The sequence below is a fragment of the Micromonospora sp. NPDC048839 genome, assembly GCF_040649915.1.
Lineage (GTDB): Bacteria > Actinomycetota > Actinomycetes > Mycobacteriales > Micromonosporaceae > Micromonospora.
The window spans coordinates 226740-283149 of record NZ_JBEZGL010000008.1; the positions used below are offsets into that span (position 1 = coordinate 226740).

Consider the following 56410-nt stretch of genomic DNA (forward strand, 5'->3'; position numbering starts at 1 on the left):
GCGCCGTGGTGACCACCGCCCACCACGACACGGATTTCGTCGCCGCGGTGGAGCGGGGTCCCCTCTCGGCGGCCCAGTTCCATCCGGAGAAGTCCGCCGACACCGGTGCCGCGCTGCTGCGCAACTGGCTCGCCACGCTGCCCACCGGTGGCTGAGCGTCGGTGTCCGACGCCCGTCTCGGGGGCGTCGCGGTGAGCCGGGAACGGGCCCGCCGGCGGGCCGAGCGGGAGGCGGAGCAGGCCCGGGAGCGGGCGGTCCGGCAGCGTCGGGTGGCACGCCGGCAGCGTCGTCGCGCGGTGGTCCGCCGGTTGACCCCTCGGCTGCGCCGGGGCCGCTCCGGGCGACTGGCCCGGCACACCCGGGGTGAGCGGGCCGCCATCGTGCTGCTCACCGGTGCGGCGCTGATTCTGATCTGGTCGTTCGTCGACAACCTGGCGTTGCGTATCGCGCTGATCGTGTTGTTGCTGCTCGTACTGCCGGCGATCGTCGTGATCGCCCTGGACCGTCGTACCTGATCGAGGAGAAGACGTTGAGCCTCACCCTGTTACCCGCTGTGGACGTCGCCGACGGCCGGGCCGTCCGGCTCGTGCAGGGCGCCGTCGGAAGCGAGAGCATCTATGGCGAGCCGTTGGACGCGGCGCTGGCCTGGCAGCAGGACGGCGCGGAGTGGATCCACCTGGTCGACCTGGACGCGGCCTTCGGCCGGGGCACGAACGCGCACCTGCTCGCCGAGGTGGTGCGGCAGTTGGACGTGAAGGTGGAGCTGTCCGGCGGTATCCGGGACGACGAGTCGCTGCGGGCGGCGCTGGGCACCGGGGCGGCCCGGGTGAACATCGGCACCGCGGCGCTGGAGGACCCGGTGTGGTGTGACCGGGTGGTGGGGGAGTACGGCGACCGGGTCGCCATCGGCTTGGACGTGCGGGGTCACACCCTCTCCGCGCGGGGCTGGACGCGTGACGGCGGTGACCTGTACGAGGTGCTGGAGCGGCTGGACAAGGCCGGCGCGAGCCGGTACGTGGTCACCGACATCACCAAGGACGGCACGATGCGCGGTCCGAACCTGGACCTGTTGCGCGAGGTGTGTGCCCGCACCGACCGGCCGGTGATCGCCTCCGGTGGGGTGTCCACGCTTGACGACCTGCGGGCGTTGGCGACCCTGGAGCCGATCGGGGTGGAGGGCGTGATCGCCGGTAAGGCGCTCTACGCGGGTGCCTTCACGGTGGCCGAGGCGCTGCGGACCCTGGCCGAGGTGTGACGGTCACCCGGCTCTCCTCGGGTGGCCCGTGGGAGCAGCACTACGGCTACTCGCGGGTGGTCCGGGCCGGCGATCGGGCCTTCACGGCCGGCTGCACGGCGACGGTGGACGGTCGGGTGGTGCACGTCGGTGACGCCGCCGCGCAGACCGCGCAGGCGCTGCGGATCGGGCTGGACGCGCTCGCCGAGGTGGGTGCGGGGCCGGGCGACGTGGTCCGGACCAGGATGTACGTGACGGACCGGTTGCACGCCGACGAGGTGGGCCGGGCGCACAACGCGGTCTTCGGCGCGGTGCGGCCGGCGGCGACGCTTGTGGTGGTGGCCGGTCTGCTGGATCCGGAGCACCTGGTCGAGGTGGAGTTGGAGGCGTACCTCGGCGATCGCTGAGGTACGCGCCCGACCGGCCTGCTGGCTGGCCCGCAGCCCGATAAGTTGTGCACAACTTAATTGTGGGCTACGGTTCACCGGTGACCGATGACCTGGTGTTGCGCCGGCAGGTGTGCTTCGCGCTCTACGCCGCGTCGCGCGCCCTGACCGACGTCTACCGGCCGATCCTCGACGAGGTCGGGCTGACCTACCCGCAGTACCTGGTGCTGCTGGTGCTCTGGGAGCGCCCCGACGACGCCCCCGCGGTGTCCGAGCTGGGCGCCGAGCTGCGACTGGACTCCGGCACGCTCTCCCCGCTGCTCAAGCGACTGGAGGGGGCCGGGCTGGTGGTGCGGCGGCGGTCGGCCCGCGACGAGCGGCGGGTCGAGGTCGTCCTCACCGAGCAGGGTCAGGCGCTGCGCGAGCAGCTCTGCGAGGTCCCGCTGCGCATCGCACAGGCCACCGGGCTGGGCCTCGGCGAGCTGGTCGCGTTGCGCGACACGCTCACCCGGGTCACCGAGACCATCCACCGACAGAAGGAGCAGTGACTCTCATGCAGGTTCTCTACACCGCGTCCGCGACCGCCAGCGGCGATGGCCGCGACGGCCACGTCGAGACCTCCGACGGCACTCTCGCGCTCGACCTGGCCGTGCCGAAGGAGATGGGTGGCGCCGGTGGGGCCGCCAACCCCGAGCAGCTCTTCGCCGCCGGCTACGCGGCCTGCTTCCACAGCGCCCTGCGACTGGTGGGCCGCCGCGCCAAGGCCGACGTGAGCGACTCCGTCGTCGCCGCCGAGGTCGGCATCGGCCCGAACGGCAGTGGCGGGTTCGGGCTCACCGTACGGCTCGTCGTCGACCTGCCCGCCGTCTCCCGCGAGACCGCCGAGCAGATCGTCGAGCAGGCCCACCAGGTCTGCCCGTACTCCAACGCCACCCGCGGCAACATCGACGTCGCGCTGACCGTCCGCGAGACCTCGGCCGCGTGACGTCGCGGACCCAGGCCCCCATCCGCGGACGAGAGGACGACCACCCCGTGACCGGCAATCGTGAGATCCACCTGGCCAGCCGCCCGCAGGGCTGGCCCACCGAGGACACCTTCCGGCTCGTCGAGACCGACGTCCCGACGCCCGGACCGGGCCAGATCGTGGTCCGCAACCAGTACCTGTCCGTCGACCCGTACATGCGGGGACGGATGAACGACGTCAAGTCGTACGTGCCGCCGTTCGCCCTCGACGCCCCGCTCGACGGCGCGGCGATCGGCGAGGTGGTGGCCAGCGAGTCGGCCGACGTCGCCGTCGGCACCACGGTCCTGCACGGGCTGGGCTGGCGGGAGTACGCGCTGCTCGACGCCAGCGCCGCCCGGCCGGTCGACCCGAGCCTGGCACCGGTCAGCGCGTACCTCAGCGTGCTCGGCATGCCCGGGCTGACCGCGTACGCCGGTCTGCTGGAGGTCGCCGCGATGAAGCCCGGCGAGACGGTCTTCGTCTCCGCCGCGGCCGGCTCGGTCGGCAGCCTGGTGGGCCAGATCGCCAAGCTCAAGGGCGCGGGCCGGGTCATCGGCAGCGCCGGCTCGGCCGCCAAGGTCGAGCGGCTGCGGGCGCTGGGCTTCGACGCCGCCTTCGACTACCACGACGGGCCGGTCCGTGAGTCGTTGCGGGCGGCCGCCCCGGACGGTGTCGACGTCTACTTCGACAACGTCGGCGGCGACCACCTGGAGGCGGCGATCTCGGCCATGAACCTGCACGGCCGGGCCGCGATCTGCGGCATGATCTCGCAGTACAACGCCACCGAGCCGCCCGCCGCGCCGCGCAACCTGGCGCTGGTCATCGGCAAGCGGCTCACCCTGCGCGGCTTCCTGGTCAACGACCACAACAACGTGCGGGCGGAGTTCGTCAGTGACGTCGCCGGCTGGCTGCGCGAGGGCACGCTGTCCTACGACGAGACGGTCGTCGACGGCATCGAGAACGCCCCGGCGGCGTTCCTCGGCCTGCTGCGCGGCGAGAACCTGGGCAAGATGCTCGTTCGTGTCTGAACGGCACGTGGTGCGCGGCGGTCGGCCCGGTCGGGTCGGCCGTCGCGCCTCGCGCGGAGGATAGGGTGGCGGCATGACGGTGGCGGTACGGGTGATCCCCTGTCTCGACGTGGACGCCGGGCGGGTGGTCAAGGGGGTCAACTTCCTCGACCTGCGCGACGCCGGTGACCCGGTGGAGTTGGCCGCCGCGTACGACCGGGCCGGGGCGGACGAGCTGACCTTCCTCGATGTCACCGCGTCCTCCAGCGATCGGGGCACCATGCTCGACGTGGTGCGCCGCACCGCCGAGTCGGTCTTCATCCCGCTGACCGTCGGGGGCGGGGTCCGGCAGGTCGCCGACGTCGACACGCTGCTGCGCGCGGGCGCGGACAAGGTCGGCGTGAACACCGCCGCCATCGCCCGGCCGGAGTTGATCGCCGAGATAGCCGACCGGTTCGGCCGGCAGGTGCTGGTGCTCTCCCTCGACGTGCGCCGGGCGCCGACCGACATCACCCCCAGCGGGTTCGAGGTCACCACGCACGGCGGCCGGCGGGGAACGGGCATCGACGCGGTGTGGTGGGCGCAGCGGGGGGCCGAGCTGGGTGCGGGGGAGATCCTGCTCAACTCGATGGACGCCGACGGCACCAAGGCCGGGTTCGACCTGGAGCTGATCGCCGCGGTACGGGCGGTCGTGGACGTGCCGGTGGTGGCCAGCGGGGGTGCCGGCGAGGTGGCCCACTTTCCGCCCGCGATCGGTGCGGGCGCGGACGCGGTGCTCGCCGCCAGTGTCTTCCACTTCGGCGAGCTGACCGTGGCCGAGGTCAAGGACGCACTGCGGGACAGCGGCCACCCGGTGCGCTGAGCCGGTCAGTGCCCGCCGGAGTGCCCCTCGGGTGACCGGCGGGGCGTGGGGATCGACCGGACGGCGTACTCCTGGACGGCCGCGGCGTGGTCGGCCTCGTCCAGGCTCCAGTCGGCGCTGCCGGGCGCGTGTCGGCGGGTCAGCACGCCCTGCACGGTGTCCACCATGGTCGCCACGCCGGCGCGCGGGCGGGTGCGCCAGAGCTGCTCACCCTCGGCGGTGATCAGGAACCAACCGTCGACGACACTCACCAACCCGGCCCCGACCAGCCGCTGGACCGCGGCCTCCACCTCGTGCCGCTGCGGAATCGCGTGGTTGAGGTGGTCTGCGGTGGAGAGCACATCGGTCAGGCGGACCCCCTCCGGCCGGCGACTCGTCGCCGACCGACGGTGCCGGCCGGCTCCGCTCGCGATGACCAGCGACACGAAGATCCAGGCGTCCGTCCAGCGCCAACCGTTCTCCCCCATGCAGAGATGATGACGGCGCGCGTCGCGGAAGGGAACACCCACCCTCCCATCCGGTACGCGGCACCACCACCACGTACCGGTTCGCGGACGGTCGGTGAGGATTCAGGCGGCGGGGGTGGCCGGCGCGGCGTTACCGGGCGGCGGCGCGGCGCTGTCCGGCGCGGTGCCCTCCGGCACGGCGAACAGCGGGATGAAGAACTGGGCCAACGGCCCGATGGCCAGCGCGTACGCGACGGTGCCCACACCGACGGTGCCGTCGAGGAGCCAGCCGAGCGCCAGCACGGTGACCTCGATGACGGTGCGCACCAGCCGGACCGAGCGGCCGGGCCGGCGGGCCACGTACCCGGTCATCAGGCCGTCGCGGGGGCCGGGCCCCAGCCGGGCGCCGAGGTAGAGGGCGGTGGCGGCGCCGTTGGCGACGATCCCGGTGACCAGCATCGCGATCCGGACGCCGAGCGGGCCACCCGCGGGCAGCAGGGCCAGGGTGGCGTCGACGACCAGACCGATCACCACGACGTTGCTGACCGTGCCGAGGCCGGGCCGCTGCCGCAGGGGGATCCAGAGCAGCAGCACCAGCGCGCCGACGGCGATGGTGACGGTGCCGAAGGAGAGGCCGGTCAGCTTGGACAGCCCCTGGTGGAACACGTCCCAGGGGTCGAGGCCCAGGTGGGAGCGGATCATCAGGGCCATGCTGACGCCGTAGAGGGCGAGCCCGAGGTAGAGCTGGACCAGCCGCCGGACCGGCCGCTCCCGCAGATTGCCAATCAGTGCCATGCATGCCACTGTAGGTGCCAATCCTCGTCGAGGAAGAAGCCAATATTCGAGGAGTGGTCATGGCTGGGCAGGTGCGCGGCGTCCAATTGGCCCGTCTGCTCGGTCAGTGGCACGCCCTGCCAGGCCGACGGCGCAGCCCCGACTACGCGGCGCTGGCCGGCGCGGTGCGCGGTCTGCTCGCCGACGCCCGGTTGCCGCTGGGCGTCCGGCTCCCGGCCGAACGGGAGCTGGCCGAGGCGCTGCGGATCAGCCGGACCACGGTCACCGCCGCGTACCGGCAACTGCGGGAGACCGGGCACCTGGCCAGCCGCCGGGGGGCCGGCAGTTGGACGATGCTGCCCGGCAACCACCGGGTCGCCAGCACCGGCCTGTGGACCCCGCTCGACGACCGGGACATGCTCGACCTCGGCGTCGCCGCGCTGGCCGCCCCGCCGCAACTCCTCACGGCCGCCCGTGCGGCAGCCGAGGACCTGCCCCGATACCTGGGCGGGGCCGGTTACCACCCGACCGGCATCATCGAGCTGCGTGAGGCGGTGGCCGGCGTGTACACGGCTCGGGGTCTGCCGACGTCGGCCGACCAGATCATGGTCACCAGCGGCACGCAGCACGCCCTGGACCTGGTGTTGCGACTCGCGCTGGCCCCCGGCGGCAACGTCCTGGTCGAGTCCCCGACCTATCCCAACGCCCTCGCCGCGCTGGCCGGCCGACGGGCCCGGATCACCACCCACGGCCTGGCCACCGACGGCGGTGGTTGGGAGCCCGACCTGCTGCTGGGCAGTCTCCGGCAGACCCGGCCCATGCTGGCCTACCTGATCCCGGAGTTCCAGAATCCGACGGGGCACCTGATGCCCGCCGCGCTTCGTGAGCGTGTGGTGGCCGCCGTCCACGCGGTCGGCACCGACCTGATCGTCGACGAGTCGTTCGTGGATCTCGCGCTGGACGGCACCGAGGTGCCGCCCCCGGTCGCCGTCTACGACCGGCACAGTCGGGTGATCAGCATCGGGGGGATGAGCAAGTCCTACTGGGGTGGCCTGCGGATCGGCTGGGTGCGCGCCTCCGCGCCCCAGGTACAGCGGCTGGCCGCCGTCCGGGTCGGGGTGGACATGGCCAGCCCGGTGCTGGACCAACTGGTCGCGGTGCACCTGCTCGCCGACGCCGACGCCATCGTCGCCGACCGCCGCGTCCAGTTGACCGGCCAGCGCGACGCCCTGCTCGGCGCGCTGGCGCACCGGCTGCCGGACTGGCGGGTCACCGTGCCGACCGGTGGCGTGACCCTCTGGGCCGAGTTGGACGGCCCGGTCTCCAGCGCGCTGGCGCGGGCCGCCGAGGAGGTTGGCGTACGGCTGGCGCCCGGCCCCCGGTTCGGCCTGGACGGCACCCTGGAGCGCTTCCTGCGGCTGCCGTTCACCCTGCCCGCCGCAGACCTGGTGGAGGCCGTCGGGCGGATCGCGGCGGTCCGCTACGACCTGGACCGGACCGGGCCGCAGCGGTGGCGGGAGCCGGCCGTCATCGCCTGAGCGCCCCGCCGCCACGAACGCCGGTGGCCCCGCACCCGAGCGTGGGTGCGGGGCCACCGGCGACCCGTCACAGCTCGGCGAGGGTGCCGGCGTACATCTTGTCGATCTCGCCCGCGAAGTTGCTCTCCACACCACGCCGCTTGATCTTCAACGACGGGGTGATCTCGCCGTCCTCGATCGTCAGGTCACGCGGCAGGATGGCGACCTTCTTGATCGTCTCCCAGCGGTTGAGCTTGGCGTTGAGCTGGGCGACGTACTCCTCGACCATCGTCTGGGCCTCCGCCGACGCGACGATCTCGGTGTAGCTGCGTCCTTCGAGCGGTCCGCCGGCGACCCAACCCCGGATCGCGTCCGGGTCCAGGGTGACAAGCATCGTGCAGAAGTTGCGGGCCTGACCGACGACGACCGCCTGCGAGGTGTACGGGCAGATGGCCTTGAACATCCCCTCGATGTGCGAGGGCGCGATGTACTTGCCGCCCGAGGTCTTGACCAGGTCCTTCTTGCGGTCGGTGATCCGCAGGTAGCCCTGCTCATCGAGGGTGCCGATGTCGCCGGTACGGAAGAAGCCGTCCTCGGTGAACGAGGCGGCGGTCTCCTCCGGCAGGTTGTGGTAGCCACGCATCACCGGCCGACCCCGCACCAGGATCTCCCCGTCGGTGTCGATCTTGCACTCCAGGTCGCCCATCGCCCGGCCCACGGTGCCGATCCGCAGACCGGCCGGGGGGTTGACGAAGTTGCCGGCGCTGGTCTCGGTCAGGCCGTAGCCCTCGGAGATCGGCAGGTTCGCGGCGGCGAAGAAGGTGGCGATCTCCGGGCTGAGCGGCGCGGCGCCGGACACCAGTACCCGCATCCGGCCGCCCAGCCGGGCCTGGAGCTTGCTGAACACCAGCTTCTCGGCCAGCCCGTAGCGCAGCTTCAACCCGCCCGGCACCGGCTTGCCGGCCTGCTCCAGGGTGACCTTCTCCTTGCCGACGCCGACGGCCCAGGCGAAGATCTTCGCCTTCGCGCCGCCGGCGCCCTGCGCGGTGGTCACGGCCTTGTTGTAGACCTTCTCGAACACCCGGGGAGCGCCGCACATCAGCGTCGGGCGGATGACCGAGAGGAGGTCGACCAGCCTGTCCACCCGCCCGTCGACGTAGGTGGGCAGGCCGACGTGGATGGCGCCGCAGAGCAGGGTCTTGCCGAACGAGTGGGCCAGCGGCAGCCACAGGTACTGCAGGTCGTCGTCGCGCAGCAGCCCGACCTCCGCCTGCGCCACGGCCTCCCAGCACCAGCCGCCGTGCAGCAGCTCGACGCCCTTGGGTTGACCGGTGGTGCCGGAGGTGTAGATCAGCGTGGCCAGGTGGTCCGGGCCGATGCCGGCCACCAGCATGTCGATCAGCTCCGGCTCGGCGGCCAGCGCCTGGGTGCCGCGCTCCTCCAGGTCGGCGAGCGTCAACTGCGCGACCGGGGCGTTCGGATCGACGGCGCCGTCGAGGAGCACCACGTGGGTGAGCGCGGGCAGCGTCGCCCCGGCGATCTTCGCCGCCTGGGTCGGGTTCTCCGCGAACAGCACCCTCGATCCGGAGTCGGCGATGATGTACGTCGCGTCGGCCGGCTCGGTGGTCGGGTAGACGGTGGTGGTCGCGCCGCCGGCGCACATGATGCCGAGGTCGGCGATCACCCATTCCAGCCGGGTGTTGGCGAGGATCGCGACCGGGTCCTCCTGGCCGACGCCCAGGCCGTGCAGGCCGGCGGCGACCGCCTTGGCGCGCTGGCCGACCTGCGCCCAGGTCAACCAGACCGGCCCCGAGTCGTCGGCGTTCGGGGACGCGAACGCGGGCCGGTCGGGGGTGGCCGCCACGCGCTTGAGAAACATGTCCGGGATGGAACGGTACGGTACATCGAGAGCCATCGCTGTAGCCGCCTTCGGGGGTGGTGGCGTGACGGTCGTCACGTCATGATGGTTACCGAAGAGTATTGCCTGGCGCGGTGCGTCGGCTAGCCCCGGTGATCGTCCGGCCGTTCCAGCCGCCGAACCGGTACGGTCGAATCAGGCGTACCGGTCGGCAACGACTGACCAGTCGTAGGTGGCACGGACCCAGTTCCGCCGTGCCGCGAGCGCGTGGCGCATGCCGTCGCCCCCGTCGGCCAGCAGCGCCTTCTCGACATCGAGGTACGCGGCCAGCCCCTGGTTGAACTGGTCCGCCGCGGCCCGCAGCGCGCTCGCCTCGTCCGCGCCGCTGGCGCGAGCGAGGACCGTCACCAGGTTGTGCGCGTCCGAGTCCACCTGGCTCTCCTTGCCGTAGGAGAAGAGGTCGTTGCACCAGCACACCAGGTCCACCGCCAGCAGCTCCAGGGTGACCAGCGCCGGATGGGCGTGCTGGGTCGACCCAAGTGGCTGGGCCGCCGCCAGGTCGGTGAGTGTGAGGCACGGGCGTACGCCACCGATGTGTCGCCGCAGCTGGACGTACTCCGCCACCTCGGGTACCCGCCGACGCTCCCGGTTGGCCGCCTCCCAGAGCAACGCCAGCAGGTACTCCCGCATCTGGCTGACGAACCGCAACAGCAGGGCCGGATTGTCGTGCAGCCGGGTGCGGCGGCACAGGTCGTGCAGCGCGTCACCGAGCGGCCCGACGGCGGGCGGTACGACGTCCGGGTCGCCGCAGCGGTCCAGCACGTCGATCAGGGTGCTGATCGCCGGCCCCAGCCGGGCCGGATCGGCGCCGAGGCCGTCCTCGTCGCAGGCGTCGTCCATGACGAAGAGCCAACTGATCAGGTCGGTGAGCAGGCGCAGCCCGTCCAGCGACCCGTCCGGGCAGGCACGGCCGGACAGGCCGGCGGCGTCGGCCCGTTGCAGTCGACGCACACGCTGGCCGGAATCGACCAGCCCGAACGCCCGCGCCCACTCGACGCTCTCGCTCCCCACCTGCTCGGCAGCCGCGTGGCGCCCCGCACGAAAAGGGGGCTCCCGCAGCGCCGAAATCGCGAAATTCCGCACAGTGCGCCCCCACTTCGTACCGCCCAGCGCGGAGCGGCGCGGTGAAGCGTACGGGAGGGGACATCGGCGTTTTTCGCTGGGTGTGGGGAACGCCACACTTGACTTGTGACCGCTTCAGCTCAGGGAGTCACATGCCCAGCTTGGCGGCGCGTAGCCGACGCGCGGCGTCCGTCGGCCCGTCCAGTTGGACCTTCGCCACCCGCTGCCGGCCGGACAGGAACAGGACCAGTTCGGCGGGGGCGCCGACCAACCGCAGCGGCTCCCCACCCCGACCGACGGAGATCTCGCCGTGGCCGGGCGCCTGCACGTACAGGTCCGCCGGAAAGCGGCGCAGGGTCAGCCGGGCCAGCGGGGCGGCACGCTTCCACAGGGCGCTCTGCAGACCGGCGGGCAGGTCGCGCCGTTGCCATCCGGAGCTGGCCCGCCGCACGTCCTCGTGATGGATGAAGAACTCCATCATGTTGGCCAACTCGTCGGTCAGGGGGTTGCTGACCGGGCTCCACAGCGGCGGCCGTCGTACCTGCGCCACCAACTCCGGGTAGGGCCGCGCGGCGAGTCGGCGACGCACCCGTTCGGCGTAGCCGCGCAGCGGCGGCAGCATGATCCCGCCGGCGGCGTCCGGGCGGCGTTCCCGCAGCACCAGGTGCGCGGCGAGGTCACGGGTCGCCCACCCCTCGTTGATCGTCGGGGCGTCCGGCCCGAGGGCCAGCAGGAGATCGGCCAGCGCCTCGCGCTCGGCTCGGGCGTACCGCGGCATGCGCCGATCGTAGGCCCGCTGGCTCGTCGGCGCGCGACACCAGTCGCCGGCTCGTCGCCGACCGCTCGTCACCACCCGGTACGTGACGGTCGACATATCCGGTCCGGGTCGGCAGCGCTGGCCCGGACCGGTAAGGATGAGGGAGATAATTGCGGCTTACGGCGGGGGAAAGCGTGGCGAGCAAGACAAGTCGGGACGTGCTCAGCCGAGGGCTGGGCGTCCTGCGGCAGGCGATCCGCGAGCAACCCCGGATCTTCACGGTCGCGGTCGTCGGCAGCGTGCTGTTCGGCGGGATGATCATCGTCAGCGCGCGGGTGGTCGGGACGGTCATCGGCGAGGTGGCGCTACCGGCCATCGCCCGCGGCGAGGTGGGTGCCGGCACCCTGGCGTTGGCCGCGGCCGCGCTGTTCGGGATCAGCGTGCTGCGGGTGGCGGGCATCTTCGGGCGTCGGCTCGGTGCCGGCTACATGCAGTACCGCCTCCAGGCCTCCTACCGTCGCCGGGTCACCCGTCGCTACCTGGAGCTGCCGCTGTCCTGGCACCACCGCAACTCCACCGGCACCCTGCTGTCCAACGCCAACTCGGACGTGGAGGCGGCCTGGTACCCGATCGCGCCGCTGCCGTTCGCCGTCGGCACGGTGGTGATGCTCGTCGGCGCGATCGTGTCGCTCTTCGCCACCGACTGGGCGCTGGCCCTGGTCGGGCTCGCGGTCTTCCCCGCGCTGTTCGCGCTCAACGTCGTCTACTCCCGCCGGATGGCGCCCCGCCAGGCCCGGGCGCAGCGGCTGCGCGCCGAGGTCAGCGGTATCGCCCACGAGAGCTTCGACGGCGCCCTGGTGGTCAAGACGATGGGCCGCGAGGCCCAGGAGACCGCCCGGTTCGCGGGCCGCGCCGGTGAGCTGCGCGACTCGCTGATCGCGGTCGGCCGGCTGCGCGGCATCTTCGACCCGCTGCTGGAGACGCTGCCCAGCATCGGCACCCTCGCCGTCCTGGTGGTCGGGGCGTTCCGGCTGCGCCAGGGCGCCATCAGCGTCACCGAGCTGGTCAGCGTCGCCTTCCTCTTCACCGTGCTGGCCTTTCCGGTCCGGGCCATCGGGTGGGTCCTGGCCGAGCTGCCGCGCAGCGTCGCCGGCTGGGACCGGGTGCGCCGGGTGCTCGACGCCACCGGCGAGATGCCGTACGGGCAGCGTGTGCTGGACCCGGCCAGCTCCGGCCCGGCCACCCTCACCTTCAGTGACGTGCACTTCTCCTACCCGCCGGCCGAGGCGCACGAGGTCGGCGCACAGGTCCTCGGTGAGGTCGGCTTCACGGTGCCAGCCGGTCGGACGGTGGCACTGGTCGGGCCCACCGGCGCCGGCAAGTCCACAATCGCCTCGCTGGCGGTACGCCTCGTCGACCCGGACTCCGGCACCGTCGCCCTGGACGGGGTGGACGTGCGCGAGCTGACCGCCGCCTCGCTGGCCGGCACGGTGGCGCTGGTCGCCCAGGTGCCGTTCGTCTTCGACGACTCGGTACGCGCCAACATCGCCCTCGACCGGGCGGGCATCGACGACGAGGCCGTCTGGGCGGCGCTGCGGCTGGCCGAGGCGGACGGGTTCGTCGCCGCGCTGCCCGACGGTCTGGACACCATGGTCGGCGAGCGGGGCACGTCGCTCTCCGGCGGGCAGCGGCAGCGGCTCACCCTGGCCCGCGCGCTGGCCGGCCGGCCGCGCCTGCTGGTGCTCGACGACGCGACGAGCGCGGTGGATCCGCGGGTGGAGGCGGCCATCCTGGCCGGGCTGCGGTCGTCGACGGCCGAGCCGGGGGTGCCGGTCGCGTCGATCCTCGTGGTGGCGTACCGCCGGGCCACCATCGCGCTCGCCGACGAGGTCGTCTACGTGGAGCAGGGACGGGTGCTCGCCCGGGGCACGCACAGCGAGTTGCTGGCCACCGTGCCCGGCTACGTCGACCTGGTCACCGCCTACGAGCAGGCGGAGGTCGAGCGCGCGCAGGAGAGTGCGTACAGCGACGAGGTTGTGCCGTTGCCCTCGGGCCTGGAGATCGAGGTGGACCGGTGAGTGCGAGGAGTGCAGCGCAGCGGAGCCCCGCAGTCGCGAACGAAAGGCGGGTCCGGTGAGCGCGAGGAGTGCAGCCCAGCGGAGCCCCGCAGTCGCGAACGAAAGGCGGGTCCGGTGAGCGTCAAGATCGAAGAACGGGTTGATCGGGACGAGACGACTTGGCAGACCCTGCGCCGGGGTCTGGCGCTCTCTCCGGAGCTGCGGACCGGTCTGGCCGGCACCCTGGCGCTGGCGTTGGTCTACATGGTCGGTCGGGTGGCCGTGCCGGTGGCCGTGCAGCAGGGCATCGACCGCGGCCTCGTCGGTGGTCTGGACCTCGACGTGGTGTGGACGGTGGTGGGTGTCACCGCGGCGATCCTGGCGGTCACGACGGTCTGCGGTTATCTGATGATGCGCCGGCTGTTCACGGTCAGCGAGACGGCGCTGGCCAACGTCCGGACGCGGGCGTTCCGGCACGTGCACGACCTGTCGATGTTGCACCAGCAGTCGGAGCGGCGGGGCTCGCTGGTCTCGCGGGTCACCAGCGACGTCGACCAGATCACCCAGTTCCTCCAGTGGGGCGGGGTGATCCTGCTGGTCAACCTCGGTCAGCTGGTGGTCACCACCGCCGTGATGCTCGCGTACTCCTGGCAGTTGACCCTCGTGGTGCTGGCCGCGTTCCTGCCGGCGGTGTTCGTCATCCGGCAGTTGCAGCAGCGGTTGGGCTCGGCGTACGCGACGGTGCGTCAGCGCACCGGCACGCTGCTCGGCACGATCGGCGAGAGCGTGGTGGGTGCGCCGGTGATCCGGGCGTACGGGATCGCGGGCCGCACCGAGCGGCGGTTGGACGAGGCGATCGACGCGCAGCGTCTGGCGCAGCAGCGGGCGATCCGGATCAGCATCGTGGGTAGCTCGGTCGGCGAGCTGGCGGCGGGGCTCGCGCTGGCGGGTGTGGTGGTGCTCGGGGTGACGCTGGGGGTGGACGGCACGCTGTCGATCGGCCAGTTGACCGCGTTCCTGTTCCTGGTGACGCTCTTCATCCAGCCGGTGCAGATCGCCACGGAGGTGCTCAACGAGGCGCAGAACGCGATCGCCGGCTGGCGTCGGGTGCTGGATGTGCTGGACGTCGCCCCCGACGTGGCCGACCCGGGGGAGCAGGGGCGCAAGCTGCCGGCCGGACCGCTGGACATCCGGTTCGCCGGTGTGCGGTTCGCCTATCCGGGTGGCCCGCCGGTGCTGCACGACATCGACCTGGAGATCCCGGCGAAGAGCCGGGTGGCGGTGGTCGGCGAGACCGGCAGCGGCAAGACCACCTTCGCCAAGTTGCTGACCCGTCTGATGGACCCGTCGGCCGGGGCGGTGCTGCTGTCCGGGGTGCCGTTGGCGGAGGTGCGGTTCGACTCGCTGCGCTCCCGGGTGGTGATGGTGCCGCAGGACGGGTTCCTCTTCGACGCGACGGTGGGGGACAACGTCCGGTTCGCCCGGCCGGAGCTGACCGACGAGGAGCTGAACACGGCCTTCACCGAGCTGGGTCTGTCGGACTGGCTGGAGGGTCTCCCGGCGGGTCTGGACACGCCGGTCGGGGAGCGCGGCGAGGCGCTCAGCGTCGGTGAGCGGCAGTTGGTCGCGTTGGCCCGCGCGTACGTGGCCGATCCGGACCTGTTGGTGCTGGACGAGGCGACGAGCGCGGTGGACCCGGCGACCGAGGTGCGTCTGCAACGCACCCTGGACGCGGTCACCCGGGGCCGGACGACCCTCGCGATCGCGCACCGGCTCTCCACGGCGCAGGCCGCCGACGAGGTGATCGTGGTGGACCGGGGGCGGGTGGTGCAGCGCGGCCCGCACGACGAGTTGGTCCGCGACGCCGACTCGGTATATGGCCTGCTCTATGCCTCGTGGTTGGAGCAGACCCGGTGAGCTGTCCCGGCTGCGCGAGGGTGGTGGACGCCGACGGTCGGGTGCTCTAGGCTCCGGGTTAGGTAAGCCTAACCTTAGAAGGAGGTCGCGCCATGCGGCCCAAACCCGCCGAGATCGTCCGTACCCTCGTCGCCGGCCGCCTACCCGGTCTCGTCCATCTCGCGCACCGGCCGGGCCCGCACCACGCCCGGCACGTGACCGACCCGGACGGGCGGGTGCTGCTGCTGGTGCCGGTGGCCAGCCACCTGGCCGCCGCACTGCAGCCGGTCGCCGGCACCAGCGACGTCGCGGTGGTGCTCGACGTGCTCGACCTGCCGCCCGCCGCCGGTGCGCCAGGTCTGGGTCGCGCCTGGGTCTCCGGCTGGGCGGGCGAGTTGCACGGCGACGAGGCCCGCCGGGCGGCGCTCGACTTCGCCGCGGTGGAGCCGACCGGCGACCTGCTCGACCTGGGCACCCGGTTCCGGCTGTTCCGCTTCGAGGTGGTCGAGGTCCGCTGGGAGCGCGCCGGCGCCGTGCGCCGGATCGACCCGGGAGAGTACGCCGAGGCCGAGCCGGACCCGGTGCACCCGGTCGAGGCGCGACTGCTCGCCGACCTGGCCGAGCGCCACGGTGCCCAGGTGACCGCGTACCTGCGCCGGCAGCTCGGGTTGACCGAGCAGACCCTCGACGGGCCGCCCCGGGTGGTGCGCATCGACCGCTACGGGCTGGTGGTCGCCCTCGGCCGCCCCGGCGCCCGACGCCGGATCCGGTTGGCCTTCCCCGGCCCGGTGGCCGACCCGGCCGACCTGCCGCGACTACTGCCACCGCTGCGCCTCCCCGCCAGCACCCACCCGCCGCGCTGACGGTCAGGTCGGGAGGGGACCGGTGAGGTAGCGCTGGATCGTCGGGCCGATCGCTGCGACGAGCGTCTCCGGGTCCGCCGAGGCGACCGGCTCCAGCCGCACCACGTGCCGCATCATGGCCAGGCCGATCATCTGGGTGGCCACCAGGGAGCCGCGCAGCGGTAGCTCGGCCGGATCCACGTCGAGGTTCTCCAGCACCCGGCGCAGCACCTGGGTGGTGACGAACTCACGCAGCAGTCGAGCGGTCCACTCGTTGCTCACCGCGGAGCGCAGCAGGGCCTGCGCGGCGCCGCCGGTCGGGGAGTCCCAGACGCCGAGGAAGATGCGCACCATCCGCTCACCGGCGCCATCCCGGTCACCGGCGAGCACCTTCGGCACCAGCTGACCGGGATCGACCGGAAAGTCCATCGCGGTCAGGAAGAGCTGGTCCTTGCTGCCGAAGTAGTGGTGCACGAGCGCCGGGTCGACCTCCGCCGCGCCGGCGATGGCCCGGATCGAGGCGGCGTCGAAGCCACGTTCGGCGAACGCCGTCCGCGCCGCGTCGAGAATCGCCTCCCGGGTGCCCGGTTTGCCGGGTCGCCGGCCGGTTCGCCGCGTCATCGCCGCCCTTCGTTCGTCCGCCTGGCCCGTCGTGAGCCGGCCCTGCCCGTGCCGGGGTCGGCCGCCGCGCTGGCCGCCGCCCCCGGCGCGGGCGGTCAGCCGCTGCGTCGGCGCAGGGTGGCCGCCGCGAGCACCAGCGCCAGCACCACCGCACCGAGCACCACCGCCACGTCCCGCCACATCGTGCCGGTCGGCTCGGCGTGGGCGCCGACCTCCTGCAACGCCTCGATGGCGTACGAGAGGGGGAAGGCGTCACTGAGTGCCTGGAGCCAGCCGGCCATCTGGTCACGGGCCACGAACAGCCCGCAGAGCAGCAGTTGGGGGACCACCACGACTGGCAGGAACTGTACTGCCTGGAACTCGGTACGCGCGAAGGCGCTGCACAGCAGCCCGAGGGCGACACCGAGCACGGCGTCGACGACGGCGATCCCGATCACGAGGCCGATGCTGCCGGCGGTCTCCAGATCGAAGACCCAGTACGCCACGGCGGCGGCGACGGCCGCCTGCACGGCGGCGGCCAGCCCGAACGCGATGCCGTACCCGAAGAGCAGGTCGAGCTTGCCCAGCGGTGTGGTGAGCAGACGTTCCAGGGTGCCGGAGGTGCGTTCACGGAGCATGGCGATGCTGGTCACCAGGAACATGATCACGAAGGGGAAGATGCCCAGCATCACCAGCGCGACCCGGTCGAACGTCGTCGGCTGGCCGGGTGGGGTCGGCTGGTCGGCGTACATGAAGTAGACCAGGGTGAGCAGGACGGCCGGCACCACCACGAGCAGTGCGATCGTCCGCCGGTCGTGCCGGAGCTGACGCAGGATGCGGCCGGTGGTGGCCGCCAGGATCCGGGGGTTCATGACTGCTCCTGTGCGGCTTTCGAAACGGTGGTGGCCGGACCCGCCTCGCCGGCCCGGATCAGGCGCAGGAACGCCTCGTCGAGGTCGTCCACACCGGCGGCGGCGCGGATGGCGGCCGGGCTGTCGTCGGCGATCAACCGTCCCTGGCGGATCAGCAGCAACCGGTCGCAGCGGGCCGCCTCGTCCATCACGTGGCTGGACACCAGCAGGGTGGTGCCCGCGGCGGCCATCGCGTGGAACCGGGCCCACAGGTCGGCCCGCAGCACCGGATCCTGACCGACTGTCGGCTCGTCGAGAATCACCAGCTCCGGCTCCCCGACCAGGGCGCAGGCCAGCGAGGCCCGGCTGCGTTGACCGCCGGAGAGGGTGGCGACCAGTTGACCGGCGGCCTCGGCCAGGCCGACATCGCTGATCGCCCGGTCGGCCTCGACCCGCCCGCGCCCGTAGAGGGCCGCGAAGTAGCGGGCGTTCTCCCGGACGGTCAGGTCGGCGTAGACGCTCGGCGCCTGGGTCAGGTAGCCCACCCGGTGCCGCAGCGCCGGGGTGCCCGCCGGTTGGCCCAGCACGGTGACCGTGCCACTGCTGACCACCTGCACCCCGACCACGGCGCGCATGAACGTGGTCTTGCCACTGCCGCTGGGGCCGAGCAGCCCGGTGACGGCCCCGCGGGGGACCTGGCAGCTGATGCGGTCCAGCACCCGCCGCCCGCCCCGGTCGACGACCAGGTCGCGGACGCCTATCGCGTCGTCCATCATGTGCCTCCCAAGAAACTCATCATCTGTTGAACTCAACGCTAGATGAAATCCTGCCTCCGGTGCAACGGCCACGACCGACCATCGGCCAGCTACCGTGCGCCGAGCATGAGAACGGGCAGTAGGCTTCGGACCGGACAGCGAGTCCGCCAACGGGCATTGCGCGCCGATCGGGCGTACGGCACGATGGCGCCGTGGGTCACGCTCCGTTACCGAATAGCGGTTTTCTTGAGGACTGGGCCGCGCGGTTGCGGCAGACCGTCGAGCGGCCGGTCGTCGGCATCCTGCTGCGCGGCAGCCACGCCCGCCGAGCCGCCACCGCGCACAGCGACGTCGACCTCGACGTGCTGGTCGGCGGCGCACCGTACGCGGCGCGGCAGGCGTACCTGGCCGAATCCGCAGGTCGGGTCACCCACGTATCGGTCGCCGCCCGCGACGTCCGCTCCTGGGTGCACCGGCTCGGCGAACCGGCCGACTGGGCGTTCGGGCTGCCGGTCACCGCGCCGGCGCGGCTGCTCTGGGCCGACCCGCACTGGCGCCCCCGGATCGACCTGCCGGTGCTCTGCCAACCCGCCGAACCGCCCCGACTCGAGGAACTGATCGCCACGCTCGGTAAGGCAGCGGCCGCCCGGTCCGCCCACGACCGCCTCGGGGTCCGGCTCGCCGTCGCCGACCTGGCCCGACTCTGCCCATCGGTGCTGCGCCCGGCGAACCCGTCGGTGCGGGTCCACTCCCGCCGGGCGGCCTTCGCGGCGGCCCTGGACCTGCCGGTGGCCCCGGCGGGCTACCGGGCGGACATGCTGCTCTGCCTCGGGCTCCGACCGGGCGCGACCGGCCAGCTGTGGGCCGCCGCCGTACGGCTCGTCGCCGGCACCCTGCCGTTGATCCGGCCGTACGCCGAGGAGATCGCCGAGGCAGCCGGCGCGGACCTGGCCGCCGCCCTGGTCGACGGCCGGCTGGACCGTTACGTGGCCCAGTTGGCCCGGCCCGACGGACCCGCGCCGCAGCCCTGCCGGGAGCGGTCACCGGTGCCCGCGCCACGTGCGGGACACTTGGACACTGTGTCCGTACCTGACTCGCCGGCGACCGGCGTCCCCAGCGCTCCGAGCGACCCGGTGGCCTCCGGGTCGGCCCGCCCGTCCCGACTCGACGCGGCCATCGCGTCCCGACTGCGCCGCACCGCCGACGGTCTGGTCGCCGCGGTGGTCCGCGCGCACGACTCCGGCGAGGTACTGATGGTCGCCTGGATGGACGACGAGGCGCTGCACCGCACCCTCACCACCGGTCGGGCCACCTACTGGTCGCGCAGCCGACGCGAATACTGGGTCAAGGGGGCCACCTCCGGGCACCACCAGTACGTGCGTTCGGTCGCGCTGGACTGCGACGGTGACGCGCTGCTGGTCAGCGTGGACCAGGTCGGCGCGGCCTGCCACACCGGACATCGGACCTGCTTCTTCACCGAGTTGCCCGTCACCGCCCCGGAGGCACGGTGAGCGCGCGCGGCGCAGCCCGGCGCAGTCCCGCAGCCGCGAACGAAAGGCAGACCCAGCCATGACCGACGGCACCGTCAGCCCCGACCTGGGCACATTCACCGAGCTGGCCGCCGACTGGCGGGTGGTGCCGGTGACCCGGCGGCTCCTGGCCGACGCGGAGACGCCGGTCGGGGTCTACCGGAAGCTGGCCGGTGGACCGGGCACATTCCTGCTGGAATCGGCCGAGCAGGGCGTCGGCTCGGCCGGCCTGGCCTGGTCGCGGTACTCGTTCATCGGCGTACGCAGCAGCGCCACCCTCGTCGAGCGCGACGGTGTGGCGACCTGGCTCGGCACGCCGCCGGCGGGGTTGCCCACCGGGGGTGACCCGGTGCGGGTGCTGCGGGAGACGGTGGCGGCGCTCGCCGGCCCGGTCGGGGACCCGTCCGACGGTCTGCCGCCGCTGACCGGGGGCATGGTCGGCTACCTCGGGTACGACCTGGTCCGCCGCTTCGAGCGGCTGCCCGAGCTGACCGAGGACGACCTCGGCGTGCCGGAGTTGGGCATGATGCTCGCCACCGACCTGGTGGTGCTCGACCACTACGACGGCTCGGCGATCCTGGTCGCCAACGCGGTGCTGCCGCCGCTGGACGCCCCGGACCGCGCCCCGCAGGTCGCCGCCGCGTACCACCACGCGGTGGGCCGGCTGGACGCGATGACCACGGCGCTGTCCCGGCCCATCCCGCCGATGATCTCCACCGTCGAGCGTCCGCCGGCCGGGGAGGTGCTCTGCCGTACGCCCGACGGCGGCTACCCGAAGGCGGTGGAGGCCGCCAAGGAGGCGATCCGGGCCGGTGAGTGCTTCCAGATCGTGCTCTCCCAGCGCTTCGAGCGCTCGACGCACGCCGACCCGCTGGACGTCTACCGGGTGCTGCGCACCAGCAACCCCAGCCCGTACATGTACCTGCTGCGCTTCGACGGGTTCGACATCGTCGGCTCGTCCCCGGAGGCGCACCTGAAGGTCACCGGCGGCGTGAGCGGGGGGCGTCGGGCGTTGCTGCACCCGATCGCCGGCACCCGGCCGCGCGGCGGCACCCCGGCCGCCGACGCCGTGCTCGCCGCGGAGCTGCTCGCCGACCCCAAGGAACGGGCCGAGCACGTGATGCTCGTCGACCTCGGCCGCAACGACCTGGGCCGGGTGTGTCAGCCCGGCAGCGTGGAGGTGCCCGAGTTCGCCACCATCGAGCGGTACAGCCACGTCATGCACATCGTCTCCACCGTCACCGGCACGCTGCGTGACGACCAGAGCGCGTTCGACGCGCTCGCCGCGACCTTCCCGGCCGGGACCCTCTCCGGTGCGCCGAAGGTGCGGGCCATGGAGATCATCGAGGAGTTGGAGCCGGTCCGTCGCGGCCTCTACGGCGGTACGGTGGGCTACTTCGGCTTCGGTGGCGACCTGGACATGGCGATCGCCATCCGGACCGCGCTCATCCGTGACGGTCGCGCCTACGTGCAGGCCGGGGCCGGGGTGGTGGCCGACTCGGACCCGGCCGCCGAGGACCAGGAGACGCGGAACAAGGCCGCCGCCGTGCTGGCGGCGATCGCGGCTGCCGAGACGTTGCGGCCAGCCCGGTGAGCGCGAGGAGTGCAGCGCAGCGGAGCCCCGCAGTCGCGAACGAAAGGCCGGCACCGGTGAGCGCGAGGAGTGCAGCGCAGCGGAGCCCCGCAGTCGCGAACGAAAGGCCAGCCCGATGAGGGATGGCGAGCGGTCCGTCGGGGGCCGGCGTGAGTTGACGTACGCCGTACTCCTCTGTCTGGTCGGCGCGGCCCTGGCGCTGTGGGCCGCGACGCGGACCTGGTCGGTCGAGCTGACCGTGCGCCCGGCGCCGCTGCCGCCGGTCCGCGACACGCGTAGTGGTGCCGGGCTGCTGCCCTGGTTGCCGGCGTTGGCCCTGGTGACGTTGGCCGGCGGTGGTGCGGTGCTGGCTACCCGGGGTCGGCTGCGGCAGGTGCTCGGGGCTCTGCTGGGTGTGCTCGCTCTGGCCGTGGCGGCCGGCGGTGGGTACGGGCTGGGTGTGGACGTCGACGGCTCGGTGAGCCGGCAGTGGCCGGTGCTCTGCCTGCTCGGCGGCCTGCTGGCCGCCGCGGGCGGTTTCTGGACGGCGGTGCGTGGGGGAGGCTGGCCCGCGATGGGTGCCCGGTACGAGCGGCCGGCCCGCACCGCCCCGCCGGCCGCGCCCGCGTCGACCGGCGCATCGGATTCGCCCGCGCCGATGGCCGGGCGACGGACCACCGAGGCGTGGGACGCGCTGGATCGGGGTGAGGATCCGACGGCCGAGTGACGGCGAGGGCCGCTACGACGGGTGGGTGTCAGCCGACTGGTTGACGGTCCCGCCGCGGTCGCTGGCTGGCGGCGCGGGCGGCGGTCAGTTCGGCCACCAGGCGGTTCAGTTCGGCGCGCTGGTCGGCGCGGGCCCGGTCGGCGCAGACCGCCTCCCAGGCGTTGCCCCGGGCCGTGCGCATCCGCCCCTCGCCCACCACGGCCCGTTCCACGGTGTGCACCACCCCGACGGCGAGCGACGCCACCGTCCGCGAGATGGTCGTCAGGCCGATGGTCGCTTGCGGCTCGGACATGCTCATGGTCACCTCGCACGAGGAGTTGCGACGGTCGGGGCAGGCGCGTCATCGAGTCTGCCCGAGGACGATGCTGGCCGACTGACGTTTCGCCGTCGTGACCGCCCGGTCAACTGTCCCGCCCCGGCCGTGACCAGGGGCCGTCCGTTCGGCCTTGAGATTGCTCACAACATCGACCGACACCGTTGTCGTCGGGCGCGGGCCGGGAACTGGTGGCATGATCGATGCGTCGGCACGGTCTGACCGCGGCCGCCAGGCTCCATACCGCGTTGCGATTGTCGATACGGGAGGTGGCGCTGCGTGACACACCGTTCACGGCAAGTCGGCCATTATGCCGCAGCCCTTTTCGTGAGCAGCGCCATACCCCCGGCATTCGGCGTCGGTCGGCTGCCCCTAGCATCGGCCCATGACGCCCGGAGAGGGGAGTCCGTTGGTGACTGCTGAGCATGCGCACGCCGAGGGGGACGAGGCCGGTCAGGCAGCGTCCGTAAGCGTGCTCGACGAGATTCTGGCTGGCGTGCGTGAGGACGTCGCCCGACGCCAGGAGCAGGTTCCGCTGGAGCGGATCCGTGAACTGGCAGCGGCGGCGCCGCCGCCGCTGGACGCGTACGCGGCGCTGCGTAAGCCCGGCGTGGCCGTGATCGCCGAGGTGAAGCGCTCGTCGCCGTCCAAGGGGCGGCTGGCCGAGATCGCCGATCCGGCCGACCTGGCGGTCGACTACGCCGCCGGTGGGGCGCGGGCGATCAGTGTGCTGACCGAGGGGCGCTGGTTCGGTGGCTCACTCGACGACCTGGCGGCCGTTCGGGCCGCGGTCAGCGTGCCGGTGCTGCGCAAGGACTTCGTGGTCTCCAGCTACCAGATCCACGAGGCGCGCGCGCACGGCGCCGACCTGGTGCTGCTGATCGTCGCCGCGCTCGAGCAGAACGTGCTGATGGGCCTGCTGGAGCGGATCGAGTCGCTGGGCATGACCGCGCTCGTCGAGGTGCACGACGAGGAAGAGGCCGACCGCGCGCTGGAGGCGGGCGCTCAGGTGATCGGGGTCAACGCCCGTGACCTGCGTACCCTGGAGGTCGACAGGTCGGTGTTCGAGCGGATCGCACCCGGCCTGCCCAGCAGCGTCGTCAAGATCGCCGAGTCCGGCGTTCGTGGTCCGCACGACCTGATCCGGTACGCCTCCGCGGGTGCTGACGCGGTCCTCGTGGGCGAGGGCCTGGTCACGCAGAAGAGCCCTCGCGAGGCGGTCGCCGAGCTGGTCAACGCGGGTAATCACCCGGCAACGCCCCGGCCGGTGCGCTGACCTCGCACCGGACGCCCCACCGAGAGGATTTCCGATGAGCGCCGACGCGCTGGCCCCGGTGGCCGGCCCGCAGCCCGACTCCGCCGGCCACTTCGGCCGCTTCGGCGGTCGGTTCGTTCCCGAGGCCCTGGTGGCCGCGCTCGACGAGCTCGACGGGGCGTGGCGCACGGCCATGGCGGACGAGTCCTTCCGGGCCGAGTTCGGCGCGCTGCTGCGTGACTACGCGGGCACGCCGTCGCTGCTCTACGAGGCCCGGCGGTTCTCCGCGAAGGTCGGGGCGCGGGTGTTGCTCAAGCGCGAGGACCTCAACCACACGGGCGCGCACAAGGTGCGCAACGTGCTCGGCCAGGCCCTGCTCACCAAGCGGATGGGCAAGACCCGGGTGATCGCCGAGACCGGCGCCGGCCAGCACGGTGTGGCCACGGCGACGGCCGCCGCCCTGTTCGACCTGGAGTGCGTGGTCTACATGGGCCAGGTCGACACCGAGCGGCAGGCGCTCAACGTGGCCCGGATGCGGATGCTCGGCGCCACCGTCGTTCCGGTCACCAACGGCTCGCGCACCCTCAAGGACGCGATGAACGAGGCGATGCGCGACTGGGTGGCGAACGTCGACGAGACGCACTACCTGATCGGCACCGCCGCCGGTCCGCACCCGTTCCCGGCGATGGTCCGCGACTTCGTCCGGGGCATCGGTGACGAGGCCCGTCAGCAGTGCCTGGACCTGACCGGCGCGCTGCCGGACGCGGTCACCGCCTGCGTCGGCGGCGGCTCCAACGCGCTGGGCATCTTCCACGCGTTCGTCGGCGACGACGACGTGCGGCTGTACGGCTTCGAAGCCGGCGGCGAGGGGGTTGCCACCGGCCGGCACGCGGCCAGCATCACGGGTGGGTCGGCCGGTGTCCTGCACGGCACCCGCACCTACGTGTTGCAGGACGCCGACGGGCAGACGCTGGAGTCGCACTCGATCTCCGCCGGTCTGGACTACCCGGGCGTGGGGCCCGAGCACGCCTGGCTGCACGACACCGGCCGGGCGAGTTACCTCCCGGTCACCGACGTCGAGGCGATGGCCGCCTTCGAGCTGCTGTGCCGTACGGAGGGGATCATCCCGGCGATCGAGAGCGCCCACGCGCTCGCCGGCACCGTCGCGCTGGGTCCGAAACTCGCCGCCGAGCTGGGTCGGGAGCCCACCATCGTGGTCAACCTCTCCGGTCGGGGCGACAAGGACGTGCACACCGCCGGCGACTACTTCGGCATCCTCGACAAGGAGCGGTGACATGAGCCGGATCGGGGTGGCCTTCGACAAGGCCCGCGCCGACGGACGGGCCCTGCTGATCGGCTGCATGCCGGCCGGGTTCCCGAGCGTCGACGGCAGCATCGCCGCGATGACCGCCATGGTCGAGGCCGGTGTCGACGTCATCGAGGTGGAGATCCCCTACTCCGACCCGGTGATGGACGGTCCGGTGATCCAGAAGGCCAGCGACATCGCGCTGGCCGGCGGCGTCCGCACCAGGGACACCCTGCGCATCATCGAGGCGGTGGCGGCCACCGGCGCTCCGGTGGTCACCATGACCTACTGGAATCCGGTCGAGCGGTACGGCGTGGACGTGTTCGCCCGTGACCTCGCCGCCGCCGGTGGCACCGGCCTGATCACCCCCGACCTCATTCCCGACGAGGCGGCCGAGTGGCTCGCCGCCTCGGACGCACACGGACTGGACCGGACGTTCCTGGTCTCCCCGTCGTCCACCGACGCGCGGCTGGCGATGACCGTGCAGCACTGCCGCGGTTTCGTCTACGCGACGGCGGTCATGGGTGTCACCGGCGCCCGGGCGCGTACCTCGGACGCCGCGCCGACGCTTGTCTCCCGGGTCCGGGAGGTCACCGACCTACCCGTGGGTGTCGGTCTCGGCGTGGGCACCGGTGCGCAGGCCGGCACCGTCGCCGGTTACGCCGACGGGGTGATCGTCGGCAGTGCGCTGATCAGGTGTCTGCTCGACGCGCCCACCGAGGCGGAGGGGCTGGCTGCCCTGCGTACCCTCAGCGCCGAACTCGCCGAGGGCGTCCGCAACCCCACCCGCTGACCCCGTCCGCTGGCGCCGCTGCTGAGGCGCCCGTTCGACGAACCATCCGGCGAGCCGGGGGCAGGTCTCGCTGTTGAGCGGTATACCTCTGCGTCATATTTACGACCCACAGGTATACCGCTCACGCGCATGCGGCCGGTCGGCGAGGCTCCGCGACCACCCGCCGGGCCTCGTGTCGCTTACGGATTCGTCAGTGGCGCCGGGAGGGGTCCGCGGCCTCGCCGCGTTGCTCGGGTGGCTGCCCCGCTCCCGACCGGCCGTCGTGGCTGGTCGTCTGGCCCTGCTCGGCTGGGCGAGCCGCTGGCGGCGAGGTCTCGGTGGCGCCGGGCAGCGGCGGGACGTCGCGGAGCATGCCGGAGCGGCCGGCGGTCGCGTCGGCGACGGCGGCCCGGGTGAGCGGGGTGACCGCCTCGGGCAGCGTGTCGGGGGAGTGCCAGGACAACCGACAACCCGGCAGTGGGTCGGCCGGCGGCCGGCCGTCGGTCGCGGACGCCCGAAAGACGTGCACGAGTACGTCGGGCAGCGGCCCGACGCGCCCGGGCGACGTCTGCCCGGTGGGGCCGCTCAGGTGGTAGACGCCGACCAGGTCGACCAGCTCGATCTCCCAGCCGGTCTCCGCGCGGATGTCCCGTAGGGCCGCCCGCACCGGGCTCTCGGCCGGACGCAGCCGCCCACCGGGCAGCGCGTAGCGGCGTTCCCCCCGGCCCTGCTGGCAGAGCAGCACCCGGCCGGTGTCGTCGGTGACGACCGCGGCGACCGCCCAGGTGAGCGCGCTCATGGACAAAGAGCGTACGGGGGCGCAAACCAGAAGTCACCGAGATGCCCGCTCCCGTGCCCGGGGTGCCGCTACGGGGGTGTGCAGCGGTAGCGTGTGCACCCGTGACCCTCGCCTCGCTGTCCCCCCAGGCGGCCCTGCCCAGTCCCAGCACCGCGGTCTGGCAACTCGGGCCGGTGCCGATCCGGGCGTACGCGCTCTGCATCATCGCCGGCATCGTGCTGGCCTGCTGGGTGACGGAGCGCCGGCTGCGGCAGCGCGGCGTCGCGCCCGGCGCGGTGCTCGACATCGCCGTCTGGGCGGTGCCGGCCGGCATCATCGGCGCCCGGATCTACCACGTCGTCACCTCCCCGGAGAAATACTTCGGCGCCGGTGGGGACCCGATGAAGGCCTTCGCCATCTGGGAGGGCGGTCTCGGTATCTGGGGCGCCGTCGCCGGTGGTGCGGTCGGCGCGTACATCGCCGCCCGGCAGCTCGGCATCCCGCTCGGGGTGGTGGCCGACGCGCTGGCACCCGGGCTGGCGCTGGCCCAGGCGGTCGGCCGGGTCGGCAACTGGTTCAACAACGAGCTGTTCGGTGGCCGCACCACCCTGCCGTGGGGCCTGCAGATCCACCGGATGGATCCGGACAACCCCGGGCACGCGCTGCGGGACGACGCCGGGCAGCCGATCCTCGAACCGGGCCTCTACCAGCCGACGTTCCTCTACGAGGCGCTGTGGAACCTCGGCGTCGTCGCCCTGGTCCTCGTCCTGGACCGCCGCCTGAAGCTGGGCCGTGGTCGGGCGTTCGCCCTCTACGTGATGGGCTACACCGTCGGCCGGTTCTGGATCGAGATGATGCGCACCGACGAGGCCAACCAGATTCTGGGCGTACGACTCAACGTCTGGACCGCCGGCCTGGTCTTCCTCGGCGCGTTGATCTACTTCGTCCGGGTGCGTGGCCCGCGGGACTACCTGATCCCGCTCGGCGCGGTGGCGACGCCGACCCCGCCTCCCACCTCCGACCTGTCCCAGATCGACCTCTCGGAGCGGGAGACCCCCGCGCGGGCCACCGCCCCGGAGGGCTACCGGGTGGTCAGCGAGGAACAGTACGCCGCCTGGCAGGACACCGGCGTCATCCCAGCGGAGCCGGCCACCGACCAGGGCGCCGAGCCGCTCGATGACGCGGCGCCCGTCGACGGCCCGTCGACCGACGACGAGCCGGTGGACGACCCGTCGACTGCGCGTACCGACCGGGCCGACGCCGCAGGCGTGCGGCCCGCCGACCGGGACAGCTGAGCGGGGGCGGCACCGATGCGAAGCGCGGTGGTGGTCGGCGCGGGGGTCGGTGGCCTCGCGGTGGCCGGTGCGCTGGCCCGCTCGGGCTGGCAGGTCACCGTGCTGGAACGCGCCGAGCGGATCCGCCCCGAGCCGACCGCCGTGGTGCTCTGGCCCAACGGCGTCCGTGCGTTGCAGGCCCTCGGTCTCGGTGCGGGTCTGACCGCCATCGCCACTCCGCTGTCCGACGGCGGGGTCCGTCGCCCGGACGGGCACTGGCTGGTGCAGCCTCGGCCCATCCCGGCCGACCGGATGCCGGTGGTGGTGCACCGCGAAGACCTGCACGACGCGCTGATCGCGGGCCTCGGTGAGCGGGTCGAGCTGCGTACCGGCGTGACCGTGCGCCACGTCCGCGTCGAGCCGGGCGAGCGACCGGGAGTCAGCGACGGGCGGCAGACCATCGAGGCCGACCTGGTGGTCGCCGCCGACGGCACGGACAGCGGCATCCGCCGCCAACTCGCACCCGAGTCCCGGGTGGTCAGCTCCGGCTGCGCCGCCTGGCGGGCTGTCATTCCCTGGTACCAGGCACCTCGACTGCCCGACGACCAGCCGCTGGTCGGTGAGATCCTCGGTGCCGGTTACCGGTTCGTGGCCGCGTCGTTGGGTGACCGCGGCTCCTCGGGTGGGTCCACCCGCGGCGGGATCTACTGGGTGGCCACTGCCGCCGGCGCCCCTCGCCCGGAACCCCCGGAGACCCAGCTCGCCCTGCTGCGCCGCTGGTACGCGGGCTGGCCCGCCCCGATCGGCGCGCTGCTCGACGCCACCGACCCGGCCGACCTGGTCCAGCAGGAGGTCCGCGAGCTGCGTCCGCTGCCCCGTGCGTACGGTTTCCCTGTCGGGCCGGGCGGGGTGGTGCTGCTCGGCGACGCGGCGCACGCGATGCCGCCGCACCTTGGTCAGGGCGCCTGCCTCGCGTTCGAGGACGCCGCCACGCTCGCCTCGCTGCTGCGCGAGGCTCGACTGCCCGACGCGGTGCAGGCGTACGACCGGATTCGTCGCCCTCGGGCCACGACGGTGGTCCGGCAGACCCGGCGGATGTCGGCGGTGCTCCAGGCCCGGGGCCGGTTGGCGTTGCGCGCCCGCGACGCCGCGCTCGGCACGATCAACACCCGGCTGCTCTCCAGCGCCGCCGCCTCCGCCGCCCAGTGGCGTCCCCCGGCCTGACCCGCGCGGCGGGAGCGGTCAGGCGATGAGCGCGGCGGGTTCGGCGATGCAGGCGGTGCCGATGCGGCGGAAGCCCACCCGCAGGTAGACCCGGGCGATGTCGTCGCTGCCCGCGGAGAGGAAGATCAGGTCGGTGCCGGCCGCGTGCAGCTCCCGGGCGAGGGTGGCGGTGAGTGCGGCGCCCAGCCCGCGGCGCCGGGCCGCCGGCAACGTGGCCACGCCGGCGATCTCCGCGACGTCGCCCACGCGCATGGCCATGCCGCTGGCCAGCGCGCCGTCGGTCGCCGTCCCGGCGAGCGCGGAGATCCGTCGGCCGTCGGCGATCCGGGTCCGCTCCTCGTCGAGCGCGGCCAACTCCAGTTCGGTGACCGCGGCGTCCCGCTCGGCCGGACCGGCCGCACCGGGCGCGGTGCCGGCGGCGGCGAACGACACCGCTGCCACCGCGCGTCGGGCCGCGACGTCGGCAGCGAAGCCGGGAGAGTCGGCCGCCAGCACCCGCACCGCCGCGTCGGACAGGGTCGCCGGGTCGGGCAGCGCGGCCGGGTCGAGCACCATCAGCGGCGCCTCCAGCACGTGCAGCCCCGCCGAGCGGGCCACCGCCAGCAGCTCGGGAGTCGTCTCGTGCACCCACTCGAAGGCTTCCGGCAGACCCAGCTCGCGCTGCCGCCCGCGGACCGAGGTCACGTCGGCGAGTGACGGCGGCTCGGCGGCCCCGATCCGGGGGCGGGCGTAGAACGGCCACCCGGCACCTTCGCGCACGAACAGCACCAGCCCGCCATGGTCCTCCGCAGCGGCGACGTCGCGGGGCACCGCGTCGTAGAAGCGTTCCAACCGGTCGAAGACGTCCTTGTGTAGCGGATCCACCGCGCGAGACTACACGTCCCAGCCTGTGGACGGTGTGATCAATCTCAGGTGGCCGTGCGAGCCGGGCCCTAACGTAGACTCAATAGACCCACGGGCCGACGTCGTCCCCATCATGATCCACCTGAGTGACGACAGGAGGCCCGGTGGCTCAGCCGTACGCGGAAATGACACAGCCGCACCCGCACAGCCCGCAGGCGTCCCCGATGCCCGGTGCCCGCCCGTCCGCCCAGGGCCTCTACGACCCGGTGCAGGAGCACGACGCCTGCGGGGTGGCCTTCGTGGCGGATCTGCACGGTCGCCGTTCCCACGCGGTCGTCGCCAACGGGCTCGGCGCGCTCTGCCGCCTGGACCACAGAGGTGCCCGGGGCGCGGAGCCCAACACCGGCGACGGCGCGGGCATCATGATCCAGGTGCCGGACGCGTTCCTGCGCGCGGCGGCCGACGTGGCGCTACCCCCGGCGGGCGAGTACGCCACCGGGCTGGTCTTCCTCCCCGACGACGACGCCGGCGAGGCGCGTGCCCGGCAGGTGGTCGAGAAGTACGCGCTTGTCGAGGGTGCCGAGGTGCTCGGCTGGCGGGAGGTGCCGATCGCCCCGGAAGGGCTCGGTGAGACCGCCCTGGCGGCGATGCCCCGGGTCCGGCAGGTCTTCGTGGCCGCGCGTCGGCTCACCGGCTCACCGGCCGGCCCGGCCGGTGACGCGCTGAGCGGCATCGAGCTGGACCGGGTGGCGTTCTGCCTGCGCAAGCAGGCCGAACGGGAGACCGCCGAGCGGGGCGTGCCGGCATACTTCCCGTCGCTGTCCAGCCGGACGATGGTCTACAAGGGAATGCTCACCCCCGACCAGTTGCCGGCGTTCTACCCCGACCTGCGCGACGAGCGGGTGGACAGCGCCATCGCGCTCGTGCACTCCCGCTTCTCCACCAACACGTTCCCGTCCTGGCCGCTGGCGCACCCGTACCGGTTCATCGCCCACAACGGTGAGATCAACACCATCCGGGGCAACCGCAACTGGATGCAGGCCCGCGAGGCGCTCCTGCGCTCGCCGAACGTGCCGGGCAACATCCGGCGGGTCTTCCCGGTCTGCACCCCCGCCGCCTCCGACTCGGCGAACTTCGACGAGGTCCTGGAGCTGCTGCACCTGGCCGGGCGGAGCCTGCCGCACGCGGTGCTCATGATGATCCCCGAGGCCTGGGAGAACGACCCGGGCATGGAGCCGGCCAAGCGTGCCTTCTACCGCTTCCACGCCAGCCTCATGGAGCCGTGGGACGGGCCGGCCTCGGTGGCCTTCACCGACGGTGAGATCGTCGGCGCGGTGCTGGACCGCAACGGGTTGCGCCCGGGGCGCTGGTGGCAGACCGACGACGGGCTCGTGGTGCTCGGCTCCGAGGCGGGCGTGCTCGACCTCGACCCGGCGCACGTGGTCGCGAAGGGGCGGCTCCAGCCGGGCCGGATGTTCCTGGTCGACACCGTGGCCGGCCGGATCGTGCACGACGAGGAGATCAAGTCCGAGTTGGCCGCCGCCCAGCCGTACGGCGAGTGGCTGCACGCCGGGCTGATCGAGTTGGGTGACCTGCCTCCCCGCGCGCACACCGTCTACACCCACGACTCGGTGCGCCGCCGGCAGCAGACCTTCGGCTACACCGAGGAGGAGCTGAAGATCCTGCTCGCGCCGATGGCCCGTACCGGCGCCGAGCCGCTCGGCTCGATGGGCACGGACACCCCGATCTCGCCGTTGTCGACCCGGCCGCGGCTGCTCTACGACTACTTCCATCAGCTCTTCGCCCAGGTCACCAACCCGCCGCTGGACGCCATCCGCGAGGAGTTGGTGACCAGCCTGGCGTCGACGATCGGGCCGGAGGGCAACCTGCTCGACCCGGGCGCGGCGAGCTGTCGGCAGATCGTGCTGCCGCATCCGGTGATCGACAACGACGAGTTGGCCAAGATCCTCTCCATCGACGAGGACGGCGACCTGCCCGGCTTCAAGGCGGTCCGGGTGTCCGGCCTGTACCGCATCCGGGAGGGCGCCGCCGGGATCAGGGCACGGCTGACCGAGATCTGCCGGCACGTCTCCGAGGCCATCGAGGACGGCGTCCGCATCCTGGTGCTCTCCGACCGGGACTCCAACGCCGACCTGGCGCCGATCCCGTCGCTGCTGCTCACCGCCGCCGTGCACCAGCACCTGGTGCGGGAGCAGACCCGCACCCAGGCGGCGCTGGTCGTGGAGTCCGGCGACTGCCGGGAGGTGCACCACGCGGCAGTCCTGATCGGCTACGGCGCGGCGGCGGTCAACCCGTACCTGGCGTTCGAGTCCGTCGAGGACATGATCTCCACCGGCACGCTCGTCGGGGTGGAACCGGCCGCCGCGGTGCGCAACTACGCCAAGGCGCTCGGCAAGGGCGTTTTGAAGATCATGTCGAAGATGGGCATCTCGACGGTCTCGTCCTACTGCGGTGCGCAGGTCTTCGAGGCCGTCGGCCTGGAAACCCGGCTGGTCGAGCGCTATTTCCGGGGCACCCCCAGCCGGATCGGCGGGGTCGGCCTGGCGGGCGTACACACCGAGGTCGCGGCACGGCACGCGCTGGCCTGGCCCCCGGCCGGCACCGCGGCGTCCGCCCGACTGGAGGTCGGCGGCGAGTACCAGTGGCGCCGCGAGGGTGAGCTGCACCTGTTCAACCCGGAGACGGTCTTCCTGTTGCAGCACGCCACCCGCAGCCGGCAGTACGACGTCTTCCGGCAGTACACCGCGAAGGTCGACGCGCTCGCCGCGCAGGCCGGTTCGCTGCGGGGGTTGTTCACCCTGCGTACCGGGTTGCGCCCGGCGGTGCCGATCGAGGAGGTCGAGCCGGCCACCGAGATCGTCAAGCGCTTCGCCACCGGCGCCATGTCGTACGGGTCGATCTCGGCGGAGGCGCACGAGACGCTCGCCATCGCGATGAACCGCCTCGGCGGCAAGTCCAACACCGGTGAGGGCGGCGAGGACGTCGACCGACTGCACGACCCGAGGCGCCGCTCCGCGGTCAAGCAGATCGCCAGCGGCCGGTTCGGGGTGACCAGCGAATACCTGGTCAACGCGGACGACCTCCAGATCAAGATGGCCCAGGGCGCCAAGCCCGGTGAGGGTGGTCAGCTGCCCGGCAACAAGGTCTGGCCGTGGATCGCCCGCACCCGGCACGCCACGCCCGGCGTGGGTCTGATCTCCCCGCCGCCGCACCACGACATCTACTCCATCGAGGACCTCGCCCAGCTGGTGCACGACCTCAAGTGCGTCAATCCGGCGGCTCGGGTGCACGTCAAGCTGGTCAGCGAGTTCGGCGTCGGCACCGTCGCGGCCGGCGTGGCGAAGCTCAAGGCGGACGTCATCCTGATCTCCGGCCACGACGGCGGCACGGGCGCCTCCCCGATGAACTCGCTCAAGCACGCCGGCACCCCCTGGGAGCTGGGGTTGGCCGAGGCGCAGCAGACGTTGCTGCTCAACAAGCTGCGGGACCGGGTCACCGTGCAGGTCGACGGTCAGCTCAAGACCGGCCGGGACGTGCTGATCGCGGCGCTGCTCGGCGCGGAGGAGTTCGGCTTCGCGACCGCGCCGCTGATCGTCGAGGGCTGCGTGATGATGCGGGTGTGTCACCTGGACACCTGCCCGGTCGGCATCGCCACCCAGAACCCGGTGCTGCGGGAGCGGTTCACCGGCAAGCCGGAGTTCGTGGAGAACTTCTTCCTCTTCCTCGCCGAGGAGGTCCGGGGTTACCTGGCCGAGCTGGGCTTCCGGTCGATCGAGGAGGCGATCGGGCAGTCCGAGGTGCTCGACGTGGCCCCGGCGCTGACGCACTGGAAGGCGCACGGGTTGGACCTGACGCCCGTCCTGCACCTGCCGGAGCTGCCCGCCGGTGCGGCCCGACGCGGGGTCCGCGCGCAGGACCACGGCCTGGATCAGGCGCTCGACAACGAGCTGATCGCGCTGGCCCGTCCGGCTCTGACGGACGGGGCGCCGGTGCGGGTCGAGGTGGCGGTGCGCAACGAGCACCGCAGCGTCGGCGCGATGCTCGGCGGCGAGGTGACCCGTCGTTTCGGCGGCGCCGGCCTTCCCGAGGACACCATCGAGTTCGTGCTGCACGGCACGGCTGGGCAGTCGTTCGGCGCGTTCCTGCCGCGCGGGGTGACCCTGCGCCTGCACGGCGACGCCAACGACTACGTGGGCAAGGGCCTCTCCGGGGGCCGGCTGATCGTCCGTCCGGACGCCGCCGCGCCGTTCCTCGACCCGGACGCCGAGCCGGGGCAGCGGGCCGAGGATCAGATCATCGCCGGCAACACCATCCTGTACGGGGCCACGGCGGGCGAGGTCTTCCTTCGTGGCCGGGTGGGGGAGCGGTTCGCGGTCCGTAACTCCGGCGCGATCGCCGTGGTCGAGGGTGTCGGCGACCACGGCTGCGAGTACATGACCGGCGGCACGGTGGTGGTGCTCGGCGCGACCGGCCGGAACTTCGCGGCCGGCATGTCCGGCGGCACGGCGTACGTGCTCCACCTGGATCGTTCGCGGGTCAACGGGGAGATGGTCGACCTGGCACCGCTGGGCGAGCAGGAGCAGTCACTGCTGCACGAGCTGGTCCAGCGGCATGTGGCCGAGACCGGCTCGGCGGTCGCCGAGGAGCTGCTCAAGCGCTGGCCGGAGGCGGTGGCCGAGTTCACCGCGGTGGTACCCCGCGACTACCGCCGGGTGCTGGAGATCATGAAGGCCGCCGAAGCCGCCGGCCGCGACGTCGATGACGCGGTGATGAGCGCGCTCAGCGTGCCGTCCGCCGCGCCGGTGCCGCCCGCCCCGCGGGTGGCGGCCCAGGAGGTGGCACGTGCCTGACCCGAACGGTTTCCTGCGCTACGACCGGCGGCTGCCGGCCCGCCGCCCGGTGCCGGTGCGGATCAGCGACTGGCGCGAGGTGTACCCGCCGGCCGGCGAGGAACTGGTCCGTGAGCAGGCCACGCGCTGCATGGACTGCGGCATCCCGTTCTGCCACGACGGGTGCCCGCTGGGCAACCGCATCCCGGACTGGAACGACCTGGTCCGCACCGGCAACTGGGACGCCGCGGTGGAGTCGCTGCACGCCACCAACAACTTCCCGGAGTTCACCGGCCGGCTCTGCCCGGCGCCCTGCGAGGCGGCCTGCGTGCTCGGCATCTCCGGCGGCCAGCCGGTGACCATCAAACAGGTCGAGGTGGAGATCGCCGACGCCACCGCGGCGCGCGGGTTCACCCCTGTGCCGGTGCCGGCACCGTCCGGCCGGTCGGTCGCCGTCGTCGGCTCGGGGCCGGCCGGCCTCGCCGCCGCCCAGCAGTTGGCCCGCGCGGGTCACGCGGTGACCGTGTACGAGCGGGACGACGCGATCGGGGGCCTGCTGCGGTACGGCATCCCCGACTTCAAGTTGGAGAAGCGGCACATCGACGCCCGGCTGGCCCAGCTCGCCGCCGAGGGGGTGCGCTTCCGCACCGGGGTGAACGTCGGGGTGGACGTCACCGCCGAGCAACTGCGCGCCGAGCATGACGCGGTGCTGCTGGCCGCTGGGGCGTTGCAGGGGCGGGACACGCCGGAGACGCCGGGGCGGGCGCTGCGGGGCGTACACCAGGCGATGGCGCATCTCGTCGCGGCGAATCGCGCGGTCGCCACCGCGGCCACCGATCAGGCCGGCGTCGTGGCCACCGGCGAGCGCCGGCTGGCGCGGGCGGTGTTGCCGGACGGCACCCCGATCGACGCGGCGGGCAAGCACGTGGTGATCATCGGCGGTGGTGACACGGCGGCCGACTGCCTCGGCGTCTCGCACCGGCAGGGCGCCGCTGGCGTGCACCAGCTCGACCTGTACCCGCAGCCGCCGCAGGAGCGCGACGAGGCACGGGACCCGTGGCCGACCTGGCCGTGGGTGCTGCGCAGCTACCCGGCGCACGAGGAGGGCGGCGAGCGGGTCTTCGCCGTCGCGGTGCAGGAGTTCGTGGACGACGGCACCGGCCAGGTGCGGGCGGTGCGGATCGCCGAGGTGACCGTGGAGAAGCGCGACGGCCGACGGGTCGTCACCGTGGTGCCGGGCTCCGAGCGGGAGTTGCCGGCCGATCTGGTGCTGTTGGCGATCGGCTTCGAGGGCACCGAGCAGCAACCGTTGCTGGACCAGTTCGGCGTGACCCGCAACTCCCGGGGCGCGGTCGACGCCCGGGACGACTGGCAGACCGACGCCGACGGGGTGTTCGTGGCCGGTGACATGCACCGGGGCGCCTCGCTGATCGTCTGGGCCATCGCCGAGGGGCGGGCGGCGGCTGCCGCCATCCACGGCTACCTGGGCGGCGTCGGTGCGTTGCCGGCCCCGGTGCGCGCCGACGCCCGGCCCCTGGCCGTGTCCTGATCCGGCCGCTGGTGGTCAGGCGAAACGCCGTGAGATCTTTCGCCTGACCACCGAATGCGGGACGGCGGGCATGATGTGCCAGTTGCCCCGAGAGCGGTTCGGCCACGCGGCGCACGCCGCCTGGTGAGCTGACCGGCGTCGCCGACGGCCCCGAACCCCGATCGATCATGGCGTCCGCCGGACGATCGGCCACCCCCTCCGGCTGGCGCCTACTGCTTTCAAGTAATCGTCAAGCTTTTCTCCCTGGGCCGTCTGGCACCGTCTCCACTGGCCGAACTGAGTTCGGTGGGCGGTTTATCAGTCGTCAGCGGCAGGCAGCTGCCCTACCCGGCACCGTGTTCGGCGAGGCGTTGGCTGGATCAACGTGGACGAATGGTCCGCGGCTACCGAATGGATCCGGGCCTCGTCGTTCGCCAATCTCACGAGGGAGAAATGTTGTTAGCGAATCTCGTACGAGGCTTCACCGCGCGCGCCTCTGCGGCGGCGGCCATCGGTCTTGTGGCGCTGACCGGCGCGAGCCTCGGTGCCGTCGGCGCTCAGGCGGCCGGTCCCCGACCGTTCTTCCAACTACCCGTCACCTGCGGTGAGACGTGGAACCTCAGCACGTACGTGGGCCATGACGACTATGACATCGACCTGACGTCGACCGCCGGAAACGACTGGGGTCGTCCGATCCTGGCCGCCTACGGGGGCCGGGTGGAACGGTCGGGCATCAGCGGCACCCTGGGCGACCGCACCCCGTCCAACCCGAACGGGCCGAGGGGGACCGGTGGCGGCTACTACGTCAAGATTGACCACGGTGACGGCTGGCAGACGCTCTACCTGCACATGCTGGAGCCACCTATGGTGTCCGTCGGGCAGCGTGTGACGATCGGGCAGCAGCTCGGCAAGGTCGGCAGCACCGGCGATTCCAGCGGACCCCACCTGCATTTCGAGCAGGTGCGCGATGGCGCGAAGATCGAGTCGTGGTTCAACGGAGTGCCCTCCGGCATCACCCATGACAACGCCGTCTACACAGTCAAACGGCAGAGCGCGAACTGCGGCCCGACCCAGGTGCGGCCGGTGGACCGGCTTGCCGTGGCGCCCAACGCTGACGGCCGGCTGCAAGCCTTCGCGGTCCGTGACGGCGGCGCGGTGAAGAGCACCTGGCAGACCAGCGTGAACGGTCCGTTCTCCCCGTGGATCAGTCTCGGGGGCACCAAGCTGAGAGCCCCCGTGGTCGCACCGTCCAGCGACGGTCGGCTGGAGATGTTCGCCATCGGCAGCGACGGCAAGCTCTATCACAAGTGGCAGACCACGCCCAACGGATCCTGGTCGGCTTGGCTCAGCCGGGGCGGCACGGACCTGACCAGCGAAATGTCTATCGGGCGCAATGCGGACGGTCGTCTGCAGGTCTTCGTGGTCGGCGGAAACGGTGCGATCTACTCGATGTGGCAGACCAGCCTGAACGGCCCGTGGTCGGACTGGCTGAGCATGGGTGGCAGCGAGCTGCAGGCGCCGGTGGTGGGTTCGTCGGCGGACAGTCGGCTGGAGTTGTTCGCTATCGGCGGCGACGGCAAGCTCTATCACAAGTGGCAGACCAGCCCGAACGGTCCGTGGTCGGACTGGCTCAGCCGCGGCGGGACCAACCTGACAAACGAGCTGACGATCGGGCGCAACGCGGATGGCCGCTCGCAGGTCTTCGTGATCGGTGGTGACGGCGCGCTCTACTCGATGTGGCAGAACAGCGCTAACGGCCCGTGGTCGGACTGGCTGAAGATGGGTGGCCGCGAGCTGAAGACGCCGGTGGTGGGTTCGTCGGCGGACGGCCGGATGGAGCTGTTCGCGGTGGGTGGTGACGGCAAGCTCTATCACAGGTGGCAGACCAGTCCGAACGGCCCGTGGTCGGACTGGCTCAGCCGCGGCGGCACCGACCTCAGCGGAGACCTGGTTCTCGGTTCCAATCGCGACGGTCGTCTGCAGGCCTTCGTCATCGGTGGCAATGACGCCCTCTACTCAATCTGGCAGACGTCAGTCAACGGCCCCTGGGGTGACTGGGCCAGCCTCAGCTAGCTGGTGTCGCCCTGTTCCAACCCGGCCGGTCGTCGTAGCCCTGACTCGACGGCCGGCCGGCCCTGGCCGGCGACCCGGCCCCGGGCCGCCTGGCTCTCCGTGGGCCGGCCGGGCATTCCCGTTGGTGAAGCCGCTCACAGATGTGGGCAAAGAGGTTTAGATCGGCAAGACTTGCCGGCTGCCGAACCGCGCCGCGATCGGCATGAATGATCATGCTGCCGATCGCTGGAGGTTCGTCGTGGCCAGAGGTGCCACCTTCGCCGCGCTGCGCCACCGCAACTACCGGATCTGGGCGCTCGCCGGTTTCGTCTCGGTCATCGGCACGTGGATGCAGGTCCTCGGGGTCAACTGGTACGTCCTGAAGGAAACCGGCTCCGCGACGTCCATGGGCTTCGCCGTGCTGCTCCAGGCGGCGCCCACGCTGCTGCTCAGCGTCTGGGGCGGTGTGCTGGCCGACCGCCTGCCCGCCCGTCCGCTGCTGATCGCCGCCCAGGTGGCCCACGCGACGCTCGCCGCCGGACTGGCCGCGGTCGCCCTGACCGGGGTCGGCGGCCTTCCGCTGATCTTCGCGATCTCCCTGGGCACCGGTGCCGTGTCAGCGATCGAGGGCCCGGTGATGGGTCGCTGGGCCGCCACCCTCGTCGACCGGGAGACGCTCGGCAACGCCTTGGCGCTCGGGTCGCTCACCAACTCCGCCGGGCGCATCCTCGGCATGAGCCTCGGTGCCGTCGTGGTGGCCGCCGTCGGACCCGCCCTGCTGTTCGGCATCAACGCGGCGAGCTTCGCCGCCGTGGTGGTGGCGCTGTTCGCGGTGCGTCCGGGAACACCGCCGACAGCGCCGGCACGCACCGGCGGCCGGGCCCACGACGGCGTCCGTGCCGGCTTCGCGTACCTGCGCGGGCAGAGGGTGCTGCTGCTCGCGCTCGCCCTGTCGTTCGTGCTGGGCAGCCTGGGCCGCAACTACCAGGTGACGATGGCCGCGATGAGCGACGGGCCACTGCACGCCGGCGCGTCCGGCTACGGCGTCCTGTCGACCGTGTTCGCGGTCGGGACCGTGCTGGGCGCGCTCGTCGCGGCCCGCCGAGGTTCCCTGGGCTACCGGACCCTGGTCGCCGCGGGTCTGTTCGCCAGCGGGCTGCAGATCGTCGCCGGCCTGGCACCGGGGACCTGGAGCTTCGCCGCGATGATCCTGCCGATCGCCGCCGCCGCGGTGGTCATCGACACCACCGTCGGCACCCGCGCCCAACTCGACACCGACGGCGCGATGCGCGGCCGGGTGCTCGCCGCGCTCGCGGTCACCGGCTCGGTCTCGGCCGCGGTCGGTGCTCCGCTGCTCGGCTGGCTCGCCGAACACGCCGGGCCGCGCCAGACGCTCGTGCTCGCCGGATCCACAGCCGCGATCGCAACGGTGGCGGCGGCCGTCGCCCTGGACCGCCAGCATGCCCGCGCGGCCCTCGCGCTTGTCGCGCCACGGCCCCGTCATCCGGTACGGCGAGTGGCGTTCCGGGCCGCCCGCATCGTCCGGCCCGCCGGGGCGGTGTGTGTCATCGCGCCCGCCGGGGTGGGGTTGGGCACGTCCCGGCTCGGGGAGTTGGCCACGGCCGGACCGGCGGCGCGTCGCTGAGACAGCGGTCACCCCCGGTGGTCCGCTCGCGGGACAGGACGACACGAAGATCATCGTTACGCTGCGATCATGGACATCGAGGAGCGGCTACGACGGACCCGCCGGTGGCTGTGGATCGTGCTGATCGGGCTCTTCCTGAGCGGTGCCACCGCATTTCCGCTGGAGATCGAGGTGCGCTGGTTGCTGCGCGTACTGGACCCGATCTCCGACCAGCTGCCCGCCCTGGTCGACTGGATCGAGCGGGTGCACACCGGGCTGGTGACGGCCGACGAGGACTACCCGTTCCTGCTCTACGGCACCGACTGGCTGGCGTTCGCCCACCTGGTGCTGGCGGTGGCGTTCTGGGGGCCGCTGCGCGACCCGGTGCGCAACGTCTGGGTCGTGCAGGTCGGCATGATCGCCTGCGCGGGCATCGTCCCGCTCGCGCTGATCTGCGGCCCGATCCGGGACATCCCCTGGTTCTGGACGCTCATCGACCTGTCCTTCGCGGTCGGGGCGTTCCCGCCGCTCTGGTTCGCCTACCGGCACATCCGCGCCATCGAGGCGAACACCGCCGATGCTGTGACGCCGACGTCCTGTGCTGTGACGCCGACGTCCTGAGCCGCGGGCTCCCCGCCCGTCGTCTCGCGCCGACGTCATCCCTGCCGCTGCCTGCGCCGGCTCGGCGGGGAAGGCCGGCGACCCGTCAGGTCCTCGCGTCCTTTGCTCTGCTTCACCCCACGCAACGACCGACGTCCGGTATTCGGACAACCGCTGTTGCGCCCGTTGAAGCAGAGCAAAGGACGCGCATGGGGGACGGGGCACGGGGCGCGGTAATGGTGGCGGCCGCCTCTGCCCGGCAGGGCCACCGTGGACCGGCGGAAGGGCCGCCGCGTCAGCGACGGCCCTTCCGTGGGCGCCTGTTCTGCCTCTAGTGCGACAGCAGGTCGTGGGACTCGCTGATCTTGGCCCAGGACTTCGGTGCGGTCGGCGCGGCGGTGGCCTTGCGTGCGGTGGTGGCCACGTCGGGTCGGCCGGCGGTGAACAGCCAGGTGGTGAACAGGTCGTCCAGGTCCAGCCCGGAGATCTGTTCGGCGAGCGCCTGGAACTGCTCGATGGTGCCGTTGCCGTACCGGTGCTCGGCGGTCCAGGCCGGCAGGATCTCGAAGAACGCGTCGTCACCCACGGCCAGCCGAAGCTGGTGCAGGGTCATCGCGCCCCGGTCGTAGACGGCGCCGTCGAAGATCCGGGCCGCGCCCGGGTCACCGGGCAGCACCTGCCAGAACTCGTCGTCGGCCGGGTAGCTGGCGTAGGCGAAGTCGAACACCTCCTGCGCCGTGCCCTCGCCCTGCTCCTCGGACCAGAGCCACTCGGCGTACGAGGCGAAGCCCTCGTTGAGCCAGATGTTGCGCCAGTCGGCCACCGAGACCGAGTCACCGAACCACTGGTGGGCGAGCTCGTGCGCCACCACGTACGTGTTGGCGCCGCGCCGCCAGAAGCCCGGCCCGTACACCGGTCGGGTCTGGGTCTCCAGCGCGAAGCCGATTCCGTCCACCGGACCGGCCACGCCGCCCTGCGCCTCGAACGGGTACGGGCCGAAGATCCCGCTCTCCCAGTCGATGATCTCGGCGGTCCGCTCGATGCTGGCCCGTGCGGCCGGACCGAGCGCACCCAGCGAGGTGCTGTACGCGTTGACCACCGGCTGACCGCCGGGGGTGGTGTCGGTGACGATGTCGTACTGCCCGATGGCCAGGAAGGCCAGGTAGGGGGCGGTGGGGGAGGTGGTCCGCCAGATCCACCGGGTGCGGTTGCCGGCCTCGGCCGCCGGCGGTCGCGGCTGCACGCCGTTGCTGATCACCTCGACGCCGGTGGGCACCGACACGGAGATGTCGAAGGTGGCCTTGTCCAGGGGGTGGTCGTTGCTCGGGAACCACCACCACGCCGCTTCGGGCTCGTTGACCACCATCGCCCCGTCGTCGGTCCGGGTCCAGCCGGTGTAGCCGCCGACCAGGGTCTCCGACGGGATGCCGGCGTAGCGCACCACGATGGTGAGTTGCTGACCCCGGGTCACCGTGCGGGCCGGGGTGACCACCAGCTCGTGCGTGCCAGCGGTGCTGGTGCTCGCCGCCCACCCGTTGACCCGCACCGACTCGACGTCGAGCAGGAAGTCCAGGTTGAACGCCGAGAGGTCCTGCGTCGCCGTGGCGAGGATGGTGGTGGTGCCGCTGAGCTGGTCGGACGCCGGGTCGTAGCGCAGCCGGACGTCGTAGTGCCCGACGTCGTAGCCACCGTTGCCGTAGTCGGGAAAGTAGCTGTCGCCCAGGCCGGGTGCGCCGGGTTGCGGCGCGGCGGTGACGACGGGTCGGCCCCAACCGCTCGGGGCGGCCTGGCCGGGGGTGCCGGCGAGCATGGTGCCGGCGGTGGTGAGGGTCAGGGCGGCGGTGGCCGCCGTGAACATTCGTCGCACGGGGTGGACTCCCTCCATCGGGTGTTCGCCACGCCAACCTAATAGACAACCGTGAGCGTCGCCGGCCTGCCGCGCCCGACCTGTCGTCGGCGTCCCCGGTGGACGGTCGGCCACCGGTCACTGGCGTGCCTTGCGCCGCAAGGTCACACTGTGTGGATCGGAGGTGACGCGTGCCGCGATCCGAGGTGCCCAAGCGGGAGTTGATCGGCCAGCGACAGTCGCCCGGAGGTCGGGACCGGCTGCCGGCCGGTGGGCTGGAATTCTTCGCGTTGCTCGCACGGCTGCTGCGGCGACCCCGCCGCGGTGACCGGAGACTGCCGCTGCTCTGGCTGGTCCGTTCCGACACCTCGGATTTAATGGTGCCGCTGCGCCGATTTCTCGGCCAGGGGCCCCGGCGGCGGGTGCCGCACGCCGTGCTGGACGCCGACGCGCCGCCGGGTGCCGGGGACGTGCCCGCGTTGCTGCGCGAGCTGCACCGGCAGCTCTCCCTGGAGGCGTTCGGCGCCGCCCGGCTGCGTTTCCGGCACTACCCGCTCGCCGACTGGCTGATGCACCAGAGCCTCAGCTTCGGCGTCGACGCCGACGACAGCCGGGCGGCCCTGGTCCGCCGGCTGCGGGATCGCCGGGGCACGCGTACCCCCGAGGCGCTGCCCTCCGGTGGTGACGCGGTCAGCATCGTCTCGCAGGTGCTGCTCTGGCTGGTCCGCCGCGCCGTGCCGAGCGTGGTCTTCCGGGCCGCCGTCTCCGGCCGGGTGCCGGTGCTCGGGCGGCACTACAACTGGTTCATGCGCCAGCAGTATCTGGCGCCCCGGCAGTCGGTCACGTTCCTCGGCTTCGCCGAGCGCCTCACCGCCGGGTGGCGCGACGGCGAGCAACCCGACCAGGTCAACAAACTGCTGCTGCACGCGTTCCTGGAGGACCTGCGGCAGGCGTACCGGCGTCGGCCGTGGCGTCCGTCGGACTGGCGGCGCACCGCGTACCCGGCGCTGCTGCTCGACCACGTCGCCCCCGGCAACGTCGGCGGGGAGCTGGTCCGCCTGATCGGCGACGTCCGCACCGAGACCGGCCGCAACGACCCGCTGCTCATCGTCGCCTCCGGCGGGCGACCCCCACCGGAGCTGCCCGAACCGCACCCACTGACCGAGGCCGACGAGGCGTACGACGAGTGGGCCGAGGCGCTGCCGGAGATGCGGCGGCTGCGCCGCCCGGCCGCCTGGTTGGTGGCGTTGCGGCCCGACGACACCGACATCGGCCCACCGTCGCGGGGCGGAATGCGACCGTTCTCCGCGCCCGACCCGCCCTGGTGGTCGCGGCGCTTCCTGCCGGCCGCGCTCTGCCTGGTGCTGCTGGCCGCCGGCGGTGCGTGGGTGGGCAGCCGGTGGGGGCCGGGCTGCCACCCCTCGCTCACCGGCGGCCGGGTCTCGGTCGAGGTGGTCGCCAGCGGCGAGTGTGTCGGCTACAGCGACAGCGCCGCGCAGGTGTTCAACGACGACCCCGGTCAGGAGGGTCTGCGAAAGATCCAGCAGCGCATCTTCGCGCAGAACCGCGCCGCCGAGGAGGTGTGGCAGCGCAGCGAGCGACGCCGGCCCTTCCTCACACTGGTCTACCTGGGCACGCTCACCGGCAACCGGACCCGAGCCGACGAGGAGTCGTACGTCTCCGAGCGGGAGGAACTGGAGGGGATGGCGACCGCCCAGTACGCGTTGCTGAAGGAGTCGGCCGGCGCCGACGGTGCCGCGCTGCTGCGGATCGTGGTGGCCAACGGCGGCCGGCAGATGGTCTACGCCGACCGGGCGGTGGCGATGCTGGCCGAGCTCGCCCGGGACGACCCCACGGTGCTCGGGGTGGTCGGGCTGGTGGAGAGCCGGACCAGCACCGCGCGGGCGTTGCGGGAGCTGAACCAGATCGGGCTGCCGGTGCTGGCGCCCACGCTGTCGGCCGACGGGATGGACGCGAACTCCCGGCTCTACCTGCAGATCTCCGCGCCGAACAAGGATCAGGTGAAGCTTGTCGACGCGTACGCCCAACAGGTGCTGAAGGTCAACGAGGCGCACGTCTTCTACACGACCCTGGAGGGCAGTTCACTCACCGAGGACCTCTACGTGGGCACCCTCGTCGACGGGCTCCGACAACAGTTCGGTGCCCGGGTCACCCGCCTCGACGAGTGGCGCAACGGACAGCGGCTGGTCGACGAGTGCGGGTACCCCGGGCTGCTCTTCTACGCTGGTCGATGGTCGGAGTTCGACGGTTTCCTGCGGGCGCTGCGCGAGTGCGGCGGCAACCCGCCCCGACACCTCGTCACCGACGACTCGGTCAACCGGTACATGGCCAACCCGGGTCTGCGCGCCGCCGCGCCCGGCAACCTGCCCGTCACGTACGTCTCCAAGGCGTCCCTGGCCACCTGCGCGGCGCTGCGGGCCGCCCAGGACCGGCGCGATGACGACGCACGGGCCAGCTTCCTGTCCTGGATCCAGGCCGACGACCTGCTCGAACCGGCGCGCTGCCGGCCGGGCTCCGAGGAGCAGGTCGGCGAGCGGGTCAGCCTCGCCTACGACGCGTCGATGATGCTGGTCCGGGCGGTGGAAGGCCTCGCCGCCCGGCTGCACCACGCCGACCCTCGGCAACGCTGGGAGCCGACCTCGGTCAACCCGGTGGGCGTGCACGCGGAGGTGCTCCGGCAGAACGCCGGGCAGGGCTACCCGGGGGTGGCCGGGCTGATCCGCTTCACCCCCGATTCGGGCGAGCCGGTCGACAAGCGGCTGGCCCTGATGCGGGTGGAGCAGGTGCCCGACGTGGCGACGGCACCGGTGGAGGTGTTCCGCTGCGGTGCGGCCGACGCGTCCGGCCCGGCGGCGTGCGGCCCCGCCTGACCGGTCCGGCGGAACACGTCCTCGCAGGACTGTCCGGGTGCCACCGGTGTCCGTTAGGGTTCCTGGGACCAGGCGGCCGTGGCGTTGGGGGCAGAGGGTGGGCAGGCTCGCGTCGGCGTACGGGCAGGCGGTCAGATCCCACCGGGCGGCTCGGGCGCATCTGGACACTGCCCGCGGCGTCCTGGGGACGACGCCCACCGCCGTCGCGCCGATCGGCGCCGACGACCTGGTGGCCCGCCTCGCCCGCCTCGGCGGCGCCCTGGCCACCCCCGCACCGGGCGTCACCCCGCTGACGGACGAACCGACCGCGGTACGGATCGGCGAGGCGTCCACCTCGGACGGCGGGTTTCCGGTGCTGGTCCCGCTGGGCGGCGGCCACCACCTCGCCCTGGACACCGACGCCCGGGACCCGCGGGTCGCCGGGCTGCTGCGGGCGCTGGTGCTGCGGCTGGTCGCCACCGCGCCGCCCGGTCAGGTCCGCGTCGTCGGGATCGACACCGCTGCGCTCGGCGCGACCTTCGGCCCGCTTCGACCACTACTCGACGCCGGGGTGCTCGACCCGCCGGCCACCGCTGAGGGCGAGGTGGCCGCGCTGCTGGACGCCGCCGAGCGGCACGCCCGCGCCGCGCAGCACGCCCAGTCCGCCGCCCGGCACCTGCTGGTGGTGGTCGCCACCGCCGCGCCGCCGCCGCGCGAGCTGGCCCGGCTCGCCGCGCTCACCCACGCCGGCCCGGCCGCCGCCGTGTGCGTGCTGCTCGCCGGCCACCCGTCCCGGCTGCCCGGTGAGACCCCGACGCCGCTGGGCGGCACCACCGCGGTCCGGCTCGACCAGGGGTACGCCTACGTCGGCGACCCGCCCGGCACCCCGTTCAGCGCCGACGGCACCGGTCTCGCCGCTCCCGTACTGCTCGATGGTGACCCGCCCTCCGCGTCGGTACGCGCGCTCGCCGAGCACCTGGCCGCCGCCGCCCGCCGTTCCGACGCGCTGCCCTTCACCGACCTGCTGCCCGAGCGGCGCTGGGTCGAGTCCGCCGGCAACGGCCTGCGTACGGTGATCGGCCGGGCCGGCGGTGCCGCGCTGACGCTCGCCTTCGACGACGCCACCCCGCACTGGCTGGTCGGTGGGCGCACCGGCGCCGGCAAGACCGTCTTCCTGCTCGACGTCCTCTACGGGCTGGCAGCCCGGTACTCCCCGGCCGAGTTGCAGCTCTACCTGCTCGACTTCAAGGAGGGCGTGAGCTTCACCGAGTTCGTGCCCACCAGTCGGGACCCGACCTGGCTGCCCCACGCCCGTGCCGTCGGCATCGAATCCGACCGCGAGTACGGTCTCGCCGTCCTGCGCGAGCTGCGGCGGGAGGCGCAACGGCGGGCGACCGCGCTGAAGCGGCACGGCGTCACCAAACTCGCGGACCTGCCCCGGGACAATCCGCTGCCGCGCATCGTGGCGGTCATCGACGAGTTCCACGTGTTGCTCGCCGGCAACGACACGCTGGCCCGGGACTCCGTGGACCTGCTGGAGGAGTTGGCCCGCAAGGGCCGCTCGTACGGCATCCACCTGGTGCTGGCCAGCCAGAGCATGACCGGCATCGAGGCCCTCTACGGGCGGGCCGAGGCGATCTTCGGGCAGTTCGCGTTGCGGGTGGCGCTACCCGGCGGTGGCGGGGTGCTCGACCAGCTCAACACCGCCGCCGCGGCCCTGCCGGTCGGTTCCGCCGTCATCAACACCGCCGCCGGCGCGGTCGGCGCCGACACGGTGCTGCGCTTCCCCGACGCGCACGCCGCCGCGGCGGACCTGGCCGCGTTGCGCCACGACCTGTGGCAGGCCCGGCCGGCGGGCTCGCGGGCACCTGCGGTCTTCCGGGGGTACGAGGCCGCGCGGGTCGAGGACGACCCCACGTTCGCCGGGTTGCGGCCCGGTGGCCGGCGTCCGATGGCCCTGGTCGGCCGGACCGTCGACGTGCACGGCACCACCGCGCTGTTCCTGATGGACGCCACCCCCGGCCGGCACCTCGCCGTGGTGGGCACCGCACCGGCCGGCGCGGACGTGCTGCGCGCCGCGACACTCAGCCTGGCCCGCCAGCACAACCCCGGTGACGTCCGGTTCCAGCTGGCCTCCCTGGTCAGCTCCGCCGCCGGTGTCGCCGACGACACCGAAACGCTGCTGCGGGCCGCCGGGCACCCGGTGCAGCGCCTCGACGCGGCCGGGCTGCGCGACCGGATCGCCGCGCTGGCCGCCGAGCCCGCCGGCCGGGAGTACCTGGTGGTGTTCGGGATGGACGCCGCCGCGCCGGTCCTCGGGGCCACCGACCCGGGCACGTTCCGCTCCGGCCTGGACGACCTGCGTACCCTCCTTCGCCAGGGTCCCGGGCAGGGGGTGCACCTGCTCGGTTGGTGGCGGGGGCTGCGCCGGCTCGCCGACGACCTCGGCGGCACCCAGAACCGCGACGACGTCGCCTGTCTGGTGGCGCTCAACGTGCCCGGGAGCGAGTTGGCTCTGCACCTCGGGACGCACGACCTGGCCTACACACCCCGCGCCGACCGGGCGCTGCTGATCGACCGGCACGACCAGCGCACCCGGCTGATCGTCCCGTTCGCCGGCGAGGCGGACGAGCCGGACTTCGCCGGCCAGGCGGACGAGCCGGACTTCGCCGGCCAGGCGGACGAGCCGGACGGGGAGCGGTGACAGTGTCCTTCGAGGAGTACGCGGCGCTGGCCCGACAGCTCGCCGAGCAGCACCGAGCCGGGGAGCAGCACGCCGCCGCCGAGTCCGCGCGCCGCCGTGACCTGCACGCCGCCGTCGACTACCTGCACCAGCGGCTGACCGCCCAGGGGCAGCGTCTCGACCAGCTCGGCCAGGCGATCGGCGTCGACCAGCCGGCCGCCGGTCCCGCCCCGGGTCCGGGTCGTCCGAGCGAGACCGCCGCCTGGCCCGGCTCGCCGTCCAGCTCCGGCCCCGCCGGGTCCAGCCCTTCCACCGGGTCCGGCCCACCGTCCGGCTCCGGCGCTGGGTTCGGTCCTGGCTCGGCTGCCGGGTCCGGCCGGACGACCGGCTCCGGCGGCGGCTCGGCCGTCGGGTCCGACCCGTTCACCGCGGCCGGAACCGGGGACGGGGCATCCGACGGCGCAGCCGGCGCGCCGGGGCGGGCGGGTGTCGGGGCGTACCCCGAGGTGCCGGCGGGGGAGGCGCGGCTGGCGCTGCCGACGGCGGCGAGCCCGGCGGGCGCCGGGGTGTCGGCGCAGCGGGCGGCGGCGGTCGACCCGGTGGTGGAGCTGGAGCTGGCCCGGCGGATGGCCGACGAGGCCGACCGGCACGGGCAGCAGGCGGAGTTGCTGGCCCAGCGGCCGGCGCTCCTGCCGACGTGGTCGCCGCTGGCGCGGGCGGTCGCCGTCTACGCGGGCTGCGGGGCTGCCGCCGGGGTGGCCATGCTGGCCCTGGTGCTCGCCTCCGGGGTGGGCCTGGTGGACGGGTTCACCCTCGGCGCGTGGATCTGCGCGGGGTTGCCGGCGGTGGCGTTCTTCGGCGGGTACCTGGTGCTGGGCCGGTGGGGGCGGCCGGCCATGGTCGCCGGCACCCCGCCGCGCTATCTGCCGCTCGGGTTCCTGATCTGTTTCCTGCTGGTGCCGATGGCCTACTGCGCCTACCTGCTGCTGGTCCGCGGTCTGCGCTGATGACCGCCGACCTGGCCTCCGGACTGCGCTTCGCCGCGCAGCCGGTGGTCAGCGTGTTCGTGCCGGGCGTCCCGGCCGAGGTGCCGGAGTTCGCCGACGGCGGTGTCGTGCCGCTCGAGGTGCAGACGTACTCCCTCGAGTACGACGATCCGTACGCCTGTGTCACCGAGTACGACCTGGTCTTCGACGAGCTACCACCGCTCCTGCACCGCTACCTGGCCCACTGCCTGCGGGTCGCCTGTGCCGCCGGCGACACCGTGGTCTGGCTCGGCTTCGAGGGCTCGTTCCACTTCGACCACATTCTCAGCGCGGCCATCGCGCCGCAGGTGTACGGCGTGTGTGCGCCCGGTGGTGAGCCCGTCGTGGCCCAGGATCTGACCACTCTCAGGACGCCGGAGTGGCGTGTGGTCATCACGTCGCACGGGAGCCTGCTGTAGGGGCGCGATCCCGGTCACCTCTGCCGCGCCTGCGCTGACCCCGGCCTGGGGCGCCGCCGAGCGTGATCCACTCGGTTTCACTGAAGTCGGGGTGTCCGTGCCAGCCGGATGCCCCGACTTCAGCTATCTCGTGTCGATCTTGGGCTGGCACGCTGGTCAGACGTCTGCCGCGCCTGCCCGTCGCCGATCCGCGCCCTGCGCGGAGTCGTCCGCTGCGTGTGCGGCGGCCACCAGGACGTCGTCGAGGTCGCGGTCGGTGAGGCCCTCGTCTTCGAGCAGTCCGAGCAGCAGCACCGTCCGCGCGACGATCGCCGCGGCGTCGTGCGGCACCGGCGGACGCTCACCGAGCGCCGCCCACACCAGCGCCTCGGCCAGCACCGGGTCGACGTCGCGCCCGGTCGCGTCGTAGCGTTCCCGGGCGGACGCCACGAACCGGATCACCGGCGCGCGATCCTGCCCCGCGACGAACCGCCGCCGTACCGCCACCAACAGCGCACCGGCGAGCAGGTCCGCGTACCGTCGCCAGTCCGACTCGGCAAACCGGCCCAGCCGGCGTTCGTGGCCGCGCAGCCGCCCACTCAGCAGGCCGCGTAGCGCCGCGTGCGGATCGGTCACCATCGCCGCTCCCTGATCATCGTGAGTGCTCTCCGGTGCGAGCGTGACCCGGTCAGTCGATGCCGCCTGGTCACCAGTGCGCTCGCCGCCCGGCAGCCGCAGGCGATCACGGCGGCGCTATCGGCGTCGCCGGCCCGGTCGTGGTCGGCGGCGGTGGCCTGGTCGGTGTCGTCGTGGCTGGCCCTGTCGTGGTCGGCGGCGGTGGCGTGGCCGGTGTCGTGGCTGGTTGGCTGGGGCGGCGCGGGCGGTGCCGCCGGCTCTTCGGTCGGTGGCGCCACCGGGTGCTCGGGAGGTACCGCCACCGCACATTCGGTCAGTGCCGCCACCGAACGCTCGATCCGGCAAGTGCCGACCGCGAGCCGGGCAACGACAAGGTCCAACCGGGTGATCGCCGCCGCGAGGTGCCGGGCCGCGACCACGTCCGCCACGTCCCGGGTACGCCGCAGCCGGTCCTCGGTCGCGCCCAACCGCCAGCGGACAGGGGCGGCCAGCACGGCGGCCCGGTCCGCGTCGATCCGAGCAGCGTGCAGACCGGCGAGCAGGTCCCCGACCGAGCCTCCCGGTGACTCCCGATCGGCGGCCAAGCCGGCGTAGACCAGGCTCAGCGCCCGCCAGCACTCCGTCACCGCGTCCTGCCAGGGCAGCCGCCGGCCGGGCGGCCCCGCCCCGTGCAACTGCGCGCCGGCCCGGTCGGCAGCGGAGATGGTGGCCAGCCAGGCGGCACGTAGGTCGTCCAGAGCGTCCGCGCTCATTCGCCCGCCTCGGCACTGGACTTGACCAGCAGGGCGAAGCGCACATCGGTACAGGGGTAGTCGACACCGCACTCGCAGAGCCAGCGACGCACCACCCGGGGCGGGTGGGCGAAGAGGACGTCGTCGGCGTCCTCGACGTCCTGATCGGACACGAGGCGTTGGGGTTTCTCGGGCGGGGCTGGGGCTGGTCGGTCGGTGGGGGATTCGTCGGGTCGATCGGGCATCGGGCCTCCCGTCGGGTTGTCTCCTAGGCTGCTCACGGCTTCTGCGTCGGGGCGGCGTGCGGGCACGCCCCGGGACGCCCGGCCGAACGGGGGGACCGACCGACCGGGCGCTTCCTGCGCGGTGGGAACGACCAGCTCCGGGTTTGCAGACCTGGGAGCCAGCCGAGGGCAAGCTTATATAACAGGTCATGTACGCGCAAGCATCGACCACACATTGCTTGCTATACAAAGTTCCTCGTGATCAAATGGCAGGGCAGACCTGGGAGATACCAATGCCCGCCAAAGCGAAGTGGGCGCTGATCGCCGACGGCATCCGCGCTCAGATCAAGTCCGGCGAACTTGCGCCGGGAGACAAGCTGCCCTCGACCTCCGAGCTGTGCCGTCAGCACGACGTCTCGGCCATCGTCGTTCGCCAGGCCATCAACGCGCTCAAGATCGAGGGCTTGGTGGAGGGTGTTGGTGGCGTCGGGGTGTTCGTCGCCGAACGCTGAACCTGTGGATGCCATGCGATCTTAGAAGGAAAGTGCCCCTGGAAGGGCCGAATTCTTCCAAGATCTACCGCAGTGGGGTCGCTGATGCGCGATCAGGCGGTCGCGCTGGGTGCCTGGATCTCGTACGCTCCCATGTGGTCTCCGCCGGTGCGGTGGTGGAGGCGATGGTCGATCATGGGGAGGTGCGCGTGAGCGCAGCACAGATCATCGCGAGGTTGGCGGCGGCGTCGCAGAAGCTGGACGAGGCAAAGGCCAAGACCGCAGCGGCAGCACAGGACGCCGCAGAGGCGCGAGCGCTCGTCGCCGGTGCGCTGGAGGGTGTAGCCGCCGGTCCGCTGGTCGGCATGATCGATTCGTATCGTCAGGCGCTGGCGCAGGCGTCCCAGGGTGGCGACCCCGCCAAGCAACACGTGCAGGAGACGATCGCCAAGGTCCGAGCACTGGGAAACTGACCACGGGTGGTGGCAGTGCCCGCCGGAAGTGATCGCTCAGGAGATCGTCGAGGACCTGGAGGCGGCGCTGCGCGAATTCGCCGCCATCGCGGACGCCCTGTCATCGCGCGCCGCCCAACCCACGGACACCTGAGCAGGCGCAGGCGGCGTCAGCACTGGTGACCGGTGTGTCGCTATGGGTAACCGGTGCGATTCGATAGGCTCCCTGGTATGACCGGATCGGTGAGCAAGAGGTCGTTCTTGCTTCCGCAGGACGTGGCGGAGCGCTTGGAGCGTGAGCCCAACGCCAGCGCGTACGTGGTCGACACGATCCGGGCACGGATGCGTGCCGAGGATCTCGATGCCGAACTGGCTCGCCGGGGCATGACCGTGACGGCGGAGGGGCAGGCCCGTGCCAGGGCCCAACGCGCTCAGGTCGAGCAGGAATGGTCGCCGGGGCGACGCGCCGCGCTGCGTGACCGTTCCCGTCGCGCGGCAGCGGAGATGCTCGACGGCTCCGGCAGCCAGGCTCCGGCGGCATGACGAGTCCCGACGCGCCCTCGGTCCGGCTGATACTGGATCGGTCCGCGCTGCTCGCCTACGTGGCCGGATCCAAGGATGTTGCCGAGCCGATCCACGAGGTCGCTCAGGACGGCGTTCGATTCGGTGTGCCGGCGGTAGTCGCGGCCGAGGTCCTGGCCGTGGTGGACGATCCGGGCGATCGAGTGGCGCTGCACCGACTGCTCGAACGTCCCGCCTGCGCGGTGCTGCCCACCTGGGGTGAGGATTGGCAGGAGTTGGCGTACTGGCGCGTGGTCACCGGTCGAGTTGACCTAGCCGCTGCCGTGATGGCTGTCCTGGAGCACGACGCCTCGGTGCTGACCAGCGAGGTCAAGGCGTACGGCGACGGCGGTGACCTTCCGGTCATCCGCTTCCCTGGCTAGGGCGCCCGGCTAGAGCGCCCGCTCGATCACGACGACGGGGATCTCGCGGTCGGTGCCCTTCTGGTAGCGGGCGTACGTCGGGAAGACCTTCGTCATGACGGGCCACAGCCGCGCCCGCTCCTCGCCCGTCGCCGTCCGGGCCCGCCCGCTGAACCGTTCCGCGCCGACCTGCACCTCGACCGTCGGGTCGGCGCTCAGGTTCAGATACCAGGCCGGGTGCGTGCTGGCGCCTCCGTTGGACGCCACCAGCAGGTGGTTGTCGCCGTCGCGGCCGTACATCAGTGCGGTGCGGCGTAGTTTGCCCGTGCGGCGTCCGCGCGTGGTGAGCAGCAGCGACGGTACGCCGTAGAAGGTGTCGCCGTCGGCGCCGTCGGTCTGCACGTAGCGCCGGATGTGCTCGGCGACCCACCCGACCGGGCTGTCCTCGATCGTCTCGTGCTGCTCCTGTGCCGTCACGGCATCGTCTCCTTCGTGGGGCCGGTTCGGAAGTGGGGCCGGTTCGGAGGTGGGGCCGGTTCGGAGATGGGCCGGCTCGGAGGTACGCCGGTCAGGATGTCGCGGTGGACTGTCCACTGCGGTCGGCCGACTGGGTGCCCTGCCCGGGGCGGGTGGTCAGCACCTGGGGGCCGGCCTCGGTGATCGCGACGGTGTGCTCGGAGTGGGCCGTCCGTGAGCCGTCCGCGGACCGGATCGTCCACCCGTCCTCGTCAAACTTGATCTTGTCGGTGCTGCGGCAGAACCACGGCTCGATCGCGATCGTCAGACCGGGCTTGAGCGTCATGCCCCGGCCGGGGCGGCCCTTGTTGGCGACGTGCGGGGCCTCGTGCATGGTACGGCCGATGCCGTGGCCGCCGAACTCGTTGTTGACCTGGTAGCCGTAGCGGTGGGCGACCTCGCCGATGGCGGCGGAGACGTCACCGAGCTGGTTGCCCGGCTGTGCGGCGTCGATCGCGGCGGCAAGCGCGACCTCGGTGGCCTCGATCAGCTTGAGGTCTTCCGGGGTGGGGGTGCCGACGATGACGGACAGCGCGGAGTCGGCGACCCAGCCGTTGATCCCGACCGCCATGTCGATGCTCAGCAGGTCACCGTCGCGCAGCACGTAGTCGTGCGGCAGGCCGTGCAGTACGGCGTCGTTGACCGAGAGGCACAGGACGTTGCGGAACGGGCCGCGGCCGAACGACGGCGCGTAGTCCCAGTAGCACGACTCGGCGCCCCGCTCCTTGATCCGACGGCGGGCGTGGCGCTCGAGGTCCATCAGGTTGACCCCGACGGCGGCGGCCTCCCGCAGCTCCGCCAGCAACTCGCCGACGAACTGGCCGGTCACGGCCATCCGTTGGATTTCCTCGGGGGACTTAAGCTCGATCACGACCAACCCTCCCTGTCCGTAGCGGTATATTTATACCACGTCTCGGCGCGTCCGCCCGGATGGCGTTGCTGGTCCGCTGCGGCAGATCTATCCTGCTCACATGGTTCGCCCACCGCTCACCCCCGCGCAGATCGCCGCGGGTCAACGTCTCGGTGCGGCGCTTCGGGTCGCGCGAGGTGGCCGTCCCCTCGTCGAGGTGGCCCTGGCGGCCGGCATCTCGCCGGAGACGCTCCGCAAGATCGAGGTGGGTCGGCTCCCGGCACCCGCTTTCGGCACGGTGGTCTGCCTCAGTGAGGTCCTCGGCGTCCAGCTCAGCGACCTGGCCGAGGTGTGGCTGGCCGACCTGCGCGTCCGCGAAGCGTCCTGACCGAACGGCCGCGCGAGCACGACACCCACCGGCCAACCAGGCGAGCGGCACCCGGGCGGGCAGCCGCCCGCGCGAGCAGCACCCGCACGAGCAGCACCCGCACGAGCAGCACCCGCACGAGCACGACACGCACCGGCCGACCACGCGAGCGGCAAGCACACCATCAGCCGCGCGAGCGCGGCAGGCAGCACTTCTTGTACTTGGTGCCCGATCCGCACCAGCACGCGTCGTTGCGGCCGGGCGGCCAGGCCCGCAGGTCGGGGCCGGTGAGCGAGTCGGCGTACTCGTCCTGGGTCTCCTCGTCGGTGGGGTCGCTGCCCTCGCTGTCGGCGAAGGCCGCCAGGTCCGCGACCGTGCCGACGGCCACACCCAGGTCCGCGCCGCCCATCCCGGACGCGTCGACGAGGGCGCGTTCGATCTGGGCGCGGTGCTCGTCCCACGTGGCGGGGTAGCTGTCGACGAGGGTGGGCCAGCGCAGCAGCAGGGCGTTGAACTCCGTCTGCGGCCAGAACAGCAGCGTCGCCGGGCCGTCGTCGAGGGCGTCGAGCGCGTGGTCGCTCGCGGCGCGCAGGCGGTCGGCGAGGTTGTCGTACTCGTCGTGCGGTAGGCCCATCTCCTCGCGCAGGTCGTGTCGCTGCTGGGCCAGGCCGTAGATCATGGCGGCGGCCTCGTCCTGGGCGTCCTCGGACTCGTGCTGCTGGGTCCGGGTCCGTTCCAGGATGGCGTCCAGCGCCCCGGTGAGCCATTCCAGCGCCGTGTCGCTCTGACCGGACTCGGCCAGCTCGTCGATCAGGTACATGGAGTCGGGGTCGGTTTCCAGCAGCGGACGCAGGGCGGTCAGTTCGGCCATGCCCTCGTCGGTACGCCCGAGGCGCAGCAGCAGGCCGCCGCGCACCCCTCGCGCGTACGCGTTGTCGTCCGGCTGTTCGGCGATGGCGCGGGTGGCCAGCGTGAGCGCGTCGGCCAGGTCGCCGGCCTGCTCCAGGATGTCCACGGCGACCAGCAGGGCGTACCCGGTGTCGTCCGGGTCGGCGACGCGCCCCTCGTCGACGGCGCCCACCAACTCGGCGACGAGCGCGGCCGGGTTCGGGCTCTCGAAGCCCAGTGAGCCGATCTCTTCGATGCGGTCGGCGGTCAGCAACTCGGACATGGGCGCATCCTGAAAGACGACGGACGGTGGGTGGGGGAGCGGCCAGCGTACTCCGGAACATGGCGCGGCCCGGGCGGCGAACCGCCCGGGCCGCGCCACGAACCGTCAGCGGGTCGCGGGCATGGTGGCGAACTCGCCGGCTAGCTCCGACTCGACGATCGTCGTGGTGGACGGCCGGCGACCGGCCGACGCCCGCCGGGCGGACGGGACGGCGAGGGCCGCGAGCGCGGCGGCCAGGGCGATGGCCGTGAGGACGAGAAACCCGGTCGTGAAGCCGGCCTCCCGGGGCAGGCCGTTGGCCTGCGGGTGCGCGGTGATCACGCCGCTGACCACGGCGGCGCCGATCGCGCCTCCGATGGTGCGGATGTTGGCGTTCATGCCGGTCGCCACGCCGGTCTGGCTGGCCGGCACACTTCCGACGATCAGGTTGGCCATCGACGCGAAGGCCAGACCGATGCCGAGGCCGACCAGGCCGCCGGCGATGGCGACCTCCCAGCGGGTGTCGTGCGCGGCGGCGAGCATCGCCGAGGCGGCCACGTTGAACGCGGCGCCGGTGGCGAGCTGCGCCTTGGCGCTGAAGACGGCCTGGAGTCGGCCGGCGACGAGGCCGGCGACGAACATCGCGACGAGCATCGGCAGCATGAGCAGACCGGCCTGGCTGATGCTCGCCCCGAAGCCGTAACCGGCGGCGGTGGGGGTCTGCACGAACTGCGGCAGGAACGCATAGACGGAGAACATCGACGCGCCGTAGAGCAGGGCGACCAGGTTGGTGGTCCAGACTCCGGGCAGGCGCATCATCCGCATGTCGATCAGCGGGTTCTTCGAGCGCAGTTCGGCGACCAGCCAGCCGACCAGCAGCACCACGGCGAGCGCCAGCAGGCCGAGCACCCGGGCCGACGTCCAGCCCCAGGCCGCGCCCTGGCTGATCGGCAGCAGCAACGCCACCAGCCAGCCGGAGAGCAGCAGGGTGGCACGCCAGTCGATGCGCCCGGGGGTCCGGACCGGCGACTCG

General features: G+C 72.7%; 53 protein-coding genes and 1 pseudogene (2 of these 54 only partly in view). 35 read left to right on the plus strand and 19 right to left on the minus strand.

From position 1 onward, the window contains the following. The 8 genes from hisH to hisF form a co-directional block, all read left to right on the plus strand. A protein-coding gene (gene hisH, locus AB0C25_RS17840) for an imidazole glycerol phosphate synthase subunit HisH (protein ID WP_357374319.1) crosses the window boundary here: on the plus strand, window positions 1-155 show its 3' portion. It extends 478 nt beyond the left edge of the window; only the last 155 of its 633 coding nucleotides appear in the window; its start codon lies beyond the left edge, outside the window; it ends in the stop codon at window positions 153-155. Between the two features lie 36 nt (window positions 156-191). Next, window positions 192-515, plus strand: coding sequence for a hypothetical protein (locus AB0C25_RS17845; protein ID WP_355032713.1), 324 nt, complete (start codon window positions 192-194; stop codon window positions 513-515). Window positions 516-529: 14 nt separating this feature from the next. Further along, window positions 530-1255 carry a bifunctional 1-(5-phosphoribosyl)-5-((5-phosphoribosylamino)methylideneamino)imidazole-4-carboxamide isomerase/phosphoribosylanthranilate isomerase PriA gene (priA, locus tag AB0C25_RS17850; RefSeq protein ID WP_238646994.1) on the plus strand — a complete coding sequence of 242 codons (726 nt, stop codon included), beginning with the start codon at window positions 530-532 and terminating at the stop codon, window positions 1253-1255. Next, entirely contained in the window at window positions 1252-1641 is a 390-nt protein-coding gene (locus AB0C25_RS17855) for a RidA family protein (RefSeq protein ID WP_357374321.1), read from the plus strand. The genes priA and AB0C25_RS17855 overlap by 4 nt, the downstream gene beginning before the upstream one ends. An 80-nt stretch (window positions 1642-1721) precedes the next feature. Next, window positions 1722-2168: a MarR family transcriptional regulator gene (locus AB0C25_RS17860; RefSeq protein ID WP_357374324.1), complete on the plus strand. Its 447-nt coding sequence runs from the start codon at window positions 1722-1724 to the stop codon at window positions 2166-2168. Between the two features lie 5 nt (window positions 2169-2173). Beyond that, a complete protein-coding gene (locus AB0C25_RS17865) occupies window positions 2174-2605 on the plus strand; it encodes an organic hydroperoxide resistance protein (protein WP_357374326.1) in 432 nt (143 codons plus the stop codon). 47 nt (window positions 2606-2652) lie between these two features. Next, on the plus strand, window positions 2653-3651 hold the full coding sequence (locus tag AB0C25_RS17870; RefSeq protein ID WP_357374328.1) for an NADP-dependent oxidoreductase: 999 nt from the start codon (window positions 2653-2655) through the stop codon (window positions 3649-3651). 73 nt (window positions 3652-3724) lie between these two features. Next, window positions 3725-4492 (plus strand): imidazole glycerol phosphate synthase subunit HisF, encoded by a 768-nt coding sequence (hisF, locus tag AB0C25_RS17875; protein WP_357374330.1) that lies wholly within the window; start codon window positions 3725-3727, stop codon window positions 4490-4492. Between the two features lie 5 nt (window positions 4493-4497). On the opposite strand, the gene AB0C25_RS17880 is transcribed toward hisF, so the two are convergent. Beyond that, entirely contained in the window at window positions 4498-4959 is a 462-nt protein-coding gene (locus AB0C25_RS17880; RefSeq protein WP_357374332.1) for a hypothetical protein, read from the minus strand. Between the two features lie 102 nt (window positions 4960-5061). Then, window positions 5062-5733 carry a hypothetical protein gene (locus AB0C25_RS17885; protein ID WP_357374334.1) on the minus strand — a complete coding sequence of 224 codons (672 nt, stop codon included), beginning with the start codon at window positions 5731-5733 and terminating at the stop codon, window positions 5062-5064. 59 nt (window positions 5734-5792) lie between these two features. On the opposite strand from AB0C25_RS17885, the gene AB0C25_RS17890 reads away from it, so the two are divergent. After that, window positions 5793-7250, plus strand: coding sequence for a PLP-dependent aminotransferase family protein (locus tag AB0C25_RS17890; protein WP_357374336.1), 1458 nt, complete (start codon window positions 5793-5795; stop codon window positions 7248-7250). Window positions 7251-7317: 67 nt separating this feature from the next. On the opposite strand, the gene AB0C25_RS17895 is transcribed toward AB0C25_RS17890, so the two are convergent. The 3 genes from AB0C25_RS17895 to AB0C25_RS17905 all read right to left on the minus strand — a co-directional run bounded on the left by AB0C25_RS17895 (window position 7318) and on the right by AB0C25_RS17905 (window position 10987). Then, entirely contained in the window at window positions 7318-9144 is a 1827-nt protein-coding gene (locus tag AB0C25_RS17895) for a long-chain fatty acid--CoA ligase (protein ID WP_357374338.1), read from the minus strand. A gap of 138 nt (window positions 9145-9282) precedes the next feature. Beyond that, window positions 9283-10158, minus strand: coding sequence for a terpene synthase (locus AB0C25_RS17900; RefSeq protein ID WP_357374340.1), 876 nt, complete (start codon window positions 10156-10158; stop codon window positions 9283-9285). A gap of 199 nt (window positions 10159-10357) precedes the next feature. Then, on the minus strand, window positions 10358-10987 hold the full coding sequence (locus tag AB0C25_RS17905) for a TIGR03085 family metal-binding protein (RefSeq protein WP_357374342.1): 630 nt from the start codon (window positions 10985-10987) through the stop codon (window positions 10358-10360). A gap of 173 nt (window positions 10988-11160) precedes the next feature. Between AB0C25_RS17905 and AB0C25_RS17910 the strand changes: the two genes are divergently transcribed. The 3 genes from AB0C25_RS17910 to AB0C25_RS17920 all read left to right on the plus strand — a co-directional run bounded on the left by AB0C25_RS17910 (window position 11161) and on the right by AB0C25_RS17920 (window position 15782). Further along, entirely contained in the window at window positions 11161-13044 is a 1884-nt protein-coding gene (locus AB0C25_RS17910) for an ABC transporter ATP-binding protein (RefSeq protein WP_357374345.1), read from the plus strand. 114 nt (window positions 13045-13158) lie between these two features. Continuing rightward, complete coding sequence (locus tag AB0C25_RS17915) at window positions 13159-14940, plus strand: ABC transporter ATP-binding protein (protein ID WP_357374347.1); 1782 nt, start codon at window positions 13159-13161, stop codon at window positions 14938-14940. Between the two features lie 92 nt (window positions 14941-15032). Beyond that, a complete protein-coding gene (locus tag AB0C25_RS17920; protein ID WP_357374349.1) occupies window positions 15033-15782 on the plus strand; it encodes a DUF2470 domain-containing protein in 750 nt (249 codons plus the stop codon). A gap of 3 nt (window positions 15783-15785) precedes the next feature. Here the strand turns inward: AB0C25_RS17920 and AB0C25_RS17925 are convergent, their stop codons facing one another. The 3 genes from AB0C25_RS17925 to AB0C25_RS17935 all read right to left on the minus strand — a co-directional run bounded on the left by AB0C25_RS17925 (window position 15786) and on the right by AB0C25_RS17935 (window position 17985). After that, complete coding sequence (locus AB0C25_RS17925) at window positions 15786-16382, minus strand: TetR family transcriptional regulator (protein WP_357374351.1); 597 nt, start codon at window positions 16380-16382, stop codon at window positions 15786-15788. 95 nt (window positions 16383-16477) lie between these two features. After that, window positions 16478-17233, minus strand: a complete 756-nt coding sequence (locus AB0C25_RS17930) for an ABC transporter permease (RefSeq protein ID WP_357251158.1) — start codon at window positions 17231-17233, stop codon at window positions 16478-16480. Then, entirely contained in the window at window positions 17230-17985 is a 756-nt protein-coding gene (locus AB0C25_RS17935; protein WP_357374353.1) for an ABC transporter ATP-binding protein, read from the minus strand. Before AB0C25_RS17935 ends, AB0C25_RS17930 begins: the two co-directional genes overlap by 4 nt. A gap of 557 nt (window positions 17986-18542) precedes the next feature. Here AB0C25_RS17935 and AB0C25_RS17940 point away from each other — a divergent pair. The 4 genes and pseudogenes from AB0C25_RS17940 to AB0C25_RS17955 all read left to right on the plus strand — a co-directional run. Then, window positions 18543-18866: pseudogene (locus tag AB0C25_RS17940) on the plus strand (phosphoribosyl-AMP cyclohydrolase); the annotation flags it as partial. 180 nt (window positions 18867-19046) lie between these two features. After that, the gene (gene hisI / locus AB0C25_RS17945; RefSeq protein WP_357374483.1) at window positions 19047-19478 is read left to right on the plus strand and encodes a phosphoribosyl-AMP cyclohydrolase; all 432 of its coding nucleotides are present in this window, start codon (window positions 19047-19049) and stop codon (window positions 19476-19478) included. Between the two features lie 58 nt (window positions 19479-19536). After that, the gene (locus tag AB0C25_RS17950) at window positions 19537-21090 is read left to right on the plus strand and encodes an anthranilate synthase component I (protein ID WP_357374355.1); all 1554 of its coding nucleotides are present in this window, start codon (window positions 19537-19539) and stop codon (window positions 21088-21090) included. Window positions 21091-21205: 115 nt separating this feature from the next. Beyond that, on the plus strand, window positions 21206-21796 hold the full coding sequence (locus AB0C25_RS17955) for a Trp biosynthesis-associated membrane protein (protein WP_357374358.1): 591 nt from the start codon (window positions 21206-21208) through the stop codon (window positions 21794-21796). Between the two features lie 28 nt (window positions 21797-21824). On the opposite strand, the gene AB0C25_RS17960 is transcribed toward AB0C25_RS17955, so the two are convergent. Continuing rightward, on the minus strand, window positions 21825-22094 hold the full coding sequence (locus AB0C25_RS17960; RefSeq protein ID WP_357374360.1) for a hypothetical protein: 270 nt from the start codon (window positions 22092-22094) through the stop codon (window positions 21825-21827). Between the two features lie 487 nt (window positions 22095-22581). On the opposite strand from AB0C25_RS17960, the gene trpC reads away from it, so the two are divergent. The 3 genes from trpC to trpA are packed head-to-tail and all read left to right on the plus strand — an operon-like array spanning window position 22582 to window position 25463. After that, window positions 22582-23385, plus strand: a complete 804-nt coding sequence (gene trpC, locus AB0C25_RS17965) for an indole-3-glycerol phosphate synthase TrpC (RefSeq protein ID WP_357251431.1) — start codon at window positions 22582-22584, stop codon at window positions 23383-23385. Between the two features lie 34 nt (window positions 23386-23419). Then, window positions 23420-24658, plus strand: coding sequence for a tryptophan synthase subunit beta (gene trpB, locus AB0C25_RS17970; RefSeq protein WP_357374362.1), 1239 nt, complete (start codon window positions 23420-23422; stop codon window positions 24656-24658). A gap of 1 nt (window position 24659) precedes the next feature. Next, window positions 24660-25463: a tryptophan synthase subunit alpha gene (trpA, locus tag AB0C25_RS17975; RefSeq protein ID WP_357374365.1), complete on the plus strand. Its 804-nt coding sequence runs from the start codon at window positions 24660-24662 to the stop codon at window positions 25461-25463. Window positions 25464-25653: 190 nt separating this feature from the next. Here trpA and AB0C25_RS17980 read toward each other — a convergent pair whose 3' ends face one another. Next, window positions 25654-26241 (minus strand): NUDIX hydrolase, encoded by a 588-nt coding sequence (locus AB0C25_RS17980; protein WP_357374367.1) that lies wholly within the window; start codon window positions 26239-26241, stop codon window positions 25654-25656. A gap of 101 nt (window positions 26242-26342) precedes the next feature. On the opposite strand from AB0C25_RS17980, the gene lgt reads away from it, so the two are divergent. Then, on the plus strand, window positions 26343-27515 hold the full coding sequence (gene lgt / locus AB0C25_RS17985; protein ID WP_357374369.1) for a prolipoprotein diacylglyceryl transferase: 1173 nt from the start codon (window positions 26343-26345) through the stop codon (window positions 27513-27515). 15 nt (window positions 27516-27530) lie between these two features. Continuing rightward, entirely contained in the window at window positions 27531-28718 is a 1188-nt protein-coding gene (locus tag AB0C25_RS17990; RefSeq protein WP_357374371.1) for an NAD(P)/FAD-dependent oxidoreductase, read from the plus strand. A gap of 18 nt (window positions 28719-28736) precedes the next feature. Here the strand turns inward: AB0C25_RS17990 and AB0C25_RS17995 are convergent, their stop codons facing one another. Continuing rightward, window positions 28737-29582: a GNAT family N-acetyltransferase gene (locus AB0C25_RS17995; RefSeq protein ID WP_357374373.1), complete on the minus strand. Its 846-nt coding sequence runs from the start codon at window positions 29580-29582 to the stop codon at window positions 28737-28739. A 164-nt stretch (window positions 29583-29746) separates the two neighbouring features. On the opposite strand from AB0C25_RS17995, the gene gltB reads away from it, so the two are divergent. The 5 genes from gltB (at window position 29747) to AB0C25_RS18020 (ending at window position 40236) form a co-directional block, all read left to right on the plus strand. Beyond that, a complete protein-coding gene (gene gltB / locus AB0C25_RS18000) occupies window positions 29747-34432 on the plus strand; it encodes a glutamate synthase large subunit (RefSeq protein ID WP_357374486.1) in 4686 nt (1561 codons plus the stop codon). Then, window positions 34425-35960 (plus strand): glutamate synthase subunit beta, encoded by a 1536-nt coding sequence (locus AB0C25_RS18005; RefSeq protein WP_357374375.1) that lies wholly within the window; start codon window positions 34425-34427, stop codon window positions 35958-35960. The genes gltB and AB0C25_RS18005 overlap by 8 nt, the downstream gene beginning before the upstream one ends. 432 nt (window positions 35961-36392) lie before the next feature. Further along, window positions 36393-38012 (plus strand): peptidoglycan DD-metalloendopeptidase family protein, encoded by a 1620-nt coding sequence (locus tag AB0C25_RS18010; RefSeq protein ID WP_357374376.1) that lies wholly within the window; start codon window positions 36393-36395, stop codon window positions 38010-38012. A 238-nt stretch (window positions 38013-38250) separates the two neighbouring features. Continuing rightward, a complete protein-coding gene (locus tag AB0C25_RS18015) occupies window positions 38251-39636 on the plus strand; it encodes an MFS transporter (RefSeq protein ID WP_357374378.1) in 1386 nt (461 codons plus the stop codon). 69 nt (window positions 39637-39705) lie between these two features. Beyond that, window positions 39706-40236, plus strand: coding sequence for a hypothetical protein (locus AB0C25_RS18020; protein ID WP_357374381.1), 531 nt, complete (start codon window positions 39706-39708; stop codon window positions 40234-40236). 310 nt (window positions 40237-40546) lie between these two features. Here AB0C25_RS18020 and AB0C25_RS18025 read toward each other — a convergent pair whose 3' ends face one another. Continuing rightward, on the minus strand, window positions 40547-42082 hold the full coding sequence (locus AB0C25_RS18025) for a M1 family metallopeptidase (RefSeq protein WP_357374383.1): 1536 nt from the start codon (window positions 42080-42082) through the stop codon (window positions 40547-40549). A 170-nt stretch (window positions 42083-42252) separates the two neighbouring features. Between AB0C25_RS18025 and AB0C25_RS18030 the strand changes: the two genes are divergently transcribed. The 4 genes from AB0C25_RS18030 (at window position 42253) to AB0C25_RS18045 (ending at window position 49058) form a co-directional block, all read left to right on the plus strand. After that, entirely contained in the window at window positions 42253-44952 is a 2700-nt protein-coding gene (locus tag AB0C25_RS18030; RefSeq protein WP_357374385.1) for a hypothetical protein, read from the plus strand. Window positions 44953-45049: 97 nt separating this feature from the next. Continuing rightward, entirely contained in the window at window positions 45050-47635 is a 2586-nt protein-coding gene (locus AB0C25_RS18035; RefSeq protein ID WP_357374387.1) for an FtsK/SpoIIIE domain-containing protein, read from the plus strand. Between the two features lie 2 nt (window positions 47636-47637). Next, window positions 47638-48621: a hypothetical protein gene (locus AB0C25_RS18040; RefSeq protein WP_357374390.1), complete on the plus strand. Its 984-nt coding sequence runs from the start codon at window positions 47638-47640 to the stop codon at window positions 48619-48621. Beyond that, complete coding sequence (locus tag AB0C25_RS18045; RefSeq protein WP_357374392.1) at window positions 48621-49058, plus strand: hypothetical protein; 438 nt, start codon at window positions 48621-48623, stop codon at window positions 49056-49058. The genes AB0C25_RS18040 and AB0C25_RS18045 overlap by 1 nt, the downstream gene beginning before the upstream one ends. A gap of 156 nt (window positions 49059-49214) precedes the next feature. Here AB0C25_RS18045 and AB0C25_RS18050 read toward each other — a convergent pair whose 3' ends face one another. The 3 genes from AB0C25_RS18050 to AB0C25_RS18060 are packed head-to-tail and all read right to left on the minus strand — an operon-like array spanning window position 49215 to window position 50577. Beyond that, window positions 49215-49676 carry a hypothetical protein gene (locus AB0C25_RS18050; RefSeq protein WP_357374394.1) on the minus strand — a complete coding sequence of 154 codons (462 nt, stop codon included), beginning with the start codon at window positions 49674-49676 and terminating at the stop codon, window positions 49215-49217. Then, window positions 49670-50425 carry a hypothetical protein gene (locus AB0C25_RS18055; RefSeq protein ID WP_357374396.1) on the minus strand — a complete coding sequence of 252 codons (756 nt, stop codon included), beginning with the start codon at window positions 50423-50425 and terminating at the stop codon, window positions 49670-49672. Before AB0C25_RS18055 ends, AB0C25_RS18050 begins: the two co-directional genes overlap by 7 nt. Beyond that, window positions 50422-50577 (minus strand): hypothetical protein, encoded by a 156-nt coding sequence (locus tag AB0C25_RS18060; protein WP_357374398.1) that lies wholly within the window; start codon window positions 50575-50577, stop codon window positions 50422-50424. The genes AB0C25_RS18055 and AB0C25_RS18060 overlap by 4 nt, the downstream gene beginning before the upstream one ends. Window positions 50578-50894: 317 nt before the next feature. On the opposite strand from AB0C25_RS18060, the gene AB0C25_RS18065 reads away from it, so the two are divergent. From AB0C25_RS18065 to AB0C25_RS18080, 4 genes are all read left to right on the plus strand, one after another. Then, a complete protein-coding gene (locus AB0C25_RS18065; RefSeq protein WP_357374400.1) occupies window positions 50895-51140 on the plus strand; it encodes a winged helix-turn-helix domain-containing protein in 246 nt (81 codons plus the stop codon). A 164-nt stretch (window positions 51141-51304) separates the two neighbouring features. Further along, on the plus strand, window positions 51305-51592 hold the full coding sequence (locus AB0C25_RS18070) for a DUF6244 family protein (protein WP_231394634.1): 288 nt from the start codon (window positions 51305-51307) through the stop codon (window positions 51590-51592). Between the two features lie 210 nt (window positions 51593-51802). Beyond that, window positions 51803-52114 carry a hypothetical protein gene (locus tag AB0C25_RS18075; RefSeq protein ID WP_357374402.1) on the plus strand — a complete coding sequence of 104 codons (312 nt, stop codon included), beginning with the start codon at window positions 51803-51805 and terminating at the stop codon, window positions 52112-52114. Further along, window positions 52111-52515 (plus strand): hypothetical protein, encoded by a 405-nt coding sequence (locus tag AB0C25_RS18080; protein ID WP_357374404.1) that lies wholly within the window; start codon window positions 52111-52113, stop codon window positions 52513-52515. The genes AB0C25_RS18075 and AB0C25_RS18080 overlap by 4 nt, the downstream gene beginning before the upstream one ends. 9 nt (window positions 52516-52524) lie before the next feature. Here the strand turns inward: AB0C25_RS18080 and AB0C25_RS18085 are convergent, their stop codons facing one another. Together AB0C25_RS18085 and map are read right to left on the minus strand one after the other, a co-directional pair. Next, window positions 52525-52971: a nitroreductase family deazaflavin-dependent oxidoreductase gene (locus AB0C25_RS18085; protein ID WP_357374406.1), complete on the minus strand. Its 447-nt coding sequence runs from the start codon at window positions 52969-52971 to the stop codon at window positions 52525-52527. Between the two features lie 91 nt (window positions 52972-53062). Continuing rightward, window positions 53063-53881, minus strand: coding sequence for a type I methionyl aminopeptidase (gene map / locus AB0C25_RS18090; RefSeq protein ID WP_357374408.1), 819 nt, complete (start codon window positions 53879-53881; stop codon window positions 53063-53065). Window positions 53882-53981: 100 nt separating this feature from the next. Between map and AB0C25_RS18095 the strand changes: the two genes are divergently transcribed. Then, window positions 53982-54248, plus strand: coding sequence for a helix-turn-helix transcriptional regulator (locus AB0C25_RS18095; RefSeq protein WP_357374410.1), 267 nt, complete (start codon window positions 53982-53984; stop codon window positions 54246-54248). Between the two features lie 163 nt (window positions 54249-54411). Here the strand turns inward: AB0C25_RS18095 and AB0C25_RS18100 are convergent, their stop codons facing one another. Together AB0C25_RS18100 and AB0C25_RS18105 are read right to left on the minus strand one after the other, a co-directional pair. Beyond that, window positions 54412-55398 (minus strand): SEC-C domain-containing protein, encoded by a 987-nt coding sequence (locus tag AB0C25_RS18100; protein WP_357374413.1) that lies wholly within the window; start codon window positions 55396-55398, stop codon window positions 54412-54414. A 105-nt stretch (window positions 55399-55503) separates the two neighbouring features. After that, a protein-coding gene (locus AB0C25_RS18105) for an MFS transporter (RefSeq protein ID WP_357374415.1) crosses the window boundary here: on the minus strand, window positions 55504-56410 show its 3' portion. The gene runs 560 nt beyond the window's last position; only the last 907 of its 1467 coding nucleotides appear in the window; its start codon lies off the right edge, out of view — the gene reads right to left on this strand; the stop codon is at window positions 55504-55506.

Bases quoted from the DNA above. Each gene is read 5' to 3' on its own strand.
- AB0C25_RS17865 (WP_357374326.1), top strand. From the start codon at position 2,174: ATGCAGGTTCTCTACACCGCGTCCGCGACCGCCAGCGGCGATGGCCGC.
- hisF (WP_357374330.1), top strand. From the start codon at position 3,725: ATGACGGTGGCGGTACGGGTGATCCCCTGTCTCGACGTGGACGCCGGG.
- AB0C25_RS17880 (WP_357374332.1), bottom strand. From the start codon at position 4,959: ATGGGGGAGAACGGTTGGCGCTGGACGGACGCCTGGATCTTCGTGTCG.
- AB0C25_RS17885 (WP_357374334.1), bottom strand. From the start codon at position 5,733: ATGGCACTGATTGGCAATCTGCGGGAGCGGCCGGTCCGGCGGCTGGTC.
- AB0C25_RS17890 (WP_357374336.1), top strand. From the start codon at position 5,793: ATGGCTGGGCAGGTGCGCGGCGTCCAATTGGCCCGTCTGCTCGGTCAG.
- AB0C25_RS17895 (WP_357374338.1), bottom strand. From the start codon at position 9,144: ATGGCTCTCGATGTACCGTACCGTTCCATCCCGGACATGTTTCTCAAG.
- AB0C25_RS17905 (WP_357374342.1), bottom strand. From the start codon at position 10,987: ATGCCGCGGTACGCCCGAGCCGAGCGCGAGGCGCTGGCCGATCTCCTG.
- AB0C25_RS17920 (WP_357374349.1), top strand. From the start codon at position 15,033: ATGCGGCCCAAACCCGCCGAGATCGTCCGTACCCTCGTCGCCGGCCGC.
- AB0C25_RS17925 (WP_357374351.1), bottom strand. From the start codon at position 16,382: ATGACGCGGCGAACCGGCCGGCGACCCGGCAAACCGGGCACCCGGGAG.
- AB0C25_RS17930 (WP_357251158.1), bottom strand. From the start codon at position 17,233: ATGAACCCCCGGATCCTGGCGGCCACCACCGGCCGCATCCTGCGTCAG.
- AB0C25_RS17935 (WP_357374353.1), bottom strand. From the start codon at position 17,985: ATGGACGACGCGATAGGCGTCCGCGACCTGGTCGTCGACCGGGGCGGG.
- AB0C25_RS17950 (WP_357374355.1), top strand. From the start codon at position 19,537: ATGACCGACGGCACCGTCAGCCCCGACCTGGGCACATTCACCGAGCTG.
- AB0C25_RS17955 (WP_357374358.1), top strand. From the start codon at position 21,206: ATGAGGGATGGCGAGCGGTCCGTCGGGGGCCGGCGTGAGTTGACGTAC.
- AB0C25_RS17960 (WP_357374360.1), bottom strand. From the start codon at position 22,094: ATGAGCATGTCCGAGCCGCAAGCGACCATCGGCCTGACGACCATCTCG.
- trpB (WP_357374362.1), top strand. From the start codon at position 23,420: ATGAGCGCCGACGCGCTGGCCCCGGTGGCCGGCCCGCAGCCCGACTCC.
- trpA (WP_357374365.1), top strand. From the start codon at position 24,660: ATGAGCCGGATCGGGGTGGCCTTCGACAAGGCCCGCGCCGACGGACGG.
- AB0C25_RS17980 (WP_357374367.1), bottom strand. From the start codon at position 26,241: ATGAGCGCGCTCACCTGGGCGGTCGCCGCGGTCGTCACCGACGACACC.
- AB0C25_RS17990 (WP_357374371.1), top strand. From the start codon at position 27,531: ATGCGAAGCGCGGTGGTGGTCGGCGCGGGGGTCGGTGGCCTCGCGGTG.
- gltB (WP_357374486.1), top strand. From the start codon at position 29,747: ATGACACAGCCGCACCCGCACAGCCCGCAGGCGTCCCCGATGCCCGGT.
- AB0C25_RS18010 (WP_357374376.1), top strand. From the start codon at position 36,393: ATGTTGTTAGCGAATCTCGTACGAGGCTTCACCGCGCGCGCCTCTGCG.
- AB0C25_RS18020 (WP_357374381.1), top strand. From the start codon at position 39,706: ATGGACATCGAGGAGCGGCTACGACGGACCCGCCGGTGGCTGTGGATC.
- AB0C25_RS18045 (WP_357374392.1), top strand. From the start codon at position 48,621: ATGACCGCCGACCTGGCCTCCGGACTGCGCTTCGCCGCGCAGCCGGTG.
- AB0C25_RS18050 (WP_357374394.1), bottom strand. From the start codon at position 49,676: ATGGTGACCGATCCGCACGCGGCGCTACGCGGCCTGCTGAGTGGGCGG.
- AB0C25_RS18055 (WP_357374396.1), bottom strand. From the start codon at position 50,425: ATGAGCGCGGACGCTCTGGACGACCTACGTGCCGCCTGGCTGGCCACC.
- AB0C25_RS18065 (WP_357374400.1), top strand. From the start codon at position 50,895: ATGGCAGGGCAGACCTGGGAGATACCAATGCCCGCCAAAGCGAAGTGG.
- AB0C25_RS18070 (WP_231394634.1), top strand. From the start codon at position 51,305: ATGGTCGATCATGGGGAGGTGCGCGTGAGCGCAGCACAGATCATCGCG.
- AB0C25_RS18075 (WP_357374402.1), top strand. From the start codon at position 51,803: ATGACCGGATCGGTGAGCAAGAGGTCGTTCTTGCTTCCGCAGGACGTG.
- AB0C25_RS18080 (WP_357374404.1), top strand. From the start codon at position 52,111: ATGACGAGTCCCGACGCGCCCTCGGTCCGGCTGATACTGGATCGGTCC.
- AB0C25_RS18095 (WP_357374410.1), top strand. From the start codon at position 53,982: ATGGTTCGCCCACCGCTCACCCCCGCGCAGATCGCCGCGGGTCAACGT.
- AB0C25_RS18100 (WP_357374413.1), bottom strand. From the start codon at position 55,398: ATGTCCGAGTTGCTGACCGCCGACCGCATCGAAGAGATCGGCTCACTG.